Source organism: Kitasatospora sp. NPDC091335, assembly GCF_044757205.1.
Classification (GTDB): Bacteria; Actinomycetota; Actinomycetes; order Streptomycetales; family Streptomycetaceae; genus Kitasatospora.
In genome coordinates this window covers 115344-173014 of record NZ_JBIVUM010000007.1, presented here as the reverse complement: position 1 = coordinate 173014, position 57671 = coordinate 115344, and the positions used below count along the sequence as shown (strand labels likewise).

The 57671-nt window shown below is 76.9% G+C and carries 7 protein-coding genes (2 of these 7 cut by a window edge); 6 read left to right on the top strand and 1 reads right to left on the bottom strand.

Annotation, left to right across the window (positions count from 1 at the left end):
- The 3 genes in view from ACIQOW_RS17365 to ACIQOW_RS17355 are tightly spaced (at most 51 nt apart) and all read left to right on the top strand, a layout consistent with a single transcriptional unit that may run on beyond the window.
- Positions 1-8377, top strand: the end of a protein-coding gene (locus tag ACIQOW_RS17365) for a type I polyketide synthase (RefSeq protein ID WP_401085407.1). It extends 18293 nt beyond the left edge of the window; the window shows 8377 of its 26670 coding nt (coding positions 18294-26670); the start codon falls outside the window, past its left edge; it ends in the stop codon at positions 8375-8377.
- Between the two features lie 51 nt (positions 8378-8428).
- Positions 8429-13312, top strand: a complete 4884-nt coding sequence (locus tag ACIQOW_RS17360) for a type I polyketide synthase (RefSeq protein ID WP_401085404.1) — start codon at positions 8429-8431, stop codon at positions 13310-13312.
- A gap of 48 nt (positions 13313-13360) precedes the next feature.
- Positions 13361-27865, top strand: a complete 14505-nt coding sequence (locus ACIQOW_RS17355; protein WP_401085401.1) for a type I polyketide synthase — start codon at positions 13361-13363, stop codon at positions 27863-27865.
- 96 nt (positions 27866-27961) lie between these two features.
- Here ACIQOW_RS17355 and ACIQOW_RS17350 read toward each other — a convergent pair whose 3' ends face one another.
- Entirely contained in the window at positions 27962-29182 is a 1221-nt protein-coding gene (locus ACIQOW_RS17350; RefSeq protein WP_401085398.1) for a cytochrome P450, read from the bottom strand.
- Between the two features lie 276 nt (positions 29183-29458).
- Between ACIQOW_RS17350 and ACIQOW_RS17345 the strand changes: the two genes are divergently transcribed.
- The 3 genes in view from ACIQOW_RS17345 to ACIQOW_RS17335 are tightly spaced (at most 19 nt apart) and all read left to right on the top strand, a layout consistent with a single transcriptional unit that may run on beyond the window.
- Complete coding sequence (locus tag ACIQOW_RS17345) at positions 29459-45856, top strand: type I polyketide synthase (RefSeq protein ID WP_401085395.1); 16398 nt, start codon at positions 29459-29461, stop codon at positions 45854-45856.
- Positions 45853-50451, top strand: coding sequence for a type I polyketide synthase (locus tag ACIQOW_RS17340; protein WP_401085392.1), 4599 nt, complete (start codon positions 45853-45855; stop codon positions 50449-50451). Before ACIQOW_RS17345 ends, ACIQOW_RS17340 begins: the two co-directional genes overlap by 4 nt.
- Positions 50452-50470: 19 nt before the next feature.
- Positions 50471-57671 carry the 5' portion of a type I polyketide synthase gene (locus ACIQOW_RS17335; RefSeq protein ID WP_401085389.1) on the top strand. 3710 nt of this gene lie beyond the right edge of the window, so only the first 7201 of its 10911 coding nucleotides appear in the window; its start codon is at positions 50471-50473; its stop codon lies off the right edge, out of view.

Genomic DNA, 57671 nt, shown 5'->3' with positions numbered 1-57671 from the left:
GGCGCTGGCCGGCGGCGGCTACGGTTACGGCCCGGTGTTCCGGGGCCTGCGCGCGGCCTGGCGGGCGGGCGGCACCGTCTACGCCGAGGTCGCGCTGCCCGAGGAGGCGGCGGGCGAGGCGGGCGGGTTCGGGCTGCACCCGGCGCTGCTGGACGCGGCGCTGCACGTCAGCGGCCTGGTCCTGGCCGACGCCGGGCAGGCGCCCCGGGTGCCGTTCGCGTGGACCGGCGTGCGGCTGCACGCGGTGGGCGCCTCGACGCTGCGGGTCGCGGTGACCCGGGCGGCCGACGGGGTGGCGCTCCTCGCCGCCGACGAACTCGGCGCCCCCGTCGCCTCGGTCGGCTCGCTGGTGCTCCGCGAGGTCTCCGCCCAAGCGCTCCAGAGCCCGGCCGACGCCTGGCCGGACGCGCTGTTCGCGCTGGACTGGGTGCCGGTGCCGCCGGCCGAGGCCGCCGCCGACCCGACGGGCTGGGCCGTTCTGGGCGCCGAACCGGCGCCGGGCGCACGGGAGTTCGCGGATCTGGCGGCGCTGGCGGCGGAGCCGGACGGCGCGCTGCCGCCGGTGGTGGTGCTGGCCGTTCCGGCCTCCGAGGACGTGCACGGGACGGCCGCGCGGGTGCTGGCCACCGCGCAGGAGTGGCTGGGCGAGGAGCGGTTCGCCGACAGCCGGCTGGTCGTGCTGACGAGCGGCGCGGTGCCGGCCGCGGCGGGCGGCGGAGCGGACCCGGTGCAGGCGGCCGTCTGGGGCCTGCTGCGGGCCGCGCAGACCGAGAACCCGGGCCGGATCGTCCTGGTCGACCTGGACCCCGCGGGGGCGGACCGGTGGGCCGGCTGGCCCGCGCTGGTCGGCGGTGAGGAGCCCCAACTCGCGGTCCGCGGAGGGGATGTGCGGGTGCCGCGCCTGGTGCGGGCGTCCGCGGTCGACCGGCTGGCGGTGCCGGAGGGGGAGGGTGCCTGGCGGTTGGGTGTCGCGGGGGAGGGTGCGGTCCTGGCGGACATGGCGCTGGTGCCCGCGCCGGAGGCGGACGCCCCGCTGGGTGCGGGTGAGGTGCGGGTCGCGGTGCGTTCGGCGGGGGTGAACTTCAAGGACGTGCTGATCGGTCTGGGCATGTACCCGGATCCTTCGGCGGTGATCGGGGTCGAGGCCGCGGGCGTGGTCCTGGAGGTCGGCGCCGGGGTGACCGACCTGGCCGTCGGCGAGCGGGTGTTCGGCTTCTTCACCGGCGGCGCGGCCCGGCGGGCCGTCACCGACCGGCGGCTGCTGGCCACGATGCCCGCCGACTGGACCTTCGCGCAGGCCGCGTCGGTGCCGATCGTCTTCGCCACCGCCTACTTCGGGTTGCGTGACCTGGGCGACGCCCGGCCGGGTGAGTCGGTGCTGGTGCACGCGGCGGCCGGTGGTGTGGGCATGGCGGCCGTCCAACTGGCCCGTCACTTCGGGCTGGAGGTGTACGGCACGGCCAGTCGTGGCAAGTGGGACGTGCTGCGTGCCGCCGGCCTCGACGACGCGCACATCTCCTCCTCGCGTGACCTGGACTTCGAAGAGCACTTCCGCGCCACCAGCGGTGGGCGCGGGGTGGACCTGGTGCTGAACTCGCTGGCCGGGGAGTTCATCGACGCCTCGCTGCGGCTGATGGCCGAGGGCGGGCGCTTCCTGGAGATGGGCAAGACCGACATCCGGCAGCCCGCCGACGTCTGGTACCGGGCCTTCGACCTGGCCGAGGCCGGTCCGGAGCGGATGGGCGGCCTGCTCCAGGAAGTCATCGGGCTGTTCGAGGCCGGTGTGCTGCGGATGCTGCCGATCACGGCCTGGGATGTCCGGGACGCGGTGAACGCCTTCCGGTTCGTCAGTCAGGCGAAGCACGTGGGCAAGAACGTGCTCACCGTGCCGGCGCCGCTCGATCCCGAGGGCACCGTGCTGATCACCGGCGGCACCGGGACGCTGGGCGGGCTGCTGGCCCGTCACCTGGTCGCCGGGCACGGGGTGCGGCACCTGACGCTGCTCAGTCGTCGTGGGCCGGGGAGTCCGGAGGCGGCCGAACTGGTCGCCGCGCTGGCCGAGTCGGGTGCCGAGGCCGAGGTGGTCGCCTGTGACGCGGCGGACCGTACGGCGCTGGCGGCCGTGCTGGAGGGTCTGGCCCGTCCGTTGACCGGTGTGGTGCACGCGGCCGGTGTCCTGGACGACGGGGTGTTCGGCTCGATGACGCCGGAGCGGCTCTCCGTCGCGCTGCGTCCGAAGGCGGACGCGGCGCTCAACCTGCACGAGTTGACTGTCCGTCAGGATCTGGCGATGTTCGTGCTGTACTCCTCGGTGTCCGCGACGTTCGGCTCCGGCGGGCAGGCCAACTACGCGGCGGCGAACGCCTTCCTGGACGGCCTGGCCGTCCGGCGGACGGCCGAGGGTCTGGCCGGCCAGTCGCTGGCCTGGGGTCTGTGGGAGCAGGCCAGCGAACTCACCGGCCACCTGGCCTCGGCACGCAGCGGCTCCGCCCTGCCCACCGCCCGGGCACTCGCCCTGTTCGACCGCGCGACCGCCCTGCCGATGCCCCACCTGCTGCCGGTCACGCTCGATCTCAGGGCCCGCCGAGGCGGCGCCGTCCCGCCGCTGTTCCGCGCCCTGGTGCGGGCCCCGATCAGCCGGGCCGCCGAGCGCGGCGCCGGTGGCCGGGCCGCCGTGCTGGAGCAGCTGCGGGCGCTGGGCGCCGACGAGCGCCGGGCGCGCCTGCTGGAGCTGGTGCGGGCCCACGTGGCGACCGTCCTCGGTCACTCCGGGGTGGAAGCGGTCGGCGCGAAGCAGGCGTTCAAGGACCTCGGGCTGGACTCGCTGACGGCGGTGGAGCTGCGCAACGGCCTCAACACCGCGACCGGACTGCGGCTGCCCGCGACCCTGGTCTTCGACTACCCGACCCCGGAGCTGCTGGCGGACCACCTCGCCGAGGCGCTGTCCGACGGCACCCCGGCGGCGCCGGGGACGGCCCCGGCCACGGGCGGGTCCGCCGCCACCGCCGCCGGCCTCGACGAACCGATCGCGATCGTCGGCATGAGCTGCCGCTACCCCGGCGGCGCGGACGACCCCGAGCGGCTCTGGCAGCTGCTGGCCGAGGGCTTCGACGGCGTCACCGCCTCCCCGGCCGACCGCGGCTGGCTGGTCGACGACCCGGCGTACACCCCGCGCGGAGGCTTCCTGGAGAACGTCGCCGGCTTCGACGCGGAGCTGTTCGGGATCTCGCCGCGCGAGGCGCTGGCGATGGACCCGCAGCAGCGCCTGCTGCTGGAGTCGGCCTGGGAGGCCTTCGAGTCCGCGGGCTTCGCGGCGCCCGGACTGCGCGGCACCCCGACCGGCGTGTTCGTCGGGGCCTACACGTCGAGCTACGGCGTGGGCGCCCAACTCCCGCCCGGGGCCGAGGGCTTCCTGATGACGGGCGCCTCGATGAGCGTGGTCTCCGGCCGGCTCTCGTACGTGTTCGGCCTGGAGGGTCCGGCGGTCACCGTGGACACCGCGTGCTCCTCCTCGCTGGTGGCGATGCACCTGGCCGCGCAGGCGCTGCGGCGCGGCGAGTGCGAGCTGGCGCTCGCGGGCGGCGTCGCCGTCATGGCCGGCCCGAGCCTCTTCGCCGAGTTCGGACGGCAGGGCGGACTGGCCTCGGACGGGCGGTGCAAGGCCTTCGCCTCGGCGGCGGACGGCACCACCTGGTCCGAGGGCGTCGGCCTGCTGGTGCTGGAACGGCTCTCCGACGCGCTGCGCAACGGCCACGAGATCCACGCGGTGATCCGCGGCAGCGCCGTCAACCAGGACGGCGCGTCCAACGGTCTCACCGCGCCCAACGGGCCCTCGCAGCAGCGGGTGATCCGCCAGGCGCTGGCCGACTCCGGCCTCGCCTCCGCCGACGTGGACGCCGTCGAGGCGCACGGCACCGGCACCCGCCTCGGTGACCCGATCGAGGCCCAGGCGCTGCTGGCGACGTACGGCCAGGACCGGCCCGAGGACAGCCCGCTGTGGCTGGGCTCGATCAAGTCCAACTTCGGGCACACCCAGGCCGCCTCCGGCGTGGCCGGGGTGATCAAGATGGTGCAGGCGATGCGGCACGGCGTGCTGCCGGCCACCCTGCACGTCGACGAGCCGACCCATCACGTGGACTGGTCGGCGGGCGCGGTCGAGCTGCTGACCGAGGCCAGGCCGTGGCCCGAGGCCGAGCGGCCGCGCCGCGCGGGCGTCTCCTCCTTCGGGATCAGCGGCACCAACGCCCACGTCATCCTGGAATCCGCACCGGCCGCCGCGCCGGTCGCCCCCGCTGGGTCCCCGGCCCTCGAAGGCCCGCTGCCGTGGCTGCTGTCCGGCAAGACCCCGGCCGCGCTGCGCGACCAGGCGCGCTCCCTGCGGGCCCACCTGGCGCAGGCCCCCGCCGGGGCCCCCGGGGACGTCGCCTGGTCGCTGGCCACCGGCCGGGCCGAACTGGAGCACCGCGCGGTGGTCGTCGGCCGGGACACCGAGGAGCTGTCGGAGCTGCTCGACCGGCTCGCCGCCGACGAGGCGGACGGCGCCCCCGCCGGCCAGGGCCGACTGGCCTTCCTGTTCACCGGCCAGGGCTCCCAGCGGACCGGGATGGGACGCGAACTGTACGAGGCGCAGCCGGAGTTCGCGGCCGCCTTCGACGCGGTCTGCGCGCGGTTCGACCTGGGCAGGCCGCTCAAGGACGTGGTGTTCGAGGGCGCCGAGGACCTGGACCGGACGATGTGGGCCCAGGCCGGGCTGTTCGCCGTCGAGGTCGCGTCCTTCCGGCTGCTCGAATCCTGGGGTGTGGTACCGGAGTTCCTGATCGGCCACTCGATCGGCGAGGTGGCCGCCGCGCACTGCGCGGGTGTCCTGTCGCTGCCCGACGCCTGCGCCCTGGTCGCGGCTCGCGGCCGGCTGATGCAGGCGCTGCCGGAGGGCGGCGCGATGCTGGCGGTCGAGGCCGGCGAGGCCGAGGTGCGGGAGGCGATCGGCGACCGGCTGGACGTCGCCGCCGTCAACGGGCCTGCCTCCGTGGTGGTTTCGGGCCCGGCGGAGGCCGTCGACGAACTCGCCGGGCGCTGGCGGGCCGAGGGCCGCCGGACCCGCCGGCTGACCGTCTCGCACGCCTTCCACTCGGCCCTGATGGAGCCGATGCTCGCCGAGTTCACCGCCGCGATCGACGGGCTGGAGTTCGCCGAGCCGCGCATCCCGATCGTGTCGAACCTGACCGGCACGGTGGTGGACCCGGAGGAGCTTCGCACACTCGGGTACTGGGCCCGCCAGGTGCGCGGCACCGTCCGCTTCGCCGACGGCGTCAGCCACCTGGCCGGCCAGGGCGTCACCCGCTACCTCGAACTGGGCCCCGACGGCGTGCTCTGCGGCATGGCGCAGCAGTCCGGCCCGGACGGCGCCGTGTTCGCGCCGCTGCTGCGCCGCGACCAGGACGAGGCCGCCACCGCCCTGCGGGCGCTCGGCCGGCTCTGGGCGGCAGGCCTGGACGTGGACTGGCCGGCAGTCCTGCGCACCGGCCGGCGGGTGCCGCTGCCCGGGTACGCCTTCCAGCGCACCCGGTTCTGGCTGGAGCACACCACCGGTGTGGGCGACCTGGGCGGCGTGGGCCAGACCCCGGCGGACCACCCGCTGCTCGGGGCGACGGTCGCGCTGGCCGGCGAGGACGAGGTGCTGCTGACCGGCCGGCTGTCGCGGGCCGCGCAGCCGTGGCTGGCGGACCACGCGATCCTGGGCCGGGTCCTGGTGCCGGGGACGGCCTTCGTGGAGATGGCGCTGCGGGCCGGCGAACAGGTCGGCTTCCGTACCCTGCGCGAACTGATCGTGCAGGCCGCGCTGCCGCTGCCGCCGAGCGGCGGGGTGCGGGTCCAGGTGCGGGTGGCCGCCCCGGGCGAGGACGGCGACCGGCGGGTGGAGATCCACGCCAGGCCGGACCTCGACGGGGCGCCGTGGGTGCGCCACGCGACGGGCGTGCTGGGCGCCGAGGCCGTACCGGAGGACCACGGCCTGGTGGCCTGGCCGCCGCCCGGCGCCGAACCGGTGGAGCTGGACGGCTTCTACGAGCTGCTCGCCGGAGCCGGCTACGGCTACGGCCCGGCCTTCCGGGGCCTGCGCGCCGCCTGGCGGGCCGGCGACACCGTCTACGCCGAGGTGGCCCTGCCCGAGGAGGCGGCCCCGGCCGCCGCCGGGTTCGGGCTCCACCCGGCCCTGCTGGACGCCGCGCTGCACGTGATCGGGCTCGCCCGGGCCGACTCCGGGCAGGCCCCCAGGATTCCGTTCGCCTGGACCGACGTGTGCCTGCACGCGACCGGCGCCGCGATGCTGCGCGTCGCGGTGACGCCGACCGAGGACGGCGTGCTGATCAGGGCCGCCGACGGGCTCGGCGCCCCGGTCGCCTCGGTGGAGTCCCTGGTGCTCAGGGAGACCGCCGTCGAGCAGCTGCCGGAACCCGTACAACCGTCCGTCCTGGACTGGCTGTTCGCCGTCGAGTGGACGCAGGTGCCCGCCCTGCCGCCGGTGGACACCGCGGGCTGGTGCGTGCTCGGCCAGGCCGCGCCCGACGTGCCGGGCGACCGGTACGACTCCCTGGCAGAGCTGACCGGGTCGGCCGAGCAGGCCGAGCTGTCCGAGCAGGCCGAGCTGTCCGACGGCGCCGAGGTGCCCCCGGTGGTGGTGCTGCCGGTGGCGGTGGCCGGCCCCGGCGACGCGGCCGACGCGCTCCGGACGGCCTCGCAGGTGCTGGAGACCGTCCAGGCGTGGCTCGCCGACGAGCGCTTCGCGGACTCCCGGCTGGTGGTGCTGACCTCCGGCGCCGTCGACCCGGCCGGCGAGGTGCGCGACCTGCCTGGCGCGGCGGTCTGGGGCCTGCTGCGCTCGGCCCAGTCCGAGCACCCGGACCGGTTCGTCCTGGTCGACGCGGACGAACCGGCGGCCGACGCCTGGCACCCGTACGCGACCGGCGCCGAACCCCAGCTGGCGGTGCGGGACGGACGCCCGCTGGTGCCCCGCCTGGCCAGGGCCGCAACCGCCACGGCCGCACCCGACACTGCGGCGCCCGGCACCGGAGCGCCCGCCGGGCTCCCCGGCACCGTCCTGGTCACCGGCGGCACCGGCGTGCTCGGCGGCCTGTTCGCCCGCCACCTGGCCGAGGCGTACGGCGTGCGGCACCTGCTGCTGCTCAGCCGGCGCGGCCCGGACAGCCCCGGCGCGGCCGAACTGGTCGCGGGGCTGGCCGAACTCGGCGCCGAGGCCGAGGTGGTGGCCTGCGACGCCGCCGACCGGGAGGCGCTGGCCGGGGTACTGGCCGCGATCCCGGCGGACCGCCCGCTGTCCGGCGTGGTGCACACCGCCGGTGTGCTGGACGACGGACTGGTCGGGTCGCTGACGCCGGAGCGGATCGCCACGGTGTTCCGCCCCAAGGCCGACGCGGCCGCGCACCTGCACGAGCTGACCGAGGGCCTGGAGCTGGACCTGTTCGTGCTGTTCTCCTCGGCCGCCGGGACCTTCGGCTCGCCGGGCCAGGCCAACTACGCGGCGGCGAACACCTTCCTGGACGCCCTGGCGGCCCACCGCCGGGCCCGGGGGCTCCCGGCGCTGTCGCTCGCCTGGGGCGTCTGGGCGGAGACCAGCGCGATGACCGGTCACCTCGGCGACCGGGCCGCCAGGCTCGGCACCGGCCTGACCGCCGAACAGGGCCTCGCGCTCTTCGACGCGGCCCTGGCCGGGGACCACGCCCACCTGGTGCCGGTGCGGCTCGACCTGCCGGCCGGGCCCGGCGCCGCCGACAGCGCGGTGCCCGCCCTCCTGCGCGGCCTGCTGCCGGGTGGCCCGCGCCGGGCCGGCGCCGCCCCGGACGGCCCGCCGCCGCTGCTGCGCCAGGTGGCGGGCCGCTCCCCGGCGGAGGCTGCCCGGCTGATCCTGGACGCGGTCAGGGCGGACGTCGCCCAGGTCCTGGGGCACGCCACGGCGGAGGCGGTGGCGCCCGACCGGGGCTTCGTCGACCTCGGCTTCGACTCGCTGACCGCCGTCGAACTGCGCAACCGCCTCGCCGCCCGCACCGGGCTGCGGCTGCCCGCGACGCTGACCTTCGACCAGCCGTCGGCCGGCCGGGTCGCCGAGTACCTGGCCGCCCGGATCGCCCCGGCCGGGTCCGCGGCCGTGGCGCTCACCGAACGGGTGGAGGGGATCGAGGCCGAGCTGGCCACGGTGGGCGAGGCGGAACGGCTCACCGTGCTGCGGCGGCTCCAGGCGATGCTGGCCCGCTTCGAGGACGGCGCGCCGGGGCCGTGGACCCCGTCCGTGGTGGCCGGCCTCGACACCGCGAGCGACGACGAGATCTTCGACTTCATCGACAAGGAGCTGGGCTCATCGTGACCCCGCTGCCGAACGCCCACCCGACGCTGCCGAACCCCCACCCGACCCCCTGTGAGGCCTGACATGGCGGACGAGCAGAAGCTCCGCGACTACCTCAAGCGCGTCACCGCCGAGCTGCACCAGACCCGGCAGCGCCTGCACACCGCCGAGTCGGCGGACCGGCAGCCGATCGCGATCATCGGCATGGCCTGTCGGCTGCCCGGTGGCGTGGACGGCCCGGACGCGCTGTGGCGGCTGGTGTCCGAGGGAGTCGACGCGGTCTCCGCGTTCCCCGAGGACCGCGGCTGGGTCATCGACGAGGCCGCCGAGTTCGCCCGCAGCGGCGGGTTCCTCTACGACGCGGACGGCTTCGACCCCACCCTGTTCGGCATCTCGCCGCGCGAGGCGACCGCGATGGACCCGCAGCACCGGCTGCTGCTGGAGGCCTGCTGGGAGGCGTGCGAACGCGCCGGCGTCGACCCCCACGGGCTGCGCGGCAGCAGGACCGGGGTCTTCGCCGGGCTGATGTACCGGGAGTACGCCGCGCGCGTCATCGACCTGCCCGAGGGCGTGGACGCCTACCTCGGCGTCGGCAACCTGGGCAGCGTCGCCTCCGGCCGGATCTCGTACACCCTCGGGCTGGAGGGCCCCGCGGTCACCCTGGACACCGCCTGCTCCTCCTCGCTGGTGGCCATGCACCTGGCCTGCCAGTCGCTGCGCTCCGGCGAGTCGACGCTGGCCTTCGCGGGCGGCGCGACCGTGATGGTCTCGCCGGACACCTTCGTGGGCTTCGCCCAGCAGGGCGGCCTGGCCTCGGACGGCCGCTGCAAGTCCTTCGGGGCCGGCGCGGACGGCACCGGCTGGTCCGAGGGCGTCGGCATGCTGCTGCTGGAGCGGCTCTCCGACGCGCAGCGGCTCGGGCACCCGGTGCTGGCGGTGGTGCGCGGCAGCGCCGTCAACCAGGACGGCGCCTCCAGCGGCCTGACCGCCCCGAACGGCCCCTCCCAGGAGCGGGTGATCCAGGACGCCCTGGCCGCCGCCCGGCTCACCACCCTGGACGTGGACCTCGTGGAGGGGCACGGCACCGGGACCAGGCTGGGCGACCCGATCGAGATCCAGGCCCTGCTCGCGACGTACGGTCAGGACCGGCCGGGGGACCGGCCGCTGCGGCTGGGCTCGGTCAAGTCGAACATCGGCCACACCCAGGCCGCGGCCGGCGTCGCCGGGGTGATCAAGGCGGTGCAGGCGATGCGGCACGGCACCATGCCGCGCAGCCTGCACTCCGAGGAGCCGACCCCGCAGGTCGACTGGACCGCGGGCGCCGTCCGGCTGCTGGCCGAGCCCGAGGAGTGGCCCGAGCTGGACCGGCCCCGCAGGGCCGGCGTGTCCTCCTTCGGGATCAGCGGCACCAACGCCCACGTCATCCTCGAACAGGCCCCGGCCGCGCCGGCCCCGGAGGCCGCGGACGAACCGGAGACCCCCGAACCCGGCATCGTGCCCTGGCTGCTGGCGGCCAGGACCACCGGGGCGCTGCGCGCCCAGGCCGGCCGGCTGCGGGAGTTCGTCGCCGACACGGAGCCCGGTGCGGTGGACGTCGGCCTGTCGCTGCTCTCCCGCGCGCCCCTGGAACGGCGGGCGGTGGTGCTCGGCGCCGACCGGGACCGGCTCGCCGACGGGCTCGCCGCCCTCGCGGGCGACCTGCCCGACAAGGCCGTGGTCACCGGACTGGCCGGGGAGGGCCGCAGCGCCTTCCTGTTCACCGGCCAGGGCGCGCAGCGGGCCGGGATGGGCGCCGGGCTGTACGAGGCCTTCCCGGTGTTCGCGCGGGCCTTCGACACCGTCTGCGCCGAGCTGGACCCGCACCTGACCCACTCCGTCAAGGACGTGGTGTTCGAGGGCGGCCAGGACCTCGACCAGACGGTGTGGGCACAGGCCGGACTGTTCGCCCTGGAGGTGGCGCTGTTCCGGCTGTTCGAGTCCTTCGGGGTGCTGCCCGACTACCTGCTCGGCCACTCGATCGGCGAGGTGGCCGCCGCCCACGTGTCGGGCGTGCTGTCGCTCGGCGACGCCTGCGCCCTGGTGGCGGCGCGCGGTCAGCTGATGCAGGCGCTGCCCGCCGGCGGCGCGATGCTCGCCGTGCAGGCCTCCGAGGCCGAGGTGATCGAGGCGGTCGAGGCGGTCGCCGGGCGCGCGGACGTGGCCGCGCTCAACAGCCTCGGCTCCGCGGTGGTCTCGGGCGCCGCGGACACCATCGACGAACTGGCGGCCCGCTGGACGGCCGAGGGCCGCAAGATCAGCCGGCTGACCGTCTCGCACGCCTTCCACTCCGCGCTGATGGAGCCGATGCTGGCCGAGTTCCGCGCGGTGCTGGAGACGCTCACCTTCGACGCGCCCCGGATCCCGGTCGTCTCCACCCTGACCGGAGCGGTGGAGGACGAGCTGATCTGCACCCCCGACTACTGGGTGCGCCAGGTCCGCGAGACGGTCCGCTTCGCCGAGGGCGTCGAGCACCTCAGGGACCACGGGGTGAGCCGGTTCGTGGAGCTCGGCCCCGACGGGGTGCTCACCGCGATGGCCCGCGAGGGCCTGCCCGACTCGGCGCTCACCGCGACCGCGCTGCGCAGCAGCTGGCACGAGACCGGAGTGTTCGTCACCGCCCTGGCCGAGCTGTGGACCAGGGGCACCGCCGTCGACTGGCAGGTGCTCTTCGACGGCCACGGCCGGCCCGTGGACCTGCCGGTCTACCCGTTCCAGCACGAGCCGTACTGGCTGTTCCCGATGGCCGCCCCGGCCGCCGGCCTGGCCGACCCGGGCTTCTGGGAGGCGCTCGCCGCGACCGACTCCGACGCGCTCGCCGACCGGCTCGACGTGACCGACCCCGAGGTGCGGGCCTCGCTGCGCACCGCGCTGCCGCTGCTCTCCACCTGGCACCGGCGGGGCCGGGAGGACGCCGAGGCCGCGCGGCTGCGCTACCGGGTGGGCTGGGAGCCGCTGGCGGGCACGCCCGTCCCGGCCGTCACCGGTGACTGGCTGCTGGCCGTCCCCGCGTCGCTCGCCGACGACGGCCCGGTGCGCGCCTGCCGCGAGGCGCTGACCCGGCACGGCGCCACCGTGGTGACGGTGCCGGTCGCCGCGGACGCCGCGGACCGCGCCGAGCTGGCCGAACGGCTGCGGCAGGCCGCGGGCGACGGGCGGCAGCCGGCCGGAGTGCTCTCCCTGCTGGCGCTGGAGGAGCGGCCGCACCCGGACGTCCCCGCGCTGCCCGGCGGGACGGCCACCACGCTGCTGCTCGTCCAGGCCATGCTGGACGCCGCGCTCGGCGGTCCGCTGTGGTGCGTGACGCGCGGCGCGGTGGCGCCGGCCGACCAGGAGGTGCTGGCCGCTCCGGGCCAGGCGCCGGTCTGGGGCCTGGGCCGGGTCGTCGCCCTGGAGCACCCGCAGCTGTGGGGCGGCCTGGTCGACCTGCCGGCCGGGAGCGACGTCGACGAGGAGGCGGCCGACACCCTGGTCGGCCTGCTGTCCGGCGCCGACGGCGAGGACCAGCTCGCCGTCCGCCCCGAGGGCGGCTACGCGCGCCGGCTGCGGCCGGTCGGCCCCGGGGACCCCGAGGCCCCCGCCTGGCAGCCGCGCGGCACCGTCCTGGTGACCGGCGGCACCGGCGCGCTCGGCGGTCAGGTCGCCAGGCACCTCGCCCGCGGCGGCGCCGAGCACCTGGTGCTGGTCAGCCGCGGCGGCCGCGGCGCGCCCGGCCTGGCGGAGCTGGAGGCCGAGCTGACGGCGCTCGGCGCCCGCGTCACGGTGGCCGCCTGCGACCTGGCGGACCGCGCGGACGTCGCCCGGCTGGTCGGCGAACTCGAAGCCGCCGAACCGGCGTTGCGCGCGGTCGTGCACGCCTCGGGGATCAGCCACTCGGCGCCGCTGGGCGAGACGGGCTTCGCCGAACTCGACCGCACCGCGGCCGGAAAGGTCGCGGGCGCCCGGCACCTGGACGAACTGCTCGACACCCGCCGGCTGGACGCGATCGTCCACTTCTCCTCCATCGCGGGCGTCTGGGGCGTCGGCGAGCAGGCCTGCTACGCCGCCGCCAACGCCTACCTCGACGCCCTGGCACAGCGGCGCGACGCCGAGGGCGTGCGCGCGATCGCGATCGCCTGGGGCCCGTGGGACGGCGGCGGCATGGTCGACCAGGCGATCAAGGAGCCGATGCGCCGGCGCGGCATCTCGCTGCTGGAGCCCGAGCGGGCGATGCGCGCCTTCCAGCAGGCGATGGACCAGGACGGCGGCTCGGTGACCGTCGCCGACATCGCGTGGGAGCGGTTCGTCTCCTCCTTCACCGCCCTGCGGCCGAACCGGTTCTTCGACGAACTCCCCGAGGTGCGCGCTCTCCTCGCCGAGGCGCCCGCCGCCGCCGACGAGGACCAGGGCAGGCTCACCGCCCTGCGTGAGCGGCTGACCGGCCTGCCCGCCGACGACCGGGACCTCGTCCTCGTCGACCTGGTGCGCGGGCACGCCGCGGCCGTCCTGGGACACGACGGCGCGGCCGCGATCGACCTCGACCGGCCGTTCCGGGACTTCGGCTTCGACTCGCTCGCCGCCGTGGAACTGCGCAACCGCCTCGGCCTGGCCACCGGCCTGTCGCTGCCCGCCACGGTGGTGTTCGACCACCCGACGCCCGCGGTGCTCGCCGCCCACCTGCTGGAGCTGGCGCTGCCCGCCGACGGGTCGGCGGCGCTGCCCTCCGGCGCGGAACTCGACCTGCTCGAAGCGGCGTTGCTGGCCAGGCCGGAGGACGACATCGACCGGGTCCGGGTGGTGCTGCGGCTGGAGGCCCTGCTCACCAGGCACCGCGGCGGGGGCGGCGGGGACGCCGACTTCGACGAGCTGCGGGACCAGCTCAGCAGGGCCAGCAACGAAGAGCTTTTCGATGTGATCGACCGGGATCTCGGCCTCTCGTGAGCCGGGGTGCGTGGTGGCCGGGGACAATCTTGGAGGGTGGCTTTTTCCATGGCAGATGATGCGCAGCGGCTTCGCGACTACCTGACCCGGGTGGTTGCCGAACTGCACCAGACCCGTCGGCGGATCAAGGACATGGAGTCCGCGGCGAACGAGCCGATCGCGATCGTCGGGATGAGCTGCCGGTACCCGGGTGACGTGCGCTCGGCCGCCGACCTGTGGCGGCTGGTCGACACCGGCCAGGACGCCATCGGCCCGCTGCCCGCGAACCGCGGCTGGGACCTGTCGGTGGCCCAGGACCCGTCCTGGGCGGGCGGGTTCATCGAGGACGCCGGGGAGTTCGACGCCGACCTGTTCGGCATCTCGCCGCGCGAGGCACTGGCGATGGAGCCCCAGCAGCGGCTGCTCCTGGAGACCTCCTGGAAGGCCTTCGAGGACGCCGGGATCGACCCGCTGTCGCTGCGCGGATCGCACACCGGCGTGTTCGTCGGCGTCACCTCGGTCAGCTACGGCCCGGGGATGGACCTGCCGCCGGACGTCCTCGGCCACCTGATGACCGGCACCGCCTCCAGCATCGCCTCCGGCCGGGTGTCGTACACCTTCGGCCTGGAGGGTCCCGCCGTCACGGTGGACACCGCCTGTTCCTCCTCGCTGGTCGCCCTGCACATCGCGGTCCAGGCGCTGCGCGAGGGCACCTGCGACCTGGCGCTGGCCGGCGGCGTCACGGTGATGACGACCCCGATGCAGATCGTCGAGTTCGGCCGGCAGGGCGGACTGGCCTCGGACGGCCGCTGCAAGGCCTTCTCGGAGGAGGCCGACGGGGCCGGCTGGTCCGAGGGCATCGGCCTGCTGCTGGTCGAGCGGCTGAGCGACGCCCGCCGGCGCGGCCACCGGGTCCTCGCCGTGGTGCGCGGCAGCGCGATGAACCAGGACGGCGCCTCCAACGGCCTGACCGCGCCGAACGGCCCGTCCCAGGAGCGGGTGATCCGGCGGGCGCTGGCCAACGCCCAGCTCACCGTCGAGGACGTGGACGCCGTGGAGGGCCACGGCACCGGCACCCGCCTCGGCGACCCGATCGAGGCCGGCGCCCTGCTGGCCACCTACGGGCGCGGCCGCTCCCCGGAGCGCCCGCTCTGGCTCGGCTCGGTCAAGTCGAACATCGGCCACACCCAGTCGGCCGCCGGGGTGGCCGGCGTGATCAAGATGGTCATGGCGATGCGCGAGGGCGTCCTGCCGCCCTCGCTGTTCGCCGACCGCCCGTCGAGCAAGGTGGACTGGTCGCCCGGGGCCGTCCGGCTGCTGGGCGAGGGCCGGCCGTGGCCCGAGGCGGACCGGCCCCGCCGGGCCGGCGTCTCCTCGTTCGGCATGAGCGGCACCAACGCGCACGTCATCCTGGAGCAGGCGCCCGAGTTCGAGCCCGCCGCCGAGGCCGAGGAGAGCGCCGAGGGGGGCGCCGGGGACGCCGGGCCGGCGGCACTGCTCGCCGGCCCGCTGCCGTGGCTGCTGGCCGCCAAGACCGCGGACGGGCTGCGCGGACAGGCCGTCCGGCTGCGGGACTTCGCCGCCGCGGACGGCTCCCCGGACGCGGCCGACATCGCCCGCTCCCTGCCGGACCGGGCCGCGCTGCCCGCCAGGGCCGTGGTGCTGGGCGCCGGGCACGCCGAACTGCTGGCCGGGCTGGACGCGCTGGCCGGCGGCGAGTCGGCGGCCGGCCTGGTGCGCGGCGACGCCGCCGGGGCCGCCGGGGTGGTCTTCGTCTTCCCCGGGCAGGGCAGCCAGTGGGCCGGGATGGCCCGCGAACTGCGGGACGCCTCACCGGCGTTCCGCCGCCGGCTGGAGGAGTGCGAGGCTGCGCTGGCCCCGTTCACGGACTGGTCGCTCACCGAGGTGCTCGCCGACGCGGAGGCGCTCGCCCGGGTGGACGTCGTCCAGCCGGTGCTGTGGTCCGTCATGGTGTCGCTGGCCGAGGCCTGGCGCTCCCTCGGGGTGCGCCCGGCGGCGGTCGTCGGCCACTCCCAGGGCGAGATCGCGGCGGCCGTCGTCGCGGGCGCGCTCTCCCTGGAGGACGGCGCCCGGGTCGTGGCGCTGCGCAGCCGCGCCCTGGCCGTCCTCGCGGGCCGAGGCGGCATGGTCTCCGTCCCGGCCGGCCGGGAGCAGGTCGCCGAGCTGATCGCGCCCTGGGCCGGGCGGCTCGGCGTGGCGGCGCGGAACGGGCCCGCCTCGACCGTGGTCTCCGGCGAGGCCGGGCCGGTCGAGGAACTGCTGGCGCTCTGCGAGGAGCGCGGCGTGCGGGCCCGCCGGATCCCGGTGGACTACGCCTCGCACTCGCCGCAGGTCGAGGAGCTGCGCGAGCGGATCCTCGCCGACCTCGCGCCGGTCGCGCCGCGCACCGCGGCCGTCGCGTTCTACTCCACCGTCACCGGCGGCACGATCGACACCGCGCGGATGGGCGCCGGGTACTGGTACGAGAACCTGCGCTCCCCGGTGCGCTTCGAGGAGGCGACCAGGGCGCTGCTGGCCGACGGCCGGTCGGTGTTCGTGGAGAGCAGCCCGCACCCGGTGCTGACCATCGGCATCCAGGACACCGCCGAGGACGCCGGCACCAGGGCCACCGTGACCGGGACGCTGCGCCGCGACGACGGCGGCCCCGACCGCCTGCTGGCCGGCGCCGCCGAACTGTGGACCGCCGGCGTCGCCGTGGACTGGCACCGGGCCTTCGGCGGCGGCCGGCCCGTCGCGCTGCCCACGTACGCGTTCCAGCGCCGCAGGTACTGGCCCGACCCGCTGCCGCCGCAGGCCGCGACGGGCGGCGGCGCCGACCCGGCCGAGACCCGGTTCTGGGACGCGGTCGAACGCCAGGACACCGACGAACTGGCCGGCACGCTGCGGCTGGAGGAGGCCCGCGGACTCCTGGACGAGGTGCTGCCCGCGCTGGCCGGCTGGCACCGCGGCCGCCGCCGCGGCGCGACGCTCGACTCCTGGCGCTACCGGGTCACCTGGACCCCCGTCCCCGACCTGCCCGCGCACCCCAGGCTCGGCGGCCGCTGGCTGCTCGTCCTCGCGGAGGGCGACGACGGCGGCGCGGTGGCCGAGGCGCTGCGCTCCGCCGGGGCGGACCTCGCCACGCTGACCGTCGCCGACGGCGCCGAACGGGCCGGGCTGGCCGCGCGGCTGACCGCCGAAGGCCCCGTCGACGGCGTGGTCTCGCTGCTGGCGACCGCCGGGGACACCGGAGGAACCCCGGCCGGGCCGGTCTCGACCGTCACCCTGATCCAGGCCCTCGGCGACGCCGACCTCGACGCACCGCTGTGGACGCTCACCGCCGGCGCGGTCTCGATCGGCCGCTCCGACCCGCTGCGCAGCGCCGAGCAGGCCCTCACCTGGGGCCTCGGCCGGGTCGCCGCCCTGGAGTACCCGCGCCGCTGGGGCGGGCTGATCGACCTGCCGGCCACGGTGGACGCGCGCACCGGCGCCCGGCTGGCGGCGCTGCTCGGCGGCGCCGCCGGGGCCGAGGACCAGCTCGCCGTGCGCGGCTCCGGGGTGTACGCCCGCCGCCTCGCGCGCGCCCCGCGCCCGACCGGGACGCCCCTGGAGCTGCCGGGTTCGGTCCTGGTCACCGGCGGCACCGGCGCGCTCGGCGCGGTGGTCGCCCGCTGGCTGGCCGGCCGGGGCGTGCCCCACCTGATCCTGGTCGGCCGCCGGGGTGCGGCCGCGCCGGGCACTGAGGAGCTGGTGGCCGAGCTGACCGCGCTGGGCACCCTGGTCACCGTGGCGGCCTGCGACGTGACCGACCGGGACGCCCTCGCGGGCGTGCTGGCCCAGACGCCCGCCGAGTTCCCGCTGGTCGGCGTTGTACACGCGGCCGGCGTCGGCCAGGCCATGATGCTCGACCGCACCGGCCCGGCCGAACTCGCCGAGGTGCTCGGCGGCAAGGTCGCCGGAGCGCTGCACCTGGACGAGCTGACCCGAGGGCTCGACCTGCGGATGTTCGTCACCTTCGCCTCCGGCGCCGGGATCTGGGGCAGCGGCGGCCAGGCGGCCTACGCCGCCGCCAACGCCTACCTCGACGCGCTCGTGGTACGCCGCCGGGTGCAGGGCCTGCCGGGGACCTCGGTCTCCTGGGGTGCCTGGGGCAGCGTCGGCATGGCCGCCGACGAGGCCGCCGCCGACCACCTGCGCGAGCGCGGCATGGTGCCGATGGACCCCGAACTGGCCGTCGAGGCGCTCGGCCAGGCCGTCGACGCGGGCGAGGACTGCCTGACCGTCGCCGACATCGACTGGCCGCGCTTCGTCGACACCTTCACCGCCACCCGGGTCAGCCCGCTGCTCGCCGACCTCGCCGAGGCCAGGCAGCCGGAGGCGCCGGCCGAGGACGAGCAGCGCCCCGACCTCGCCCGCCGGCTCGCCCCGCTGCCCGAGCAGCAGCGGCGGCAGATCCTGCTGGACCTGGTCCGCACCGAGGTCGCCGCCGTGCTCAAGCACCCGGACCTGCGGGCCGTCGAGGCCGTGCGCACCTTCAAGGACCTGGGCTTCGAGTCGCTCACCGCCGTCGAGCTGCGCAACCGGCTCAACCGGGAGACCGGCCTGCGGCTGCCCGCGACCATGGTCTTCGACCACCCGACGCCGACCGCCCTGGTGGCCTACCTGGAGCGGGAGCTGGACCTCGGCGACATCGCCGCCGGGGCCGACGACCCCGCCGCGGCCGCGCCGGTCGGCCTGGACGAGCCGATCGCGATCGTCGGCATGGGCTGCCGCTTCCCCGGCGGCGTCCGCTCGCCCGAGGACCTCTGGCGGCTGGTCGCCGACGGGACGGACGCGCTCGCCTCCTTCCCGGCCGACCGCGGCTGGCCGGAGCGGATGCCGGGCGTGGACACCAGCGTCGGCGGTTTCGTGGACGACGCCACCGAGTTCGACGCCGGCATGTTCGGGATCTCGCCGCGCGAGGCGCTGGCGATGGACCCGCAGCAGAGGCTGCTGCTGGAGGCCGCCTGGGAGGCCTTCGAAGCCGCCGGCATCGACCCCCACACCATGCGGGGCAGCCGGACGGGCGTGTTCGCGGGCGCCTCCTCCTCGGGGTACGGGCACGGACAGCTGCTCGAAGGCGTCGAGGGACACGTGCTGTCCGGCACCTCGAACAGCGTGATCTCCGGCCGCGTCTCGTACGTCTTCGGCCTGGAGGGCCCGGCCGTCACGGTGGACACCGCCTGCTCCTCCTCGCTGGTGGCGCTGCACCTGGCGATCCAGGCGCTGCGGGTCGGCGAGTGCGGCATGGCGCTGGCCGGCGGCGTGGCCGTGATGGTGAACGCCGGCGCGTTCGGCGAGTTCAACCGGCAGGGCGGGCTGGCCTCCGACGGCCGCTGCAAGGCCTTCGCGGCCGGCGCGGACGGCACCGGCTGGGGCGAGGGCGTCGGCGTGCTGGTCCTGGAGCGGCTCTCCGACGCGGAGCGCAACGGGCACCGGGTGCTCGCGGTGGTACGGGGCAGCGCGGTCAACCAGGACGGCGCGTCCAACGGCCTGACGGCGCCCAACGGCCCTTCGCAGGAACGGGTGATCCGGCAGGCGCTGGCCAACGCCCGGCTCTCCTCCGAGGACGTGGACGCGGTGGAGGCGCACGGCACCGGCACCCGCCTCGGCGACCCGATCGAGGCCCAGGCGCTGCTGGCCACCTACGGCCGGGAGCGGCCGGCGGACCGTCCGCTCTGGCTGGGGACGGTGAAGTCCAACATCGGGCACGCCCAGGCCGCGGCCGGGGTGGCCGGACTGATCAAGGCGGTGCAGTCGCTGCGCCACGGCGTGCTGCCCGCCACCCTGCACGTCGACGAGCCGACGCCGCAGGTGGACTGGTCGGCGGGTGCGGTGGAGCTGCTGACCGAGGCCAGGCCGTGGCCGGAGGCCGACCGGCCCCGGCGGATCGGCGTCTCCGCCTTCGGCATCAGCGGCACCAACGCCCATGTGGTGCTGGAGCAGGCGCGGGCCGAGGAGCCGGCTCCGGCGCCTTCGGCCGGGGAACCGGCCGGGCCGACGCCGTGGGTGGTTTCGGCGCAGAGTGCCGGGGCGCTCAGGGCCCAGGCGGCGCGGCTGGCCGGGTGGCTGGACTCCGACGCCCGCCCGCGGGACGTGGCGTGGTCGCTGGCCACCGGACGGGCCGGGCTCGCCCACCGCGCGGTGGTGCTCGGCGGCGACCGGGCGGCGATGCTGGACGGCCTGGCCGCGCTGGCGGACGGGCGCCCCTCGGGCGGCGTGGTCGCCGGGGTGGCGAGCGAGGGCCGGACGGCCTTCCTGTTCACCGGTCAGGGTGCCCAGCGGGCCGGGATGGGCTCCGGGTTGTACGCGCGGTTCCCGGTGTTCGCCCAGGCGCTGGACACGGTCTGCGCGGAGTTCGACCTGCTGCTGGACCGTCCGCTCAAGGACGTGGTGTTCGGCGGCGCGGACCTGGACCGTACGGTGTGGGCGCAGGCCGGGCTGTTCGCCGTCGAGGTGGCCGCGTACCGGCTGGTGGAGTCCTGGGGCGTGGCCCCGGACGTGCTGCTCGGGCACTCGATCGGCGAGATCGCCGCGGCCCACGTCGCCGGGGTGCTCCCGCTGCCGGACGCCTGCGTCCTGGTGGCGGCGCGGGGCCGGCTGATGCAGGCGCTGCCGGGCGGCGGCGCGATGCTCGCGGTGCGGGCCGACGAGGCCGAGGTGCGTGCGGAGATCGGCGCGCGGCTGGACGTCGCGGCCGTCAACGGGCCTTCCTCGGTGGTGGTTTCGGGCCCGGCGGAGGTGGTCGAGGAGTTCGCCGAGCGCTGGTCGGCTGAGGGCCGCAAGACCCACCGGCTGGCCGTCTCGCACGCCTTCCACTCGGCGCTGATGGAGCCGATGCTCGACGAATTCGCCGCAGTCCTGGCAGAGTTGACGTTCAGTGAGCCCAGGGTTCCGATCGTCTCCGGCCTGACCGGCGAACTCGCCGCGCCCGGGCTGCTGTCGACGCCCGACTACTGGGTGCGGCAGGTCCGCGAGGCGGTCCGCTTCGCCGACGGCGTCGAGGCACTGCGCCGCCGGGGCGTCACCCGCTTCGTCGAACTGGGCCCCGACGCCGTGCTGTCCGGCCTGGCCGGACAGGTCGTCGCGGACGCCGCGTTCGCGCCGGTGATGCGCCGCGACCGGGACGAGGCCGGAACGGCGCTGACCGCGCTCGCCGAGCTGTGGACGGCCGGCGCCGGGATCGACTGGCCGTCCGTCCTGCCGGCCGGGCGCCGGGTGGCGCTGCCGACGTACGCCTTCCAGCGCGTGCGCTACTGGCCGGAGCCGATCGACCTGGGCGCCTTCGCGGTCGACCCCGTCGAGGCGCGGTTCTGGGAGGCGGTCGAGCGCGAGGACCCGGCCGGGCTCGCCGAGACGCTCGACCTCGACCGGACGCCCGAGGCGTTCGACGCGGTCCTGCCGGTGCTGTCCTCGTGGCGGCAGCGGCGCCGGGCCGACTCGGTGGTGGACGGGTGGCGCTACCGGGTGACCTGGAAGCCGCTGGCCGGCCTCGCCGACGACACCCTGCCGGGGCGGTGGCTGGTGGTCACCGCCACCGGGGCCGCTGATCCCGGCATCGAGGCGGCGCTGGTGGCCGCCGGGGCCGAGGTCGTCACGCTGGCCGTCGACGGCGCCGGCCGGGAGGAACTGGCCGGGCGGATCGGCGTGCTGGCCTCCGACGGCGAGCCGGCGGGCGTGCTCTCGCTGCTCGCCGCCGCCGAGGGCCCGCACGCCGAGGGCTCGGTGGTGCCGGCCGGCGTCGCCGCGACGCTGCTGCTGGTGCAGGCCCTGGGTGACGCGGGCGTCCGGGCCAGGCTCTGGGCGGTGACGGCCGGCGCGGTCTCGGTCGGCCGGGCGGACCGGCTGGTGAGCCCGGTCCAGGCGCAGGTGTGGGGTCTGGGTCGGGTCGCGGCGCTGGAACTCCCCGAGCTGTGGGGCGGTCTGATCGACCTTCCCGCCGTGCTGGACGAGCGGGCGGGCCGACGTCTGGCCGCCGTGCTGGGCGGCGCGGGCGAGGACCAGGTGGCCGTCCGCTCCTCGGGCGTCTTCGGCCGCCGGCTGGTACGGGCGCCGCAGCCCGTGCCCGCCGCGCCGTGGGTGCCGTCGGGGCCGGTGCTGGTGACCGGTGGGACGGGTGCGCTGGGTGCCGAGACGGCGCGTTGGCTGGCCGGTCGGGGGGTGCCGAAGCTGGTGCTGACCAGTCGTCGGGGCGCGGAGGCGCCGGGCGTCGCCGAGCTGGTGGCGGAGCTTTCGGAGCTGGGCAGTGAGGTGGTGGTGGCTGCCTGTGGGGCGACCGACCGGGAGGGGCTGGCGGCGCTGCTCGCCGAGCACCGGCCGACCGGCGTGGTGCACACCGCCGGCGTGGCGGACGACGACGTGCTGGCCGCCCAGACACCGGAGCGCTTCGAGGCGGTGTTCTCCGGCAAGGCCGGCGGCGTGGCGCTGCTGGACGAGCTGACCGCGGGGCTCGACCTCGACCTGTTCGTGGTCTTCTCCTCGATCGCGGCCACCTGGGGCGGCGGCAGCCAGGGCTCCTACGCGGCCGCCAACGCCTACCTGGACGCGGTGGTGGAGGCCCGCCGGGCGCGCGGTCTGCGCGGCACCTCGGTCGCCTGGGGCCCGTGGGGCGGCGGCGGCATGGCCGCCCAGGGGGAGACGGAGGAAGTGCTGCGCCGCCGCGGCCTGGCCACGATGGACCCGCGGCTCGCGGTGCTCGCCCTGGCCCGGGCCGTGGACGGCGACGAGGCCTGCGTGACCGTGGCCGACGTGGACTGGGAGCAGTTCGCGCCGGTCTTCCTGTCGGCGCGGGCCGGCACCCTGTTCGCGGACCTGCCGGAGGCCGGTGCGGCGCTCGCCCCGGTGGCCGAGGCCGCCGAGCAGGCGTCCGCGTTCCGCCAGGAGCTGGCGGCCGCGCCGGGCGGGCGCCGGGAGCGGATGCTGCTGGACCTGGTCAGGGCCAGGGCGGCGACGGCCCTGGGCCACGCCTCGGCGGAGGCCGTGGACGCCGGGCAGGCGTTCCGCGACCTCGGCTTCGACTCACTGACCGCGGTGACGCTGCGGAACCTGCTGACCAGGGACACCGGGCTGGCACTGCCCGCCACCCTCGCCTTCGACTACCCGACGCCGACCGTGCTGGCCGGCTATCTGACGGGCGAACTGCTGGGCGGCGAACTGCCGGGCCACGAGGCCCCGTCGACGGCCGCTCCCGACACTCCCGCCGGGGCCGCGGCGATGGCCGGCGACCCGGTCGTGATCGTCGGCATGAGCGCCCGCTACCCCGGCGGGGTGGGCTCGGCGGACGAGCTGTGGGACCTGGTGGCCGGGGGACTCGACGGCGTCACCGGCTTCCCGGCGGACCGCGGCTGGTCGCTCGACGGCCTGGCGGTCGAGGCGGCGCGCGGCGGCTTCGTCGAGAGCGTGACGGAGTTCGACGCGGCCCTGTTCGGCATCAGCCCGCGTGAGGCGCTGGCGATGGACCCGCAGCAGCGGATCCTGCTGGAGGCCTCCTGGGAGGCCTTCGAGGACGCCGGGATCGATCCGCGCTCGGTGCGCGGCGGACAGGTCGGCGTCTTCGTCGGCGCCTCCTCCTCGGGCTACGGCGCCGCCGGGGGACTGGACGACCCGCAGGGGCACCTGCTGGCCGGGACGGCGAACAGCGTGATCTCCGGCCGGGTGGCGTACACCTTCGGCCTGGAGGGCCCGGCGGTCACCGTCGACACCGCCTGCTCCTCCTCCCTGGTGGCCCTGCACTGGGCCGCGCAGGCGCTGCGCGAGGGCGACTGCGAGCTGGCGCTGGTGGGCGGGGTCACGGTGATGGTGACCCCGGTGACCTTCGGCGAGTTCGACCGCCAGGGCGGGCTGGCCTCCGACGGCCGCTGCAAGTCCTTCGCGTCCGGCGCGGACGGGACGGGCTGGGGCGAGGGCGTCGGCGTCCTGGTGGTGGAGCGCCTCTCCGACGCCCGCCGCCACGGGCACCGGGTGCTGGCGGTGGTCCGGGGGAGCGCCGTCAACCAGGACGGTGCGTCCAACGGCCTGACCGCGCCGAACGGCCCCGCCCAGCAGCGGGTGATCCGCCAGGCCCTGGCCAACGCCGCCCTGGGCACCGCCGACGTGGACGTGGTCGAGGCGCACGGCACCGGCACCACCCTGGGCGACCCGATCGAGGCCCAGGCCCTGCTGGCCACCTACGGGCAGGACCGTGCCGGCGAGCCGCTCTGGCTCGGCTCGATCAAGTCCAACATCGGCCACACCCAGGCCGCCGCCGGCGTCGCCGGGGTGATCAAGATGGTGCGGGCGATCCACCACGGCGTGCTGCCGGCCACCCTGCACGTGGACGAGCCGTCCCGGGAGGTCGACTGGTCGGCCGGCGCGGTGGAACTGCTCACCGAGGCCCGCCCGTGGCCCGAGGCGGACCGACCGCGCCGCGCGGCCGTCTCCTCCTTCGGCATCAGCGGCACCAACGCCCACGTCATCATCGAGCAGCCCGAACCCGAACCCCGGGCCGAGCCTCCCGTCAGGGACACCGCGGCGGGCCCCGTCCCGTGGCTGCTGTCGGCCCGTACGGCCGAGGGACTGCGCGGTCAGGCCGACCGGCTGCGCCGCTTCGCCCTGGCCGGCGCCGCGGACCTCCACGACGTCGGCCGGTCGCTGGCCACCACCCGCGCGGCGCTGGAGCACCGGGCGGTCGTGGTCGGCGCCGACCGGGAGGAGCTGGTCCGCGCGCTGGCCGCCGTCGCCGACGGCACGCCGGGCGCGGCCTTCTCCGGCGTCGCGGGCGACGGGCGGGTGGTGTTCCTGTTCACCGGCCAGGGCTCGCAGCGGGCCGGCATGGGGCGCGAACTCCACGCCCGGTACCCGGTGTTCGCGGAGGCCTTCGACGCGGTCTGCGCGGAGTTCGACCTGCTGCTGGACCGGCCGGTCAGGGAGGCGGTGTTCGAGGGCACGGACCTGGACCGGACGGTGTGGGCGCAGGCCGGGCTGTTCGCCGTCGAGGTGGCGCTGTTCCGGCTGCTGGAGTCCTGGGGGGTGGTCCCGGACGCGCTGCTCGGCCACTCGATCGGCGAGATCGCCGCGGCCCACGTCGCCGGGGTGTTCTCCCTCCCCGACGCCTGCGCCCTGGTGGCGGCCCGCGGACGGCTGATGGAGGCGCTGCCGGGCGGCGGTGCGATGCTGGCCGTCCAGGCCACCGAGGCCGAGGTCAGGGCGGCGATCGGCGACCGGCTCGACGTGGCCGCCGTCAACGGCCCGGCCGCCGTGGTGGTCTCCGGCCCGGCCGAGGCGGTCGAGGAGTTCGCCGCCCGCTGGTCGGCGGACGGGGTGCGGACGCACCGGCTGACCGTCTCGCACGCCTTCCACTCCGCCCTGATGGAGCCGATGCTCGCCGAGTTCGCCGGCGTCCTGAAGGGCCTGGCCTTCGGCGAGCCGCGCATTCCGGTGGTCTCCGGACTGACCGGCGAACCCGCCGGGCCCGGGCTGCTGTCCGGCCCCGACTACTGGGTGCGCCAGGTCCGCGAGGCCGTCCGCTTCGCCGACGGCGTCGAGTCCCTGCACCGCCAGGGCCTGACCAGGTTCCTCGAACTGGGCCCCGACGGCGTGCTGTCCGCGCTGGTGGCCCCGATCGTCCCCGGCCAGGTCGGAGTGCCGATGCTGCGCGAGGGCCGGGACCACGCGCGGGCCGCCGTCGGACGGCTGTGGACGGCCGGCGTGCCGGTGGACTGGGCCGCGGTGCTGCCGGCCGGCCGGCCGGTCGGCCTGCCGACGTACGCCTTCCAGCGGGACCGCTACTGGCCGGAGCCGGTGGCGGCGCCGCGGCAGTCCGTCGACCCGCTGGAGGAGCGGTTCTGGGAGGCGGTCGAGCGCGAGGACCTCGGCGAGCTGGCCGAGACCCTGGACGCCCGCCCCGAGGCCGTGGAGACGGCGCTGACCGCGCTCTCCTCGTGGCGCCGCCGCCGGCGGCAGGACGCGCGCACCGACGCCTGGCGCCACCGGGTGCTCTGGCGGCCGGTCACCGCGCCGGCCGGCCGCGCCGCGCTGGACGGGACCTGGCTGGTCGTCGCCCCGGAGGGCGCGGAGCTGGCGGCCGAGGCGCAGAGCTGCCTGGTCGCCGCCGGGGCCGGGACCCTCAGGCTGTCCGTCGGCACCGACAGCACCGACGGCGGCGACGGGCCGGAGGGCACCGGCCGGGCGGCCCTGGCCGGACGGATCACGGCCGCACTGGACGGCGCCGGCCGGGTCGCGGGCGTGCTCGCCGTGCTCGGCGACCGGGTCGCCGGACTGGCGACGCTCGCCCAGGCCCTGGACGACACCGGGCTGGGCGCCCCGCTCTGGGCCGTCACCTGCGGCGCGGTCTCCACCGGCCCCGCGGACCCGCCGGCCGACCCCGGCCAGGCCACCGTCTGGGGCCTCAGCCGGGGCCTGGACCTGGCCGGTCCCGACTGCTGGGGCGGGATCGTCGACCTGCCGGCCCGGCGGGACGCCGCCGCCTGGGAGCGCTTCGCCCAGGCGCTCGCCGGCACCGAGCGGGAGGCCGCGATCCGCGACGGGCGGGTCTTCGCCCGCCGGCTCGTCCCCGCCCCGGCCGGGGCGGCGGCCGAGCACGTGCGCTGGCCGGACTCCGGCACCGTCCTGGTCACCGGCGGCACCGGCGCGCTCGGCCGGCGGGTCGCCCGCCGGCTGGCCGAACAGGGCGTGCCGCGCCTGCTGCTGACCGGCCGGCGCGGCCCGGCGGCACCCGGCGTCGCCGACCTGCTCGCCGAACTCGCCGGACTGGGCACCGAGGCGACCGTCGCGGCCTGCGACGTCGCCGACCGGGCGGCGCTCGCCGCACTGCTCGCCGCGATCCCCGCCGGGCACCCGCTGCGCGCGGTCGTGCACGCGGCCGGGGTCGGCGACGACACCACGGCGGACGCGCTCACCCCGGCCGGCATCGCCGGGGTGCTGCGGCCCACCGTGGACGGCGCCCGCCACCTGCACGAACTGACCGAGGGCCTGGACCTGGACGCCTTCGTGCTGTTCTCCTCGGTGGCCGGGGTCTGGGGCGCGGCCCAGCCCGCCAGGGCGGCGGCCAACGCCTACCTGGACGCGCTGGCCGAGGCCCGGCGGGCCGCGGGCCTGCCGGCCACCTCGATCGCCTGGGGGCCGTGGGCGGACGGAAGCGGGCTGACCGCCGACGCCACCGCCCTGCTGGCCCGCACCGGGCTGCGGTCGCTGGACCCGGAGGCCGCGCTCGACCTGCTCACCCGGCTGCCCCAGGAGCCCTGCCTCACCGTCGCGGACGTCGACTGGGAGCGCTTCGCCGCCTCGTACACGCTCAGCCGGCCGCGCCGGCTGCTGGACGAGATCCCGGCCGCCCGGCGGACCGCCGGCGCGCCGGACCGGCAGGCCGGGGCGGACACGGCGGCGCTGCGCGAGCGGCTCGCCGGGCTGCCGGCCGAGGAGCGGCGGCGGGCCGTGCTCGACCTGGTCCGCGCCCACGCCGCCACCGTGCTGGGCCACGACGGCGCCGAGGCGGTCGGCCCCGAGCAGCCGTTCCTCGAACTGGGCGTCAACTCGCTCAGCGCGATCGAGCTGCGGGACCGGATCCAGGCGGCGGTCGGCACCCCGCTGGCGAGCACCGTGGTGTTCGACAGCGGGACGGCGGCGGAACTCGCCCGGCGGGTGGAGGAGGCCCTCGGCGGGGCCGACGCCCCCGCCGAGCCCCGCGAGCGGACCGGCCTGCTGCGCACCCTGTACGGCGAGTCGATGCGCCAGGACAAGCTCCACAAGTTCATGGAGTTCCTGTCCGACGCGGCCTCCTACCGGCCGATGTTCAGCACCCCCGAGGAGGTCACCGTCCCGCCCGCGCCGGTCTTCCTGGCGCGCGGGCCGAAGCGGCCGAGGGTGGTCTGCCACACCGGAATGTCGGCGCTCGGCGGCGTCCACGAGTTCGCCCGCTTCGCCGCCTCCTTCAACGGCAGCCACGACGTGATCGCGCTGCCGCTGCCCGGCTACCGGGAGGGGGAGGAACTGCCCGCCACACCGGAGGCCTCGCTGGACTGGCAGGCCAGGACGCTGGTCGAGGCCGCCGGGGACGCGCCGTTCGTGCTCCTCGGGCACTCCGGCGGCGGGCTGCTCGCCCACCGGCTGACCCACCACCTGGAGGCGATCGGCGTGCCGGTGGCCGGCGTGGTGCTGGTGGACACGTACCCGATGGACCGTCCGATGCACAACGAGTGGCTGGACGAGCTGACCGAGGGCACCTTCGGGCGCGAGGAGCTGGCCGTGCCGATGACCGACACCCGGCTGACCGCCCAGGCCTGGTACGGCCGGATGTACCTCGGCTTCCAGGCGGAGGAGGTCGCCGCGCCCACCCTGGTGGTCCGGGTCCAGGAGCCGATCGGGGAGTGGACCAGGGAGGACGACTGGCGGGCCACCTGGGACCGGCCGCACCGCACGGTGGATGTCCCCGGCAACCACTTCACGGTGATGATGGAGCACGGCGCCACCACCGCCGCGGCCGTCCGGGAGTGGCTGGACACCGTGGTCGACCCCGGCGAGGGCACCGCCGCCGGGTGACCGGGGACGGAAACCGCCCGGGAGCGTCTCGGACGCTCCCGGGCGGTTCGGGCTTCCCGGTCCCGCGGCGGCCGGCCCGGCCGCCGCGGCGCACCGTCAGCGGTGGGACACCTTCAGCGGCAGGCGCCTGAGGCCGAGCACGAAGTTGAACCGGGTGTGCCACTCCAGCTCGGAGGTCGCCAGCTCGATCCTCCGGTAGCGGCGCAGCAGTTCGGTGATGGTCATGCAGACCTCGGTCTTGCCGAGCATCGCGGCGATGCAGTAGTGCGGCCCGGAGCCGAAGGCGAGCGACTTCACGCCCTCGCGGCGCAGGTCCAGCCGGTCGGGGTCGGGGAACTTCGCCGGGTCGCGGTGGGCGGCGCCGAGGAGCGCCATCACGGCGGCGCCGGCCGGGATCACCTGCCCGGCGACCGTCAGGTCGTCGGTCAGCTGCCGCATGATGATCTGCACCGTGGAGTTGTAGCGGGCCAGCTCCTCGAAGCAGTCGCCCATCATCTCCGGTTCGGCGCGCAGCAGTTCCAGCTGGTCGGGGTTGGTGAGCAGCGCGTGCATGCTGTTGCCGATGACGTTGATCGTGGTCTCGTGCCCGGCGTTGAACAGCAGCAGCACCTGGGCGATCACGTCCTCGTCGTCCAGCCCCTCGCCGTCCTCGTCCCTGGCCATCAGCATGGTCAGCACGTCGTCCCTGGGCTCGGCCCGGCGCAGCTCCATCTGGTGCCTGATGTAGGCGCTGAACTCGGGCTCGGCCTGGTTCATCGCGTCCCGCATCCGCGGGGTGATCAGCGGGTCGATGATGTTGGCGATCGCGTTCGTCCACCTGAGGCACTTGTCGGCGTCCTCGACCGGGATGCCCAGCAGGCCGCAGATCACCGCGACCGGGACGGGCGCGGCGAGCTGCTCGATCAGGTCGACCTCGCCCTCGCCCATGTCGTCGATCAGCCGGTCGACGATGCGCAGGATCTCCGGTTCGAGGCGCTGCACCGCGCGCGGGGTCACCGCCCTGGCGATGATCCGGCGCAGCTTGCGGTGCTCGTCGCCGTGCTTGACCAGCATCCAGCGGCGCAGGCTGCGCATCGCCGGGCTGTCGGGGCCGCCGCGCTGTTCCGTGAACGCCGGGTCCTCGCTCACGCCGGAGGACGCCTGTGGGGCCCGCAGGAACGCGTCCACGTCGTCGTAGCGGCTGAGCGTCCAGAATCCGTACGGCGAATGGTGAATGGGCTCGGTCTCGCGCAGCCGCCGGTAGTAGGCATATCTGTTCCGATGGAGCAGCGGATCGTTGAGGTCGAAGAGAACCCTGGCCCTTTGCCGCTCCACCATGACCCGGCCAATCATCCCGAGGATATTTTTCCCCAGACTCGGCGGAGGCCCATGAGGGGTCAACCCCTATCCTGCCGCGGGCCGCACTGGTTAAGGGGGAATCCCGAAGGCTAGGGGTAGTTGGCGGTGCGCGGCCACGGTTAGCCTGCGTCGGGCGGACCGGCGATTCGGACGGCTGGTGCAAGTGGCGGCGAAAGTCCAGAGAATTCCCGTGAACGGGCCGGCCGGTCATTTCCGTCTATTCGTCGTGCCATCCGTGGAAGAGGGTTTCACCAGATGGTTGATAAGGATACGCTTCGCGATTATCTGAAGCGGGTCACCGCCGATCTGCACCGGACCAGGCAACGCCTGGCCGATTTCGAGGCGGCGGACTCCGAGCCGCTGGCGATCATCGGGATGAGCTGCCGGTTCCCCGGCGGTGTCCGTTCCCCGGAGGACCTCTGGCAACTGGTGGCCGACGGCGCCGACGCCATCGGCCCGTTCCCCGAGGACCGCGGCTGGGCCCTGGACCACCTCTTCGACGACGACCCCGACCGGGCCGCGACCAGCTATGTGCGCGAGGGCGGATTCGTCGCCGACGCCACCGGGTTCGACCCCGGGTTCTTCGACATCTCGCCGCGCGAGGCGCTGGCGATGGACCCGCAGCAGCGGTTGCTGCTCCAGGCGTGCTGGGAGGCCGTCGAACGGGCCCGCCTCGACCCCACCTCGCTGCGCGGCGGCGACACCGGCGTGTTCGTCGGCGCCGGCGACCAGAAGTACAGCGCGCTGGTCGTCGGGGCGCCGAACGAGGGCGGCGAGGGCTACCTGCTCACCGGCGGCGCCAGCGCCGTCATCTCGGGCCGGGTCTCCTACGCGATGGGCCTGGAGGGCCCCGCGATCACGGTGGACACCGCCTGCTCCTCCTCGCTGGTCGCGCTCCACCTGGCCGCCCGCTCGGTCCGCCAGGGCGAGTGCTCGCTGGCGCTGGTCGCCGGCGTCACCGTGATGGCCACCCCCGGCGTGTTCACCGAGTTCAGCAAGCAGCGCGGACTGGCCGGGGACGGCCGCTGCAAGTCCTTCGCCGCCGCGGCCGACGGCACCGGCTGGTCCGAGGGCGTCGGCGTGCTCCTGGTCGAGCGGCTCTCCGAGGCCCGCCGGCTCGGGCACCCGGTGCTCGCCGTGGTGCGCGGCTCGGCGGCCAACCAGGACGGCGCCTCCAACGGGCTGACCGCCCCCAACGGCCCGTCCCAGCAGCGCGTCATCCTCCAGGCGCTGGCCAGTGCCAAGCTGTCCACCGGGGACGTGGACCTGGTCGAGGCGCACGGCACCGGCACCGAACTGGGCGACCCGATCGAGGCCCAGGCGCTGCTGGCCACCTACGGCCAGGGCCGCCCCGAAGGCCGGCCGCTGTGGCTCGGCTCGGTCAAGTCCAACATCGGGCACACCCAGGCCGCGGCCGGCGTGGCCAGTGTGATCAAGGCCGTGATGGCGCTGCGCCACGGCGTGCTGCCGGCCACCCTGCACGTGGACGAGCCGACCCCGCACGTCGACTGGTCGGCGGGCGCGGTGGAACTGCTCACCGAGGCCCGGCCCTGGCCGCGGGGCGCCGAGCCCCGCCGCGCCGGCGTCTCCTCCTTCGGCATCAGCGGCACCAACGCCCACATCATCCTGGAGGAGGCCGGCGAGCCCGAGGCGGAGCCCGAGTCCAGCCCGGCCACCGGTGAACTCCCGTTCGTCCTCGGCGCCAGGACCGACTCCGCGCTGCGCGGCCAGGCCGCGCGGCTGCGCGCCCTGCTGGCCGCCGACCCGGCGCTGCACCCGGCCGACCTCGGCCACTCGCTGGCCGTCACCCGCGCCGGGCTGAGCCACCGCGCGGTGGTGGTCGCCGCCGACCGCGCCGACCTGCTGGCCGGCCTCGCCGCCCTGGAGGACGGCACCGAGAGCGGCCGGGTGGTGCGCGGCGCCGCCCGCAAGAGCGGCAAGCTGGCCTTCCTGTTCACCGGCCAGGGCGCCCAGCGCGCCCGGATGGGCGCCGGACTGGCCGCCGCCCAGCCCGTGTTCGCCGAGGCCCTGGCCGAGGTGTGCGAGCGGCTCGACCCGCACTTCGACCCGCCGCTGCGCGCCGTGCTCGACGCCGAGCCCGGCACCGCGACCGCCGCACTGCTCGACGAGACCGCGTACACCCAGGCCGCGCTGTTCGCCGTCGAGGTGGCGCTGTTCCGGCTGGTGACCTCCCTCGGCGCGGCCCCCGACTACCTGCTCGGCCACTCGGTCGGCGAGGTGGCCGCCGCGCACGCCGCCGGGGTGCTCTCGCTGGACGACGCCTGCGTCCTGGTCGCCGCGCGCGGCCGGCTGATGCAGGCGATGCCCGCGGGCGGCGCGATGCTCGCCGTCGAGGCGGACGAGGCGCGGGTCCGCGAGGACCTGGCCGGCCTGGAGGCGCTGGTCGCCGTCGCCGCCGTCAACGGACCGGCCTCGGTGGTCGTCTCCGGGGACCGCGAGGCGGTGCTGGCACTCGCCGACACCTGGCGCGAACGCGGCCTGCGCACCCGGGAGTTGCGCGTCTCACACGCCTTCCACTCGCCGCACATGGACGGCATGCTGGCGGAGTTCCGCGAGGTCGTCGCGGGGCTCGCCTTCCGGCCGCCGGCCGTCCCGGTGGTCTCCGACCTCACCGGCGGGACCGCCACCGCCGAGCAGCTCGCCGACCCCGAGTACTGGGCCCGGCAGGTCCGCGAGGCCGTCAGGTTCGCCGACGGCGTCCTGCACCTCGACGCGCAGGGCGTCACCCGCTACCTCGAACTCGGGCCCGACGGCGTGCTCAGCGCCATGGCGCGGGAGAGCCTCGCGCACCGCGGGGACGGCGTCTTCCTGGCCCCGCTGCTGCGCCGCGACCGGCCCGAGCCGCAGAGCGCCACCACCGCGCTGGCTGGCCTGTACGCGCACGGCGTCGCGCTCGACTGGGCCGCCCTGTTCGGCGGCGGCCGGCTGCTGGACCTGCCGACCTACGCCTTCGAGACCGCGCCGTACTGGCCGAACACCGCCTCCTGGCGCGGCGACGTGGCGGCGGCCGGGCTGAGCGCCACCGGCCACCCGCTGATCGGCGCCGGGATCTCGCTGGCCGGCGGGGACGAACTGCTGTTCACCGCCCGGCTGTCCGCCGACTCCCATCCGTGGCTGGCCGACCACCGGGTGCACGGCCGGGTCCTCGTACCCGGCACCGCCTTCGTCGAACTCGCCGTCCACGCGGGCGACCAGGTCGGCTGCGGCGACCTCGACGAGCTCGTCCTGGAGGCCCCGCTGGCGCTCCCCGAGCGCGGCGCGGTGCAGGTCCAGGTGGCGGTCGGCGCCGCCGACCACGGCGGACGCCGCACCGTCACGGTGCACGCCCGCCCCGAGGAGCGGGCCGACGACGGCTGGCAGGACCGGCCCTGGACCCGGCACGCCACCGGCGTGCTCGCCCCCACCGACGAGGGCGCGGCGGCCGAGTCCGCCCCCGAGCCGTGGCTGCCCGCCGACGCCGTCGCGGCCGACCCGGACGCGCTCTACGAACTGCTGGACACGGCCGGCCTGGCGTACGGCCCGGCCTTCCGCGGCCTGACCGGCGCCTGGCGGCACGGTGACGCGATCCTGGTTGAGGCCGCGGCCGGCGATCCCGAGGACGCCCGCCGCTACGGCCTGCACCCGGCGCTGCTGGACGCCGTCCTGCACGCGCTCGCGGCCCGTCGGCCGGCCGCCGGGGGAGCCGGCGCCACCGCGCTCACCGCGGGGCTGCCGTTCTCCTGGACCGGGGTGGCGCTGCGCGCCTCGGGCGCGCCCGCCGTCCGGGCCAGGATCACCCCGCTGGGCGAGGACGCGCTCTCCCTGGCCGCCTGGGACGCCGACGGCCGGCCGGTCGTCACCGTCGAGCGCCTGGTGCTGCGCCCGGCCACGCCCACCGGGCCGTCCGCCGACGTGCCCGGGCTGTACCGGGTGGACTGGCGGCGCCCGACCGGTGACGGCGAGGTCGCCCTGCCGGCCGGCCTCGTGGTGCTGGAGGCCGGGGACGCCCTGGCCACGGCCGTCGACGAGGACGGCCGGGTGCCCGGCATCGTGGCGCTGCCCTGTGGGGGCGGCTCCGCGCAGGAGGCCGTCACCCGGGTGCTGACCGTGCTCCAGGACTGGCTGGCCGACGACCGGTTCGGCTACGCCCGCCTGGTGGTGCTCTCCCGCGACGCGGTCGCCGCCGCCCCCGGCGACCCGGTCGCCGACCCGGCCGGCGCGGCCGCCTGGGGCCTGGTGCGCACCGCGCAGACCGAGCACCCCGACCGCTTCGTCCTGCTGGACGTCCCCGCCGACGCACCGGTGCCGGCCGAAATGCTGGGCGAGCTGCTGGCCGAGGCCGTCGCCGTCTCCGTCGCGTTCGGTGAACCCCAACTGGCCCTGCGGGACGGCGAACTGATCGCCGCCCGGCTGGTCCGCGCCGCCGGGCCCGCCGCACTGCCGGCCCCGGCCGGCGCCGCGGCCTGGCGGCTGGACACCCGTGCCCCCGGCACCCTGGAGGCGCTCGAACTGCTGCCGGTCGACCCGGCCGCCCCGCTGCCCGCCGGCGCCGTGCGCCTCGGCGTCCGCGCGGCGGGCCTGAACTTCCGCGACGTCCTCGGCGCCCTCGGCATGTACCCGGGCGAGGTCGTGCTCGGCGGCGAGGCGGCCGGCGTGGTGCTGGAGGTCGGCCCCGAGGTCGCCGGACTCGAACCCGGCGACCGGGTGTTCGGGATCTGCCCGGCCTCCTTCGGCCCCGTCGCCGTCACCGACCACCGGCTGCTCGCGCCGATGCCCGAGGACTGGACGTTCGCCGAGGCGGCGGCCGTCCCGATCGCCTACGCCACCGCCTACTACGGCCTGGTCGACCTGGCCGGGCTGCGGGCCGGCGAGTCGGTGCTGATCCACGCCGCCGCGGGCGGCGTCGGCACCGCCGCCGTGCAGGTCGCCCGGCACCTGGGCGCCGAGGTCTTCGGCACCGCCAGCCCCGCCAAGTGGAAGGCGGTGCGCGCCCTGGGCGTCGCCGCCGACCGGATCGCCAACTCCCGGGACACCGGCTTCGCCCGCGCCTTCGCCGAGGCCACCGACGGCCGCGGCATGGACGTGGTGCTGGACGCGCTGGCCGGGGAGTTCGTCGACGCCTCGCTCGACCTGCTGCCGCGCGGCGGCCGCTTCCTGGAGATGGGCAAGACCGACATCCGCGACGCCGACGAGGTCGCCGCCCGCCACCCCGGCGTCCGCTACCAGGCCTTCGACCTGATCGAGGCCGGGCCCGAGCGGATCGGCGAGATCCTCGCCGCCCTGCTGGAACTGTTCAGGAGCGGCGAACTGCGGCTGCCGCCGCTGCGCGCCTGGGACCTGCGCACCGCCCCCGAGGCGTTCCGCCGGCTCAGCCAGGCCCGCCAGATCGGCAAGGTCGTCCTCACCGTGTCGCGCCCCCTCGACCCGGACGGCACGGTGCTGGTCACCGGCGGCACCGGCGGCCTCGGCCGGATGCTCGCCGAGCACCTGGTGACCGCCCACGGCGTCCGCCACCTCACCCTGCTCAGCCGCGGCGGCCCGGCCGCCGAGGGCGCCGCCGCCCTCACCGGGACGCTGGCCGGGTACGGCGCCCGGGCCGAGGTGATCGCCTGCGACGCCGCCGACCGGGCCGCGCTCGCGGAGGTGCTGGCCGGCCTCACCCGCCCGCTGACCGCGGTGTTCCACCTGGCCGGCGTGGTGGACGACGCCGTCGTCACCGGACTGACCCCGCAGCGCGCCGCCGCCGTGCTGCGCGCCAAGGCGGACACCGCCGCGCACCTGGACGAGCTGACCCGGCACGCCGACCTGGCCGCCTTCGTGCTCTTCTCCTCCGCCGCCGGCACCGTCGGCAGCGCCGGACAGGCCGGCTACGCCGCCGCCAACGCCTACCTGGACGCCCTCGCCCACCGCCGCCGCGCCGCCGGGCTGCCCGCCCTGTCGCTGGCCTGGGGCGCCTGGCAGGACACCGCCGGCATGACCAGCCGGCTCACCGAGGCCGAGCGCGAGCGGATCGGCGGCTCCGCCTTCCCGCCGCTCAGCCCGGAGCGCGGCCTCGCCGCGCTGGACGCGGCGCTCGCCCTGCCCCACCCGGCGCTGGTCCCCACCGAAGTGAACCAGGGCGTGCTGGCCGCGGCCGCGGGCGCGCTGCCGCCGATCCTGCGCGACCTGGTCCGCGGCGGCACCCGGCGCGTCTCCGGCGCCGACCCGGCCGCCGCCGGCTCGACCCTCGGCCGCCGGCTGGCCGGCCTCGGCCCCGACGACCGGGCGCGGCTGCTGCTGGACCAGGTGCGCGCCCAGGCGGCCGCCGTGCTCGGCTTCGCCGGGCCCGAACTGGTCGACCCGAACCGGGCGTTCAAGGAGCTGGGCGTCGATTCGCTGACCGCGGTCGAGCTGCGCAACCGGCTCTCCGCCGTCACCGGACTGCGGCTGTCCGCCACCCTGGTCTTCGACAACCCGACCCCGGTGCTGGTCGCCGAGGAACTGGGCCGCGAACTGCTCGGCGAGGCCGAGCCCGAGGCCGCCCCGCCCACCCCGGCCCCGGCGGCCGGCCCCGGCACGGCCGGGGACCCGCTGGCGATCATCGGCATGAGCTGCCGGCTGCCCGGCGGCGCCGACACCCCCGAGGCCCTGTGGCGGATCGTCAGCCAGGGCGTGGACGCGATGATCCCGGTGCCCGCCGACCGCGGCTGGGACCTGAGCGCCCTCCCCGAGGGCTTCGCCGACGGCCTCGACGGCGGCTTCGTCGAGGGCATGGCCGACTTCGACCCCGGCTTCTTCGGCATCAGCCCGCGCGAGGCGCTGGCCATGGACCCGCAGCAGCGGCTGCTGCTGGAGACGGCCTGGGAGGCGATCGAGAGCGCCGGGATCGACCCGACCGCGCTGCACGGCAGCCCGACCGGCGTCTTCGTCGGCAACGCGACCACCGGCTACAGCGTCGGCGTCACCGAGGTGCCCGAGGGCATCGGCCCGCACCTGATGCTCGGCACCGCCGCCTCCGTCACCTCCGGCCGGGTCGCGTACACCCTCGGCCTGGAGGGCCCGGCGCTGTCCGTCGACACCGCCTGCTCCTCCTCGCTGGTGGCGCTGCACATGGCGGGCGAGGCGCTCGGGCGCGGCGACTGCTCGCTGGCCCTGGTCGGCGGCGTGACCCTGATGGTCGTGCCGACCATGTTCGTCGAGGGCACCCAGGGTGGCGCGGTCTCCACCGACGGCCGCTGCAAGGCCTTCGCCGCCGCCGCCGACGGCACCGGCTGGGGCGAGGGCGCCGGCATGCTGCTGGTCGAGCGGCTCTCCGACGCCCGCCGCAACGGCCACCGGGTGCTGGCCCTGGTCCGCGGCACCGCCGTCAACCACGACGGCGCCAGCAACGGACTGACCGCGCCCAACGGCCGGGCCCAGCAGAAGGTGATCCGGCAGGCGCTGGGCGCCGCCGGGCTCACCCCCGGGGACGTCGACGCCATCGAGGCGCACGGCACCGGCACCGAACTGGGCGACCCGATCGAGGCCCGGGCGCTCCAGGCGGTCTACGGCCGGGACCGGGACGCCGAACGGCCGGTCTGGCTCGGCTCGGTGAAGTCCAACATCGGGCACACCCAGGCCGCGGGCGGCGTCGCCGCGGTGATCAAGATGGTCCAGGCGATGCGGTACGACCTGCTGCCCGCGACCCTGCACGTCGACGAGCCGACCCCGCACGTGGACTGGTCGGCGGGCACCCTGCGGCTGCTCACCGAGGCGAGGCCGTGGCAGCGCGACGGCCGGCCCCGCCGGGCGGGCGTCTCCTCGTTCGGCATGAGCGGCACCAACGCCCACGTGATCCTGGAGGAGGCGCCGGAGCGGGCCGCGGTCCAGGCCCGGCCGGCCGAGCCGTCGCTGGCCGGAGCCCCCACCCCGTGGCTGCTGTCCGCCCGTGGCGGTGCCGCGCTGCGCTCCCAGGCCGCCCGGCTGCGCGAACACCTGGACACCAGGCCGGAATTGACGATCGATCAGCTCGCGGGCGCGCTGGTCTCCGGGCGCTCGTCCTTCGACCACCGCGCGGTGCTGCTCGCCGAGGACCGGGAGTCCTTCGCCGAGCTGCTGACGGTGCTCGCCGAGGACGGCACGGCCGAGGGCCTGGTGCGCGGGACCGCCGCCGCCGGCGGCCGCACCGTGTTCGTCTTCCCCGGCCAGGGCACCCAGTGGGCCGGCATGGCCGCCGGACTGCTGGACTCCTCCGCGGTCTTCCGCGACTCCGTCCGCGCCTGCGACGAGGCACTGGCGCGGTACGCCGACTGGTCGGTGGAGGCCGTGCTGCGCGGCGCCGAGGACGCCCCGCCGATCGAGCGGCTGGACGTCGTCCAGCCGACGCTGTTCACCATGATGGTGTCGCTGGCGGCGCTCTGGCGCTCGCACGGCATCACCCCCGCCGCCGTGGTGGGGCACTCCCAGGGCGAGATCGCGGCGGCCCACGTCGCGGGCGCGCTCACGCTGGACGACGCGATGCGGATCGTCGCGCTGCGCAGCAAGCTGCTGCTGTCGCTCGCCGGACAGGGCGCGATGGCCTCGGTCGCGCTGCCCGAGGACGACGTGGCCGCCCGGATCGCGGACCGGCCCGGCGAGCTGCACATCGCCGCCGTCAACGGCCCGCGCTCGACCGTCGTGGCCGGCCCCCCGGAGCCGGTGGACGCCTTCGTCGAGGCGCTGGCCGCCGAGGACGTCCGGGTGCGCAAGGTCCGGGTCAACGGCGCCGGCCACTCACCGCAGGTCGAGCCGCTGCGCGAGGCGGTGCTGGAGGCCCTGGCCGGCATCGAGCCGCGGCCCGCCACCACCGCCTTCTACTCCACGGTGACCGGCGGCGCGCTCGACCCCGCCGGGCTGGGCACCGCCTACTGGTACCGCAACATGCGCGAGCCGGTCCGGTTCGCCCACGCCGTCCGCTCCCTGCTGGACGACGGCTACCGCACCTTCGTCGAGTCCAGCCCGCACCCGGTGCTGGGCCCCGGCGTCCAGGAGGCGGCCGAGGAACTGCCCGGCACCGGCGACGTGACCGTGGTCGGCACGCTGCGCCGCGACGAGGGCGGCCCGGCGAAGTTCCTGCGCTCGCTCGCCGAGGCGCACGTCCACGGCGCCCGCCCGGACTGGTCCCCGGTCCTCGGCGGACTCCCGGCCACCCCCGTCGAGCTGCCCACCTACGCCTTCCAGCGGCAGCGCTACTGGCTCGACCTCCCGTCGGCGGCCGGCGCGGCCGCGGACGCCCTGCGCGACCCGGCCGAGGAGCGGTTCTGGGCGGCGGTCTCCGAGGCCGACCCGGCCGGGCTGGCCGAGGCGCTCGGCGTGGACGACCCGGCCGGCCGCGCCGCGCTGGCCGCCGCCGCGCCCGCGCTGCCGGTGCTCTCCTCCTGGCGGGCCCGCCGCCGGGACGGCTCGACCATCGACAACTGGCGCTACCGGCTGCGCTGGCGCCGGCTCGCCCGCGCCGAGGGGGCCGCGCTCTCCGGCACCTGGCTGCTGGTCACCCAGGACGGGGCGGACGACGAGGCCGCCGCGTTCTGCGCACGGGCGCTGAGCGAGCACGGCGCCCACGTGGTGACCGTCCCGCCCGCCGCCGACGACCCCTCGGGCACCGGCCTCACCGGGCGGATCGCCGAACTGGCCGCCGAGGCCGGGCCGGACGGGCCGAGCGGCGTGCTGTCCCTGCTGGCCCTGGACGAGGAGACCCACCCGGACCACCCGGTGCTCTCCCGCGGCCTGGCCCGCACCCTGGCCCTGGTGCAGGCCGTCGAGGCGGCCGGCGTCGCCGCCCCGCTCTGGCTCGTCACCAGGGGCGCGGTCTCGGTCGGCGCCGCCGACCCGCTGACCCGCCCCGAGCAGGCCGGCGCCTGGGGCCTCGGCCTGACCGCCGGGCTGGAACTGTCCGGCCGCCGGATCGGCCTGCTCGACCTCCCCGCCGAGCTGGACGAGCGCGCCGCGGCCCGGCTGGCCGCCGTCGCCGAGGGCCGCACCGCCGAGGACCAGGTGGCGCTGCGCGCCGCCGGACTGTTCGGCCGCCGGATGGTCAGGGCCCCGCGTGAGGACGCCCCGCACCCGGACGCCTGGCAGCCGCACGGCACCGTGCTGATCACCGGCGGGACCGGCGCGATCGGCGGCCACGTGGCCCGCTGGCTGGCCGGGGCCGGCGTCGAACGGCTGGTGCTGGCCGGCCGGCGCGGACCGGCCGCCCCCGGCGCGGCGGCGCTCGCCGAGGAGCTCACCGGGCTCGGCGCCGAGGTCAGGATCGAGGCCGTGGACGTCGCCGACCGGACGGCCGTCGCCGCCCTGCTGGACGGGCTGCCCGAGCTGACCGCGGTCGTCCACGCGGCCGGCGTCGCCCAGAGCACCCCCGTCCTGGACACCGACGCCGCCGAACTGGCCGCCACCCTGGACGCCAAGGTCGCCGGCGCCGTCCACCTGCACGAACTCGCCGGGGAGGGGCTGGAGGCGTTCGTCCTGTTCTCCTCCGGCGCGGCCGTCTGGGGCGGCGCCGGACAGGCCGCCTACGCGGCCGCCAACGCCCGGCTGGACGCGCTCGCCCAGCACCGGCGCTCGCTCGGACAGCGCGCCACCTCGGTCGCCTGGGGCGGCTGGTCCGGCGGCGGCATGGCCACCGACGAGGCCGTGGCCGTCCTCGGCCGGCGCGGCCTCGCCCCGATGGACCCGCAGCTCGCCGTCACCGCGCTCGGCCAGGCACTGGCCGACGACGAGACCCTGCTGACCGTCGCCGACATCGACTGGGCGGCCTTCGCCCCGGCCTACGCCGCCGCCCGCGAGCGGCCGCTGATCGAGGAGGTCCCCGAGGCGGCCGAGGCGCTCGCCGACGCGGGCCCCGACGGCGACGGCCCCGCGGCGGAGGGCGAGTTCGCCCAGAGCCTGGCCGCCCTGCCGCAGGGCGAGCGCGGCCGGGTCATCCTCGACCTGGTCCGCACCCACACCGCCGCCGTGCTCGGCTACCCCGGGCCCGGGGACGTCGAGCCCACCCGGGCGTTCCGCGAGGTCGGCCTGGACTCGATCATGGCGGTCGAGGTCCGCAACCGGCTGCGCACCGCCACCGGGCTGCGGCTGTCGGCCACCATGGTGTTCGACCACCCGACGCCGGCCGCCGTCGCCGACCACCTGGCCGCGCAGCTGCTCGGCACCCCGGCCGCCGCCGCCCCCGTGGCGGCGCAGGACGGCCCCCCGGCGGACGACGACCCGATCGCCATCGTCGGCATGGGCTGCCGCTTCCCCGGCGGCGTCCGCTCGCCCGAGGACCTGTGGCAGCTGGTCCTGACCGGGCAGGACGCGATCACCCCGTTCCCCGCCGACCGCGGCTGGGACCTCGACGCGCTCTACCACCCCGACCCGGACCGGTCCGGCACCTCCTACGTCCGCGAGGGCGGCTTCCTGGACGGCGCCGGCGACTTCGACGCCGAGTTCTTCGGCATCAGCCCGCGCGAGGCGATCACCCTCGACCCCCAGCAGCGCCTGCTGCTGGAGGCCGGCTGGGAGGCGCTGGAGCGGGCCAGGATCAACCCGGAGACGATCGTCGGCGCCAAGGCGGGCGTCTTCGTCGGCACCTCCTTCCAGGGCTACGGCGTGGACGCCCAGGCCGGCATCTCCGCCACGGAGGGCTTCTTCCTGGCCGGGACGGGCACCGCAGCGGTGTCCGGGCGGCTCGCGTACACGCTCGGCCTGGAGGGCCCCGCGGTCACCGTCGACACGGCCTGCTCCTCCTCGATGGTCGCCCTGCACCTCGCCTGGCAGGCGCTGCGCAACGGCGAGTGCACCCTCGCCCTGGCCGGCGGCGTGACCGTACTGCCCACCCCGGTCTCCTTCACCGAGTTCAGCCGCCAGCGAGGCCTGGCCCCGGACGGCCGGTGCAAGGCGTTCGCCGCCTCCGCCGACGGCACCAACTGGGGCGAGGGCGTCGGCGTGGTCGTCCTGGAGCGGCTCTCGCACGCCCGCCGCAACGGGCACCCGGTGCTCGCCCTGTACACCGGGTCCGCGACCAACCAGGACGGCGCCTCCAACGGCCTGACCGCGCCCAACGGGCCGTCCCAGCAGCGGGTGATCCGCCAGGCCCTGGCGGTCGCCGGCGCCGCCCCGACCGAGATCGACCTGGTCGAGGCGCACGGCACCGGCACCATGCTCGGCGACCCGATCGAGGCGCAGGCCGTGATCGCGACGTACGGCCAGGACCGCCCGGAGGACCGGCCGGTCTGGCTCGGCTCGCTGAAGTCCAACATCGGCCACACCCAGTCCGTCTCCGGCGTCGCCGGGGTGATCAAGACCGTGATGGCGCTGCGCGCCGGCGTCCTGCCGCCGACCCTGTTCGCCGAGGAGCCGACCCCGCACGTCGACTGGAGCGCGGGCCGGGTCGAGCTGCTGACCGAGGCCCGGCCCTGGCCGAGCACCGAGGGCCCGCGCCGGGCCGGCGTCTCCTCCTTCGGCGGGACCGGGACGAACGCCCACGCCGTCCTGGAGCAGGCCCCCGAGCCCGAGGACGAGCCGCGCGAGGCCCGTACGGCCGGGCCGCTGCCCTTCGTGCTCTCCGCGCGCGGCCCGCAGGCCCTGCGCGAGCAGGCCGGGCGGCTGCTGGCCCACCTCGACGAGGGACCGGGGACGGACCTCGGCGACCTCGCCTACTCGCTGGCCACCACCCGCACGCCGTTCCACGAGCGGGCCGTCCTGCTCGCCGCCGACCGGGCCGACCTGCGCGACGGCCTCGCCGCCCTGGCCGCCGGCCGGACCCCGGAGGACGCCCTGACCGGCTCCGCCGTGGACGGCCGCACCGTGTTCGTCTTCGCCGGCCAGGGCGCCCAGTGGGCCGGCATGGCCGCCGCCCTGATGGACTCCTCCGAGGTGTTCGCCGAGCGCATCGCCGCCTGCGACGAGGCGCTCGCCCCGTACACCGACTGGTCCCTGGTGGACGTGGTGCGCGGCGTCGAGGGAGCGGCCCCGCTGGAGCGGGTGGACGTGGTGCAGCCCGCCCTGTGGGCGATGATGGTCTCGCTCGCCGCGGTCTGGCGCTCCTGGGGCGTCGAACCGGACGCGGTGATCGGCCACTCGCAGGGCGAGATCGCGGCCGCCTGCGTGATCGGCGCGCTGTCGCTGGAGGACGCCGCCCGGGTGGTGGCCGTGCGCGGCCGGGTGCTCACCGGGCTGTCCGGCAAGGGCGGCATGGTCTCGGTCCTGCTGACCGCGGCCCGCACCGAGGAGCGGATCGCCCCCTGGGCGGGGCGGATCTCCGTCGCCGCCGTCAACGGGCCGACCTCCACCGTGGTCTCGGGCGAGACCGCGGCGCTGGAGGAGTTCTTCGCCGCCTGCGAGGCCGACGGGGTCAGGGCCCGCCGGATCGCCGTCGACTTCGCCTCCCACTCGGCCCAGATCGAGGAGGTCGAGGACCGGCTGGTCGGGGCGCTCGCCGGGATCACCCCGCGCTCCTCGGCGGTCTCGTTCTACTCCACCGCCCTCGGCCGCTGGATGGACTCCGCCGAACTGGACGCCGGCTACTGGTACCTCAACCTGCGCAACACGGTCGGCTTCGAGCAGGCCGTGCGCGCCGTCGCCGCCGAGGGCTACCGGCACTTCGTCGAGGCCAGCCCGCACCCGATGCACACCGTCGGCATCCAGGAGACCCTGGACGACCTGGACGACGCGGTCACCGGCGGCGGCGCCGTGGTCGGCTCGCTGCGCCGCGACCAGGGCGGCCTGGACCGGCTGTGGGCCTCCGCAGCGGAGGCCCATGTGCGCGGCCTGGCCGTCGACTGGGCGAAGCTGCTCGACGGCCTCGGCGCCCGCACCGTCGACCTGCCCACCTACGCCTTCCAGAGCAAGCGCTACTGGCTCGGCACCTCCGCCCCCGGCGCCGGCGGGGCCGACACCGCGGGGCTGGGCGCCACCGGGCACCCGCTGCTCGGCGCCGCCGCCGACCTGGCCGGGCTGGACGCCGTGCTGCTGACCGGCCGGCTCTCCCTCAGGTCCCAGTCATGGCTGGCCGACCACGCGGTGCTCGGCACCGTGCTGCTGCCCGGCACCGCCTTCGTCGAGATCGCGGTCCAGGCCGGCGAGCAGGTCGGCTGCGGCTTCGTCGAGGAACTCACCCTGGCGGCCCCGCTGGTGCTGCCCGAGGACGGCGCGGTGCGCCTCCAGGCGGTCGTCCAGAGCCCGGACGCCGAGGGCCGCCGGATGCTGAGCGTCTACTCGCGACCGGAGGACGGCAGCGCCGCCGCCGGCACGGACGGCTGGACCCGGCACGCCACCGCCACCCTGGCACCGGAGGCGCCCGCCCCCGGCTTCGACCTCGCGCAGTGGCCGCCGCGGGACGCCGTCGAGATCGACCTCGGCGGCTTCTACGAGGACCTGGCCGCACGCGGCTACGCGTACGGGCCGGCCTTCCAGGGCATGCGCGCGGCCTGGCACCACGGCGGCGAGGTCTTCGCCGAGGTGACCCTGCCGGAGGCGGGCACGGACGGCGAGCGCTACGGCGTGCACCCGGCCCTGCTCGACGCGGCCCTGCACGGCATCGGGATGCTGCGGGCGCTGCGCGACTCCGAGCACGGCGCGCCGACCAGGGCCGAGCTGCCGTTCGCCTGGCGCGGCGTCGGCTGCCACCAGCGGGGCGTCACCTCGCTGCGGGTGCGCCTCGCCTTCGCCGAGACCGACGGCTTCACCCTGCAGACCGCGGACGGCACCGGACTGCCCGTCGCCTCGATCGAGGCGCTGGTCTCCCGGCCGGTGCCGGACGGCCTCGGCGCCGCCCCGGCGACCGGGCAGTCGCTGTTCCGGGTCGAGTGGACCGGGGCCGAACCGCCCGGGGAGCCCTGGGCGGGCCCGCTGCTGCTGGCCGGCGACGACCCGACCGGCCTGGCCGGCCGGCTCGCCGCCGCCGGGGCCGCGGTCGAGCACCACCCGGACCTCGCCGCGCTGGCGGCGGCCTTCCCCGAGGGCCAGGAGTCGGCGACCGTCCTGATGACGCCGCCCGGCACCGCCGACGGCGACCCGGCCGAGGCGGTCCGCACCGCCACCCACACCGCGCTGGCCCTGGCCCAGCAGTGGCTCGCCGAGGACGCCTTCGGCTCCTCCCGCCTCGTGCTGGTCACCCGGGGCGCCGTCGCGGCCGGACCGGACGAGACCCCCGGCGACCTCGCCGCCGCCGCGGCCTGGGGCCTGCTGAGGTCCGCCCAGTCCGAGCACCCCGGCCGGTTCGTCCTGGTCGACGAGGACGGGCACGACGGCACCGCCGCCGCGCTGCTCGCCGCGCTGGGCACCGAGGAGCCCCAGGCCGCGCTGCGCTCCGGCACCGTCCGCGTCCCGCGCCTCGCCCGCCTGGCCGTCCCCGCCGAGCGGGACGCCCCGGCCTTCGACCCCGACGGCACGGTGCTGATCACCGGCGGCACCGGCACCCTGGGCCAGGCGCTGGCCCGCCACCTGGTGACCGAACACGGCGTCCGGCACCTGGTGCTGACCAGCCGGCGCGGACCGCAGGCACCGGGAGCCGCCGAACTGACCGCCGAACTGGCCGGCCTGGGCGCGAGCGCCGAGATCGCGGCCTGCGACGTCGGCGACCGCGCGGCGGTGGCCGCCCTGCTGGCCGGCATCCCGCAGGGCGCCCCGCTGCGCACCATCGTGCACGCGGTCGGCGAACTGGACGACGGCGTGCTCGCCGCCCTCGACCCGCAGCGGGTCGACCGGGTCCTGCACGCCAAGGTCGGCGGCGCGCTGCACCTGGCCGAACTGACCCGAGGCACCGGCCTCACCGGCTTCCACCTGTTCTCCTCGGCGGCCGGCACCTTCGGCGGCGCCGGCCAGGCGAACTACGCCGCGGCCAACGCCTTCCTGGACGCCTTCGCCCAGGCCCGCAGGGCGGAGGGGCTCGACACGGTCTCCTTCGCGTGGGGCCCGTGGGCGCAGCCCACCGGGATGACCGGGAACCTGACCGAACTGGACGTCAACCGGGTGCGCCGGCTCGGGATGACGCCGATGACCACCGAGGAGGGCCTGGCCCTGTTCGACGCCGGCCTGGCCGGCGGCCCGGCCGTGGTCGTCCCGATCAACCTGGACACCGCCGTCCTGCGGACCCAGGGCCTGCTGCCCCCGCTGCTGCGCGGCCTGATCCCGGCGGCCGGGGCCCCTGGGGCGAGCGGGGCCGCGGCCCGGGACCCGCACCTGCCCCAGCGGCTGGCCGGCCTCTCCGACAAGGAGCGGCTGGAGACCCTGCTCGACCTGGTGCGCACCCAGGCCGCCACGGTGCTCGGCCACGACTCGGCGAGTTCGGTCGGCGCCGAGCGGGGCTTCCTGAAGGTCGGCATGGACTCGCTCACCGGGGTCGAGCTGCGCAACCGGCTGGCCCTGGCCACCGGGCTGCGGCTGCCGGCGACGCTGATCTTCGACCACCCCACGCCGCTGGACCTGGCGCTCTTCCTCCGGGACTCGCTGGCCCCGGCGCCCGCCGCCCCGGCCGCGAGCGCGCTGGAGGAGCTGGCCAGGTTCGAGGAGGTGCTGCGGAGCCTCGGCGCGGAGGTGCCGGAGCGGGCCGCCGTCGGCCGGAAGCTGCGCGAACTGGCCTCCCGGTTCGGCGAGTTCGGCAGCACCGACGGCGCGGCGAGCCTGGAGACGGCGAGCGCGGAGGAGCTGTTCCAGATCCTCGACCAGTCGCAGTGAGACCCGGGGGAGACGCCATGACGACCGAAGAAGACCTGCTGAAGTACCTGCGCCAGGCCACGGCCGCGCTCCAGGAGACCCGTCAGGAGCTGCGGGAGGTGCACGAGAGGGCCAGGGAGCCGATCGCGATCGTCGGGATGGCCTGCCGGCTGCCCGGCGGGGTCGCCACCCCGGAGGAGCTGTGGCGGCTGGTCGCGACCGGCGGCGAGGGCCGATCCGGCCTGCCCACCGACCGCGGCTGGAACCTCGCGGCCCTGGGCGGCGACCGGCAGGCCGGCTTCGTGCACGAGGCCGGCTGGTTCGACCCGGGCTTCTTCGGCATCTCGCCGCGCGAGGCCGTGGTGATGGACCCCCAGCAGCGGCTGTTCCTGGAGTCCTGCTGGGAGGCCTTCGAGTACGCCGGGCTGGACCCGGACGCGCTGCGCGGCAGCCGGACCGGGGTGTTCGCCGGGATGATGTACCACGACTACCTCCCCGGCGGGGACGAGGGCAGCGAGGTCTTCCTGGGCACCGCCACCGCGGGCAGCGTGGTCTCCGGCCGGGTCGCCTACGCCCTCGGGCTGGAAGGTCCGGCGGTCACCGTCGACACGGCCTGCTCCTCCTCGCTGGTGACGCTGCACCTGGCGGCGCGGTCGCTGCGCGGCGGCGAGTGCGACCTGGCCCTGGCCGGCGGCGTGACCGTGATGGCCGCGCCCAGCGTGTTCGGCCCGCTGGCCGGGCAGGGCGTGGCCGCGGACGGCCGCTGCAAGGCGTTCGCCGCGGCCGCCGACGGCATGGGCTGGGGCGAAGGGGCCGGCGTGCTGCTGCTGGAGCGGCTCTCCGACGCCCGGCGGCTCGGCCACCAGGTGCTGGCGGTGGTGCGGGGCAGCGCGGTCAACCAGGACGGCGCCTCCAGCGGGCTGACGGCGCCCAACGGCCCGTCCCAGCAGCGGGTGATCCGGGAGGCGCTGGCCGATGCCGGGCTCTCCACCGCGGACGTGGACGCGGTGGAGGCGCACGGTACCGGCACCAGCCTCGGCGACCCGATCGAGGCCCAGGCGCTGCTGGCCACCTACGGGCAGGGCCGGCCCGAGGGCCGTCCGCTGCTGCTCGGCTCGGTCAAGTCCAACCTCGGGCACACCCAGGCCGCGGCCGGTGTCTCCGGGGTGATCAAGACGGTGCTGGCGATGCGCAACGGCATGCTGCCCGCCACCCTGCACGTGGACGAGCCGACACCGCTGGTGGACTGGTCGGCGGGGGCGGTGGAGCTGCTCACCGAGGCGCGGCCGTGGCCGGAGCTGGACCGGCCGCGCCGGGCGGGCGTCTCCTCCTTCGGCGTGAGCGGCACCAACGCCCACGTGGTCCTGGAGCAGGGCGACCCGCTGCCCGAACCCGGTCCCGGCCGCGCCCCGGCCGTCGTGCCGTGGCCGCTGTCGGCCCGGACCGCGGACGGCCTGCGGGCCCAGGCGCGCCGGCTGCGGGCCTTCCTGGCCGCCGCCCCCGACGCGGACCCGGTGGACGTCGGCCGCGGGCTGCTCGCCCGTACGGCCATGGAGCACCGCGCGGTGGTGCTCGGCGCCGACCGCGAGGCGCTCACCGCCGGGCTGGACGCACTGGTGGCGGGCGAGCCGGCCGACGAGGGCCGGACGGCGTTCCTGTTCACCGGGCAGGGTGCGCAGCGGGTGGGGATGGGCAAGGGCCTGTACGAGGCGTTCCCGGTGTTCGCGGGGGCCTTCGACGAGGTCTGCGCCGGGTTCGACCTGGGCGGGCCGCTGAAGGACGTGGTGTTCGGGGGCGCGGAGGATCTGGACCGTACGGTGTGGGCGCAGGCCGGGCTGTTCGCGGTCGAGGTCGCGTCGTACCGGTTGCTGGAATCCTGGGGCGTGGTACCGGACTTCCTGCTCGGGCACTCGATCGGCGAGGTCGCGGCCGCGCACGTCGCCGGGGTGTTCTCGCTGGCCGACGCGTGCGCGCTGGTCGCGGCGCGGGGCCGGCTGATGCAGGCGCTGCCCGAGGGCGGCGCGATGCTGGCGGTCGAGGCCGGCGAGGCCGAGGTTCGCGAGGCGATCGGCGAGCGGCTGGACGTCGCGGCGGTCAACGGGCCTGTCTCGGTGGTGGTTTCGGGCCGGGCGGAGGCGGTGGACGAGTTCGCCGAGCGCTGGAAGGCCGAGGGCCGACGCGTCCGGAGACTGACCGTCTCGCACGCCTTCCACTCGGCCCTGATGGAGCCGATGCTCGCGGAATTCGCCACTGTGCTCGGGAAGTTGACCTTCCACGAGCCCCAGCTGCCGATCGTCTCCACCCTGACCGGAGCGATCGCGGGGCCCGGGTTGCTCACCGCCCCCGACTACTGGGTGCGGCAGGTCCGCGAGGCCGTCCGCTTCGCCGACGGCGTCCAGGCGCTGACGGCACAGGACGTCACCCGCTACGCCGAACTCGGCCCCGACGGCGTGCTCTCCGGGATGGCCCGGCAGGCCGCGGCCCGGGGCGCCTTCGCGCCGGTGCTGCGCCGCGACCGGGACGAGGCCGAGACCGCCCTCGCCGCCCTCGGGACGCTCTGGGCCGCGGGCACGGTCGTGGACTGGGCGGCCGTCTTCGCCGACTGGGGCGGGCGCCGGTTGCTGCTGCCCCGGTATGCCTTCGACCGGCAGCACTACTGGGCGCGGCCGCCCGCCCCGGCGCCGCACGCGGTGGCGGGGGAGCGCTCCGACGCCTGGCGCTACCGGATCGGCTGGAAGCCGATGCCCGGCGCGGCCGTCCCGCCGCTGCTGACCGGCACCTGGCTGGCGGTGCTCCCGGACGGGGAGGCCGGGTCCGGGGCCGTCGAGGCCTGCCTGGCGGCTGTGGCGCGCGCGGGCGCCGCCGTGGTGCGGACCACGACCGCGCGGATCGCCGACCCGTCGACCGAACCCGGCGAGGTGGCCGGGGTGCTGGCCTTCCCCTCGACCGAGCCGGACACCGACCCCGTCCCGGCGGCCCTGGACCTGATCGACGCGCTGACCGCCCGGGAGCTGCGGGCGCCGGTCTGGTGGGTCACCTCCGGGGCGGTGACCGTCCGGGAGGACGAGGCCGTCCGGCCCGGCCACGCCGCGATCTGGGGCCTCGGTCGCGTGGTCGGGCTCGAACTGCCGGGCCTGTGGGGCGGGTTGGTGGACGTCTGCGGACCGGCCGGGCCGGTGCTCGGCGACCGGATGGCCGAGGTGCTGTCCGGTACCGAGGACCAGGTCGCCGTCCGGGCCGCCGGGGCCTTCGCCCGCCGGCTCGTCCCGGCGGCCGTCCCGCCGGACGCCGCCGCGCCGGCGGCCCCCACCACCGGCACCGTCCTGGTCACCGGCGGCACCGGAGCGCTCGGCGCCGCGACCGCCCGCCGGCTGGCCGGGCAGGGCGTCCCGCACCTGGTGCTGGTCTCCCGCCGCGGCCCGGCCGCGCCCGGCGCCGCCGAACTGGTCGCGGAACTGGAGGCGCTGGGCGCCCGGGTGACCGTCGCCTCCTGCGACACCGCCGACCGCGCCGGCCTGGCCGAGGTGCTCGCCGCCGTCCCGGCGGAGTTCCCGCTGCGCGGAGTGGTGCACGCGGCCGGCGTCGGCGACCCGACCCCCTTCGGCAGCACCGGGCGCGCCGAGTTCACGGCGGTCGTGGACGGCAAGGCCGCCGGCGCGGCCTGCCTGGACGAGCTGCTGGCCGGCACCCCGCTCGACTTCTTCGTCCTCTTCTCCTCCATCGCCGGCGTCTGGGGCAGCGGCGGGCAGTCCGCGTACGCGGTGGCGAACGCCGCGCTGGACGCGCTCGCCCTCGACCGCAGGGCCCGCGGGCTGGCGGCCACCTCCGTGGCCTGGGGCCCGTGGGCGGGCGAGGGCATGGCCGGCGGCGCCGACGCCGAGGAGTTCCTGCGCCGCCGCGGCCTGCGGGCGATGGCCCCGGAGCTGGCCCTGGACGCGATGGACACCGCGATCCGGGCCGGCGACGTGTGCGTGACCGTCGCGGACGTCGACTGGGCGGCCTTCCTGCCCGGCTTCACCGCGTACCACCCGCAGCCGCTGATCGAGGACGTCCCCGAGGTCCGGCAGGCCCTCGCCGGGGCCGGAACCGGCGGCCCGCAGGACGGCACCGCCCTGCGTGAGCGCCTGACCGGACTGTCCGGCGAGGAGGCTCTCGCCCTGCTGCTGGAGACCGTGCAGCGGCAGGCGGCGGCGGTCCTCGGCCACAGCGCGGCCGGGGCGGTCGCCGCCGACCGGGCCTTCCGTGATCTGGGCTTCGACTCGCTCACCGCCGTCGAGCTGCGCGACCGGCTCACCGCGGCCACCGGCCTGGCGCTGCCCGCCACGCTGATCTTCGACCACCCCACCCCACGGGCGCTGGCCGAGCAGATCACGGCCGACCTGCTCGGCGACGACGCCCTCGACGGGGACGAGGCGGAGCACCTGCGCCGCCTGCTGCTCACCATTCCGGTGTCCCGGCTGCGCGAGTCCGGCCTGCTGGAGCCGCTGCTGCGGCTCGCCTCGCAGGAACCCGCGCCCGCCGCCGAGGACGAGGGACCCGCGACCGCCATCGAGTCGATCGACGCGATGGACGCCGAGAGCCTGCTGCGGCTCGCGCTCGGCGAACGTGATCACTGACCGCAGTTCGGAGCTTGCGATGGCCTCAACCCAGGACTATGTCGAAGCGCTGCGAGCTTCCCTCAAGGAGACGGAGAAGCTTCGCGCCCGGAACCGGGAACTGACCGCCGCGGCCGGCGAACCCGTCGCGATCGTGTCGATGGCATGCCGATACCCCGGCGGCGTCTCCTCGCCGGACGACCTCTGGAGGCTGGTCGAACGGGGCGGTGACGCGATCACCCCGTTCCCCGACCAGCGCGGCTGGAGCTCGGACGGGCTCGGCGCGGACGCCGCCGCCGGCGAACTCGCCGCCCAGGGCGGCTTCCTGGACGGCGCCGACCGCTTCGACGCCGCGTTCTTCGGGATCTCGCCGCGGGAGGCGCTGGCGATGGACCCGCAGCAGCGGCTGCTGCTGGAGGGCGCCTGGGAGGCGTTCGAACGCGCCGGGATCGCGCCGGACGGCGTGCGCGGCAGCCGGACCGGGGTGTTCATCGGCGGGACCTCCTCCGGTTACGGGATCGGCGCGCCCGACGCCGACCAGGGGTACGTCCTGGCCGGCGGCGCGACCAGCGTGCTGTCCGGCCGCGTCTCGTACGTGTTCGGCCTGGAGGGCCCGGCGGTCACGGTGGACACGGCCTGTTCCTCCTCGCTGGTCGCCCTGCACCTGGCCGTCCAGGCGCTGCGCGGCGGCGAGTGCACCCTCGCCCTGGCCGGCGGGGTCACCGTCCTGACCGGCGCGGACGTCTTCCACGCCTTCAGCGCGCAGCAGGGCCTGGCCTCGGACGGGCGGTGCCGCTCCTTCGGCGCCGGCGCGGACGGCACCGGCTGGAGCGAGGGCGTCGGCCTGCTGCTGCTGGAGCGGCTCTCCGACGCCCGCCGCAACGGGCACCGGGTGCTCGCGGTGGTGCGTGGCAGCGCGGTCAACCAGGACGGCGCGTCCAACGGTCTGACCGCCCCCAACGGCCCCTCGCAGCGCCGGGTGATCCGGCAGGCGCTGACGGCGGCCGGACTGGCCTCGGGCGACGTGGACGCGGTGGAGGCGCACGGCACCGGCACCCGGCTGGGTGACCCGATCGAGGCCCAGGCGCTGCTGGCGACGTACGGCCAGGACCGGCCCGCCGACCGGCCGCTGTGGCTGGGCTCGATCAAGTCGAACCTCGGGCACACCCAGTCGGCGGCGGGCGTCGCCGGGATCATCAAGATGGTGCAGGCGATGCGGCACGGCCTGCTGCCGCGGACCCTGTACGCGGAGCAGCCGTCCCCGCACGTGGACTGGTCGGCGGGGGCGGTGGAGCTGCTCACCGAGGCGCGTCCCTGGCCGGAGACCGACCGGCCGCGCCGTGCGGGCGTCTCCTCCTTCGGTGTGAGCGGCACCAACGCCCACGTCATCCTGGAACAGGGCGACCCGCTGCCCGCGCCGCAGCCGGGCGCGGCCACCGGCGCGACGCTGTGGCCGGTGTCCGCCAAGTCCCCGGACGGGCTGCGCGGGCAGGCGGAGCGGCTGCGGGAGTTCCTGGCGACCGGGCCCGACCTGGCGGCCGCCGGGCACGCCCTCGCCGGGACCAGGGCCGCGCTGGAGCACCGCGCGGTCGTCCTCGGCGACTCGGCGGAGGCCCTCGGCGGGGCGCTGGCGGCGCTGGCCGAGGGGCGGTCCGGCCAGGGCGTGGTGACCGGGGTGGCGGTCGAGGGCCGGACGGCGTTCCTGTTCACCGGGCAGGGCGCGCAGCGGGTCGGGATGGGCAAGGGCCTGTACGAGGCGTTCCCGGTGTTCGCGGCGGCCTTCGACGAGGTCTGCGCCGGGTTCGACCTGGGCGGGCCGCTGAAGGACGTGGTGTTCGGGGGCGCGGAGGATCTGGACCGTACGGTGTGGGCGCAGGCCGGGCTGTTCGCGGTCGAGGTCGCGTCCTTCCGGTTGCTCGAATCCTGGGGCGTGGCACCGGAGTTTCTGCTCGGGCACTCGATCGGCGAGGTGGCGGCGGCCCATGTGGCGGGGGTGTTCTCGCTGGCCGACGCGTGTGCGCTGGTGGCGGCGCGGGGCCGGCTGATGCAGGCGCTGCCCGAGGGCGGCGCGATGCTCGCCGTGCAGGCGGGCGAGGCCGAGGTGCGCGAGGCGATCGGCGACCGCCTCGACGTCGCGGCCGTCAACGGCCCCGCCTCGGTGGTGGTTTCGGGCCCCGCCGAGGTGGTGGAGGAGTTCGCCGCGCGCTGGAAGGCCGAGGGCCGCAAGTCCCGGCGGCTGACCGTCTCGCACGCCTTCCACTCGGCGCTGATGGAGCCGATGCTCGCCGAATTCGCCGCCGTCCTGGAGCAGTTGACCTTCGCCGAGCCGCGCATCCCGATCGTCTCCAACCTGACCGGCGAACTCGCCGGGCCAGGGCTGCTCACCACCCCGGACTACTGGCTGCGCCAGGTCCGCGACGCCGTCCGCTTCTCCGACGGCGTCGCGGCGCTCAGCGGCCAGGGCGTCACCCGCTTCGTCGAACTCGGCCCCGACGGCGTGCTCTGCGCGATGGCCCTGCGCGCCGGCGCCGAGGGCACCTTCGCCCCGGTGCTGCGCAGCGCCGGCCACGACGGCGTGCGCGCCTTCCACACCGCCGTCGGCGCGCTCTGGACGGCGGGCGCCGCCGTCGACTGGCCGGCGGCCTACGCCGGCCGGGCCGACGGCCCCGTCGCGCTGCCGACGTACGCCTTCCAGCACCAGTCCTACTGGGCCAAGCCCGCCCCCGCGCCCGCCGCCGGGGCCGAGGGCACGGAAGGCACCGCCGAGGGCGGGTTCTGGGCGGCCGTCGAGCGCGAGGACGTGGACGAGCTGACCGGCACGCTCGGCGTGGCCGCCGACCCGGGGGAACTGCGGGCCGTGCTGCCCGCGCTGTCCTCCTTCCGGCGCCGCCGCCGGGACGAGGCCGTCATCGACTCCTGGCGCTACCGGGTCCGCTGGAAGCCGCTCACCGACGCGCCCGCGGCCGGGACGCTCACCGGCACCTGGCTGGTGGTCACCACCCCCGGCGACACCGACACACAGCGGCTGCTGACCGCCGCGGGCGCCGAGGTGGTCCTGGTCGAGACCGGTGCCGCGGACACCAGGGCCACCCTGACCGCCCGGCTGCGCGAGGCCGCCGCCGCCCCGGCCGGAGTGCTGGCCGCGCTGGGCCGGCACCCCGAGCCGGTCCAGGCGGCGGTCGCGCTGATCCAGGCGCTGGGCGACGCGGGCATCGGCGCCCCGCTGTGGCTGGCCACCCGCGGCGGCGTCTCGACCGGCCGCTCCGACGGGCCGTCCGACCCGCGGGCGGCACAGCTGTGGGGCCTCGGCCGGGCCGCCGCCCTGGAGCTGCCGGAGCGCTGGGGCGGACTGGTCGACCTGCCGCCCGCCGGCGATGCCGGGACGGACGCCGCGGCCGACCCCAGGACGGCCGCCCGGCTGGCCGCCGTGCTGGCCGGCACCGAGGACCAGGTCGCCGTCCGCGGCGCCGGTACGTACGTCCGCCGCCTGGCGCGCGCCGCCCGTCCGGACGCCGTCGAGCCGCTCGGGCCGCCCGCCGGCACCGTCCTGGTGACCGGCGGCACCGGCGCGCTCGGCGCCGAGGTGGCCCGCTGGCTCGCCCGCCGGGGCACCCCCCACGTCGTGCTGACCAGCCGGCGCGGCACCGCCGCCGAGGGCGTGGACGCGCTGGTGGCCGAGCTGACCGGGCTCGGCACCCGGGTCACGGTCGCCGCCTGCGACGCCGCCGACCGGGACGCGCTGGCCGCGGTGCTGGCCGCCGTCCCGGCCGACCTGCCGCTGACCGGCGTGGTGCACGCGGCCGGCATCGGCCAGGCCTCCCTGCTGACGGACACCACCGTCGAGGAGATCGCCGCCGTGCTCGGCGGCAAGGCCGACGGCGCGACGCACCTCGACGAGCTGACCGCCGGCCTGCCGCTGGACCTGTTCGTGGTGTTCTCCTCGATCTCGGCCACCTGGGGCTCCGGCGCCCAGGCCGTCTACGGCGCGGCCAACGCCCACCTGGAGGCCCTGGTCGAACAGCGCCGGGCGGCCGGCCGCCCCGGGCTGGCCGTCGCCTGGGGCCCGTGGGCGGAGGCGGGCATGGCCGTGCAGGGGGAGTCGGAGGACTTCCTGCGCCGCCGGGGCCTCGCCCTGCTCGACCCGGCCCTCGCGATGCGGGCGCTGGCCGAGGCCGTCGACGGCGGCGAGACGGGCGTCGCGGTCGCGGACGTCCGCTGGGAGCGCTTCGCCCCGGCGTTCGCCGCCAGCCGCCGCCGCCCGCTGATCGAGGACCTGCCGGAGGTGGCGCGGGCGCTGGAGGCCCCGGCCGCAGAGCCGGCCGAGGGCGCCTCCCCGCTGGCCGGGAAGCTGGCCCCGCTGCCGCCGGCCGAGCAGGAGCGGCTGCTGCTCGACCTGGTCCGGCGGCTCGCGGCGGCCGTGCTCGGGCACCGCGAGGCGGCCGACGTCCCGCCCGAGGTGCCGTTCAAGGGCCTCGGCTTCGACTCGCTCACCGCGCTCGAACTGCGCAACGCGCTGGCCGCCGAGACCGGTCTGCGGCTGTCCGCCACGCTGGTCTTCGACCACCCCACCCCGCGCGAACTGGCCGTCCAGCTGCGCGGCGAACTGCTCGGCACCGGGCCTGCGGCCGACACCGTACAGGTGACGGCGGTCGACGAGCCGATCGCGATCGTCGCGATGAGCTGCCGCTACCCGGGCGGCGTCGAGACCCCCGAACAGCTGTGGCGGCTGGTCGCCGACGGCGTCGACGCGGTGTCCGGGCTGCCCGGCGACCGCGGCTGGCCGTCGCTCGGCGCCCCCGCCGGCGAGGGCGGCGCGGAGGCCGCCTGGGCCGGCGGCTTCCTGTCCGGCGTCGCCGACTTCGACCCGGCGCTGTTCGCCATCTCCCCGCGCGAGGCGCTGGCCATGGACCCGCAGCAGCGGCTGCTGCTGGAGACGGTGTGGGAAGCCTTCGAGCGGGCCGGGCTGGACGCGCGCGCGATGCGCGGCAGCCGGACGGGCGTGTACATCGGCACCAACGGCCAGGACTACGCGGCGCTGCTCTCCGGACCGTCCGACAGCGAGGGCCACCGCGGCACCGGCACCGCGGCCGCGGTGCTCTCCGGGCGGATCTCCTACGTGTTCGGGCTCGAAGGCCCGGCCATGACGGTGGACACCGCCTGCTCCTCCTCACTGGTCGCCCTGCACGCCGCGGCCGAGGCGCTGCGCCGCGGCGAGTGCTCCGTCGCCCTGGCCGGCGGCACCACCGTGATGGCGACGCCGTCGGCCTTCGTGGAGTTCAGCCGCCAGCTGGGCCTGGCCGCCGACGGGCGGTGCAAGGCCTTCGCCGCCGCGGCGGACGGCACCGGCTGGGGCGAGGGCGTCGGCATCCTGCTGCTGGAGCGGCTGTCCGACGCGCGGCGGCTCGGGCACCCCGTGCTCGGCCTGGTGCGCGGCAGCGCGATCAACCAGGACGGCGCCTCCAACGGCCTCACCGCCCCCAACGGGCCCTCGCAGGAGCGGGTGATCCGGCAGGCCCTGGCCAACGCGGGACTCGCCTCGGGCGACGTGGACGCGGTGGAGGCGCACGGCACCGGCACCCGGCTGGGCGACCCGATCGAGGCCAAGGCCCTGCTGGCCACCTACGGGCAGGGCCGCACCGGCGACCCGCTGTGGCTGGGCTCGATCAAGTCCAACATCGGGCACACCCAGGCCGCTGCCGGTATCGCCGGGATCATCAAGATGGTCATGGCGATGCGCCACGGCGTCCTCCCGCCGACCCTGCACGTGGACGAACCCACCCCGCACGTCGACTGGTCCACCGGCGCGGTCGAGCTGCTGACCGGGGCCAGGCCCTGGCCGGAGCCCGGCCGGCCGCGCCGGGCCGGCATCTCCTCGTTCGGCATGAGCGGCACCAACGCCCACATCATCGTCGAGCAGGGCGAGCCGCCGGCCGCCCAGCGGCCGGGCGCCACCCCGGGCCCGGCGCCGTGGCCGCTGTCCGGGCGGACGCGGGCGGCGCTGCGGGACCAGGCCGCCCGGCTCGGCGGGCACCTGACGGCCCGGCCGGAGGACGGCCCGGCCGAGGTGGCCCGGGCGCTGTCCGGCCGGACGGCCCTGGAGCACCGCGCGGTGGTGCTCGGCGCGGACCGGGCCGAACAGGCCGGGGAGCTGGCGGCGCTGGCCGCCGGCGAGCCCGGCGCGGGCGTGGTCTCCGGCGCCGTGGCCGAGGGCCGTACGGCCTTCCTGTTCACCGGTCAGGGCGCGCAGCGGGTGGGGATGGGCGCCGGGCTGTACGGGGCGTTCCCGGTGTTCGCGGACGCCTTCGACGCGGTCTGCGCCGAGCTGGACCTGTTGCTGGACCGTCCGGTGAAGGACGTGGTGTTCGAGGGCGCCGAGGATCTCGACCGTACGGTGTGGGCGCAGGCCGGGCTGTTCGCGGTCGAGGTCGCTTCGTACCGGCTGCTCGAATCCTGGGGCGTGGTACCGGACTTCCTGCTCGGGCACTCGATCGGCGAGGTGGCGGCGGCCCATGTCGCGGGGGTGTTCTCGCTGGCCGACGCGTGCGCGCTGGTGGCGGCGCGCGGGCGGCTGATGCAGGCGCTGCCCGAGGGCGGCGCGATGCTCGCCGTCCAGGCCACCGAGGCCGAAGCGGCCGGGGCGATCGGCGACCGGGCCGACATCGCCGCCGTCAACGGGCCTTCCTCGGTGGTGGTTTCGGGCCCGGCGGAGGCCGTCGACGAGCTGGCCGCCCACTGGAAGGCCGAGGGCCGCCGGACCAGCCGGCTGAGCGTCTCGCACGCCTTCCACTCGGCCCTGATGGAGCCGATGCTCGCCGAGTTCGCGACGGTGCTGGAGAAGCTGGCCTTCGCGGAGCCGCGCATCCCGCTGCTGTCCAACGTGACCGGGACGATCGCCGAACCCGGGCTGCTCACCGACCCCGGCTACTGGGTGCGCCAGGTCAGGGCGGCCGTTCGGTTCGCCGACGACGTCGCCTGGCTGGGCGAGCACGGCGCCACCCGCTTCCTGGAGCTGGGCCCGGACGGCGTGCTCTGCGGCCTGGCCCAGCAGACCCTCCCCGACGCCGTGTTCGCCCCGCTCCAGCGGGCCGGCCGGGAACAGGCGCAGACGTTCTGGCACGGTCTCGGCCGGCTCTGGACGGCCGGCGCCGAGGTCGACTGGGCGGCAACTCTGCCGGCCGGACCGCACGCCGACCTGCCCACCTACGCCTTCCAGCGCGAGCGCTACTGGCCGCGCCCGGTCG

Coding starts and splice junctions, on each gene's coding strand:
- ACIQOW_RS17345 (WP_401085395.1), top strand. CDS start 29,459: ATGGTTGATAAGGATACGCTTCGCGATTATCTGAAGCGGGTCACCGCC.
- ACIQOW_RS17350 (WP_401085398.1), bottom strand. CDS start 29,182: ATGGTGGAGCGGCAAAGGGCCAGGGTTCTCTTCGACCTCAACGATCCG.
- ACIQOW_RS17355 (WP_401085401.1), top strand. CDS start 13,361: ATGGCAGATGATGCGCAGCGGCTTCGCGACTACCTGACCCGGGTGGTT.